Raw genomic sequence first — 57,671 nt, 5'->3', positions numbered from 1 at the left:
AAATATCGCAAGATGTAGCGATCTATAATTCCTACCCTCATAAAGCCGATTCAGCATTGGCTGTCTGACTGCTGCCGGTGCTCATTAGATAGGACTTGAGGAATTCGTCGAGATCGCCGTCGAGTACGCCTTCGGCATTCGATGTTTCGGTGCCCGTGCGCACATCTTTTACCAGCTTGTAGGGGTGTAGCACATAGTTGCGAATTTGTGAGCCCCACTCGATTTTCTTTTTGCCGGCTTCTATTTCAGCTCGCTTTTGGTTGCGGGCTTCTAACTCCATTTCATAGAGTTGCGATTTGAGCAATTGAAGGGCTTTTTCTTTGTTTTGAAGCTGGGAGCGAGTCTCTGTATTTTCGATGATGATGCCAGTAGGCTTGTGACGAAGGCGCACGCCGGTTTCGACCTTGTTTACGTTTTGTCCACCAGCACCACTTGAGCGGAAGGTATCCCATTCGATGTCGGCAGGATTGATTTCGATGTGAATAGTATCGTCCACAAGTGGATACACGTAAACAGAGGCAAAAGATGTATGTCGCTTAGCATTCGCATCGAAGGGAGAGATGCGCACAAGTCGATGTACTCCATTTTCGCCCTTCAAATAGCCAAACGCATAATCGCCTTCTATTTGGATGGTAGCTGTTTTAATACCAGCCACATCGCCATCTTGAATGTTGAGTTCAGTGACCTTATAGCCGTGCTGCTCTGCCCATCGAGTGTACATGCGCAGAAGCATAGATGCCCAATCGCAGCTCTCGGTACCACCTGCACCTGCAGTAATCTGTAGTACTGCACTCAACCGGTCTTCTTCAGCCGAAAGCATGTTTCGGAATTCGAGGTTTTCAATTGCTTTTAAAGCAGCGTCATACGCTTTGTCGAGCTCCTCTTCGCTTATGACTTCTTCTTTGTAAAAATCGTAAGCCAGCTGCGCTTCTTCTACTAGGCGGACAGCTTCTTCAAAGCCTTCGATCCAGAATTTGAGTTCTTTAATCTTTCGAAGAATTTTCTGGGCATTTTGTGGATCATCCCAAAAGCCTGGAGCGGCAGTGCGCTCTTCTTCATTTTGAAGAGTTATTCTTTTGCCTTCGGGGTCAAAGATACCCCCTTAGCGCTTCCAGGCGCCCCGCTAATGCACTTACTTCTTCAAATGTTCTCATACAATGGGCAAAGGTAATGTAACAACAGAATTTTCTTTTTTGAATGAAAATTCAAATCGTCGAGTGTACTACACTCGGCATTCAATCAGATGGATTAAAATTTACTCGTTAGGATCAGAAAAACGGGGGTCAGTAAGAAAATCGACGTCGGTGAGCGTATTTAAAAATGCAATGAGAGCACTTTTTTCGTATTGTGTCCAGTTGCGACCCACACCGGCGGCCTTCATATTTGGGTCGATAGTAGATGAGGGATGACCACCCATGTTGTAAAATTCTATTACCTCTTGCAAGGACTGAAAGCGTCCGTCGTGAAAGTAAGGAAAGGTAACTGCCACATTGCGCAGGGATGGAATTTTAAACTTACCACGATCAGCAGGATTGCCGGTTACAGCCATACGGCCCAGAGGCAAGGTAGCTTCTGGTTCCACACCATTATTCGTAAAAATCAGCTGTCCAAAGGCGCCAAACATATTGCCTGTAGTAGTACTACCGTGACAATGAAAACAATCACCTTTTTCTGTTTCAAACATGGTAAAGCCAAAGAGCTCAAGCTCCGTAAGGGTTGCCTCTCCTCTACGCCATTTGTCGAACTTAGAATTTCCTGAAAGTAAGGTGCGCTCAAATTGAGCAATGGCTTTGGTCACGCGCTCTACTGTGATTTCTTCCGTGCCAAAAGCTTTTTTGAACATGGGTGGATATTTGGGCGTTTCGCGCAGTTTTTCAAGTACAGCTTCCCAGGTGGTGTTCATTTCGAGTGGATCGACGACGGGGTGAAAGGCTTGCTCTTCGAGACTTGGGGAGCGTCCATTCCAGAAAAAATTTTCGAGCCAAGCCATGTTCACAATATGCATGGCGTTGAAATTTCCCTCTATGCCGTCGACGCCCTTGCTCAGTTTGTTGGGTGCATCAGAAAAGGAAAACTCCTGCTTGTGGCAACTGGCACAGCTCATGGTATTGTCGCGCGACAATTTCTTTTCATAGAAGAGATGGCGGCCAAGCTCTACACCTTCGACAGTAAGTGGATTTTCGGGGTTGAGAATAGGGGGAGGAAAGCCTGGTGGAACTTGAAGTTTATAAGGTGTAGGTGTAAATATGTCAGGCTGATTGTTTTCTTTTTTGCAACTTATAGCTAAAATAAAAACGAAAAGCATTAGCGCACCAAGTACATAGAGCCTGATCCTCATCTTCCAAAAATTTTAATTACAAAAATACCCTTTTTAATCCGTTTAAAATGTGAGAAACGGTACTTAAAGAGGTTAAAGATACTCTTTTTCAATCTATTGCTTGTGATGTGTTTTCAGTGTATACGATATTCTTTTACCGCCTCCACAAAGGCTCTGGCGTGATCTACGGGTACATCTGGCGTAATGCCATGGCCGAGATTGGCAATGTAGCGCTGTGGGCCGAAATCTTCGATCATCTGATGGACTTCTTCCCTTATTTGGTCTGGTGTAAGGTGTAAATGAGCAGGATCGAAGTTGCCCTGGAGGGTGATGGTGCCACCGGTAAGTTCACGGGCTGTTTTGGGGGAGATGCACCAATCGACCCCAAGGGCTGCAGCTTTAGAATTTTTTGCTAAATCTGCCAAGGCATACCATGAACCTTTAGGATAAAGGATTACAGGTACGTGTACACTCAGGGCATCAGCAATCTGAATGAGATAAGGGCGGGCAAATTTGTTAAAGTCAGTGGGGGAAAGCAAACCGCTCCATGAGTCAAATACTTGTACTACATCGGCACCTGCCTTTACCTGTCGTTTGAGATAATCAATGGTTACTTGAGTAATTTTAGTCAACAAGCTGTGGGCCTCTACTGGCTTGCTAATACAAAACTGACGGGCGCTGTCAAAGTTTTTTGAGCCTTTGCCTTCGACCATGTAGCAGAGTATGGTAAATGGAGCTCCGGCAAAACCAATTAAAGGCACTCGATTGTTTAGGGCATTTTTGATCAGTTTGATCGCATCGTACACGTAGTGTAATCTTTCAGCAGCTTCATCTACCTCAAGGGCGGCTATATCGGCTTTGGTCTGTACGGTTTTGGGCAAATAAGGTCCTTTATGCTCGACCAGCTCTACTTCGAGGCCCATGGCTTGAGGAACTACAAGTATGTCAGAGAACAAGATGGCAGCATCTACTCCGATTTGGTCCACTGGTTGAAGGGTGATTTCGCAAGCGAGCTCAGGCGTTTGAACTCGGGTGAAGAAGTCGTACTTTTTTCTAAGTTCCATGTAAGATGCCAAATAGCGGCCAGCCTGGCGCATCATCCATACGGGGGGGCGCTGTACGGGTTCGCCTCTTAGGGCTTTGAGTAGCAGATGGTCTTGCACGTTTATATCTTTTTACAAAGGTGAAACGCAGTATTGGTGTGTGATTGTTCAGAGAAAGTTAAAGCCTGTGTAGTGGATTATTAAGATAAGAGATGTAACTTGAATGAGGGTAAGACAATAGAAATGGTTGATTTTACAAGGAAAGCGAACGAAGTGAGCGTCGCGTGAGGTACCTGGAGGGTGACGGCGAAGCCGGCAGTGCGTAGCGCAGCGGAGCACCGAGCGAAGAGCGAGCCCGGAAGGGACCGACCCAGGCAAAGCGGCTTGTGCGCTTTGCCTGGGGCACGCCCAAATAAAAAAATCTTATTGCTGATCTAAAATGGCGCGAGAAATTACGATGCGCTGAATCTCAGAGGTGCCTTCATAGATCTGAGTAATCTTAGCATCGCGCATGAGGCGCTCTACGTGAAATTCCTTTACATAGCCATAACCGCCGTGTATTTGTACGGCCTCTATAGTGGTCTTCATAGCCACTTCAGAGGCAAAGAGTTTGGCCATAGCGCTCTCTTTGTCGAAGGGTAGGCCTTGGTCTTTGAGCCAGGCGGCTCTGAGGGTCATAAGGCGTGCAGCCTCGATCTCAGTGGCCATGTCAGCGAGTTTGAAGGCAACGGCCTGGTGCTTGTAGATTTCTTTTCCGAAGGCTTTTCGCTCTTTGCTGTACTTGAGGGCGAGCTCGTAAGCTCCTGAGGCAATGCCGAGCGCCTGTGCAGCAATACCTATGCGGCCACCTGAGAGGGTCTTCATGGCAAACTTGAATCCGAAGCCATCTTCACCGATTCGGTTTTGTTTGGGCACTTTAACGTCGGTAAACATCAGCGAATGGGTATCTGAACCGCGAATACCCATTTTTTCTTCCTTCTTACCAACTACGAAACCTTCCATGCCGCGCTCTACAATGAGGCAGTTGATGCCGCGGTGACCTTTCTCAGGGTGGGTCTGCGCCATGACGAGGTACACACTGGCAGAGCTGCCATTGGTAATCCAGTTTTTGGTGCCATTGAGCAAGTAGTAATCACCCATATCGATGGCGGTGGTTTTTTGTGAAGTGGCGTCAGAACCAGCCTCGGGTTCAGAGAGGCAGAAGGCGCCGATGATTTCCCCTTTAGCTAAGGGCACGAGGTACTTTTGCTTTTGCTCTTCGGTGCCAAATTTTTCGAGACCCCAGCATACGAGTGAGTTGTTTACACTCATACACACTGAGGCTGAAGCATCTACTTTTGAAATCTCCTCCATTGCGAGCACGTAGCTGATGGTGTCGAGGCCTGCACCGCCGTATTTAGGATCGACCATCATGCCCATAAAGCCGAGTTCACCCATTTTTTTGATTTGCTCGGCAGGGAATTTTTCGTGGGTATCGCGGTCAATGACTCCTGGAAGAAGCTCGTTTTGAGCAAAGTCGCGTGCAGCCTGCTGTATCATCAGGTGCTCTTCCGTCAGTTGAAAGTTCATTGTCAGTTAAGGAATTAAATGTTAAGCGTGCAAATGTAATAAGGGCTGCGGTGGTTCGAATGGTTTTACTAGGTTTTTTTAAAGAGAATCTGACCATCCGCCTGGCGGGTAATGATTTCTTTTTCAGATGCTTTGCGCAATTGGAGGCTGTGAGGAGAGGGATTTTTCTGCATTCGACGCTGGTCGCGACAAAAGTCACAGAGACCACACGGCTCTGTTTTTTTCTCTCCGAGGTAGTGGAGCAATTGAATAACGCGGCATTGATTAGTCGATTGATAAAACTTTTTGACAGATTCGAGTCGAGCTTGATGCCGGGCTTTTCGAAAAGAGTATTCTTCCGGGTCAATTTTAAAAATTTTGCGGTCGAGCCTTGGCTTTAACAGCGTAAGAAAGCCCTCGGTGTTTTTTGGATAGTAATCTGCATCGCCGGTACGCGACAAATGATAGAGGATTTTTTTCACTTGAGGTTCATCTACTTCTGCCATTTTGGCTATTCGAGCTTCGTCGATTTCCACTAAGGTGTAACGTACACCCTCGTACATGCGAAGGACGTTTTGTACAACTTGCACGACTGCACTCTCAGGTGAATGGCGTGCACTTAGGTCGTAAAAGTCGAAGTAGAAGTGTAGCCTCGAATGCCGAAGGCATTGATCGTCGAAGCTAATGTGCCCATCGCGTTCGAGCCAGCGAAGTATTTCATAGCATTTTAGCTTTGGAAGCTTTGTGTACTCGGCAAATTTTTGGATAGAGAAAGGGAACTTTTCCCACTCGCCTTGTCCCAATGGAATTCTTAGAAACTCGAAGAGTTTTTGATACACCTCCGCGATTTCATCAGGCGAGGGAAAGGGATTGTTCGACGGGTCGGTAAGGCGTGCTATGTCGGCCGGACTTATGAAACTGACGGCATAAGCCAACTTTTCGTCGCGCCCGGCACGTCCAGCTTCTTGAAAGTACTCTTCAAGCGATGGCACAGGGTCGAGGTGAACGACAAGGCGTACTTCTGGTTTGTCAATGCCCATTCCGAAGGCATTCGTTGCAGCAATAACACGCGTTTTTCCTTGCATCCAGTCATTTTGTTTTTCCATGCGTTCTTCGGCAGTGAGGCCAGCGTGATAATAATCAGCCATAATTCCATGTGCACGAAGAAACTGAGCTACTTGAGCCGTTTTAAGTCTGTGACGCATAAATACAATAGCACTGCCCGGTACCGCCCGAAGAGCTTGGATAAGTCGGTCGATTTTATTCTCTACTATACGAATGTTGTAACTGAGATTAGGGCGATGAAAACTTTTTTTAAAAACTTGATGACCGGGTCGGAAGCGCAGCGAGGTAGCAATATCGTCGATCACTTCAGGTGTAGCTGTAGCTGTAAGGGCTAAAACAGCCGTATCAGGAGGCAGCACCTCACGCAAGTTGTCTATTTGGCGATAGGCCGGCCTGAAGTCGTGCCCCCATTGAGAGATGCAATGCGCCTCATCGACGGCGATAAAAGATATCTTTAATTGACCGAGTTTTTCTTGCAAAAGAGAATTTTGTAGCTTTTCAGGACTGAGGTAGAGAAGTTTTACATCGCTCTCGCGCCAGTTGTCTAAAACTGATAGCCATTCGCGTTTTGAAAGCTGTGATGTGATGGCTGCAGCTCGTATGCCTTTCTTCTGGAGCGCAGCCACCTGGTCATTCATTAACGCTATGAGCGGTGAAATGACTAACGTTACACCTTCTGAACAAACAGCCGGTACTTGATAACACAGCGATTTGCCACCACCCGTTGGCAAGAGCGCAAGCGTATCTCGGCCACAAAGTACTGACTCTACTATCTCTCTTTGAAGTGGCCTAAAACTGCTGAATCCCCAATAGATTCTAAGCGCTTCTTCTGGCGTCAAAATAATTTTGATGTTTGATCATGTATGGACGAATGTATTTGAAAAAAACTGCATTTAAAAAACTATCTTCATATTTTCTAATTGTTATACTTTTACTTAAAATCCATTACTGTAATAGCTTTTATTTCTTTTTTTGAGGGTTAATCGTCAAGGTTAAGAGTTTAATATCTCAGCTATTATTTGATCAGCAATTTAAAGCAGCTTGGAGTACATGTATTTTAAAAAAGAGTACTTCGCATGTTCAAGCAGCAGCGTATTGAAAGTAGAAAACTGATGTGGTAAATCAAAAGTCTTCGTTAAAATTTCGCCTTGAAAGTCCCTATAAAGAGGTGTATTCAAGCGTGTTTGAAAAGAAAAAATTTATAACTGTTTCAGAACTTCCAAATCCAAGTACGATTCCGGAAAACACTTTCTTTCACTTTTTCGCATATTTACCCGAATACACTAATTATCCCCATCAACTAAAGGCAAAGTCAATACAAAAAGGACAATGTGGAGCGCGTGAATCAAAGTGTAAAATGTACACCAACGTCGCAATTTGCTAGGTGGTCGTTTGGCTAAAAAAATGAATTGGAAAGCATCAAATTAAGAATAGTATTACCAAATTTTTAAATTTCGAACAAGCTACTATCAATTTACAAATAATTGATTAATATGCTTTTATGATTTTAAATTGTACTTTTGCAACACAAAATTCTTAACACATGGCTATAAAGAAACAATACTTCAAGACGAAGGAAGTGTGCAAAGTGAGCTTTTCAATAGACGCTTCGGAGGCTAAAGGTGCTGAAACGGCTTCTTTGGTGGGAGACTTCAATGGCTGGAACCCCTCTGCACATCCCATGAAAAAGCTCAAAGCCGGCGGATTTAGCCTTCAGATAGAATTACCAAAAGATGCAACCTATCAGTTCAGATATGTGTTAAATGGCAGCGAATACATCAATGATAACGAAGCAGATGAGTATGTACCTGCCGGAATAGGAGAAGCCCAAAACTGTGTATTAAAGCTGTAATCTACCTCGAAGCAGAAAAAAGCCAATAGGCTAAAATACCGGCCGATACGGAAGCATTCAAGCTTTCGCACTTGGAATACGGCGAGGGCGGGATGCTGATCATCTGATCGGGGATTAAAGGAAAATCAGATAATCCTTGTCCTTCGTTTCCAATTACGATGCAGAACTTTTCGGGAGCATTCATTTGATCGATTGGGAACCCAGTCATATGGGCAGCCAGCAGGCTGATCCCCTCTTCCTTTATGTAGCTATTGAGTTCTTCACAATCAGCCATTACTAAGGGCACTCTGCCTATGCTGCCCATTGATGCTTGAACAACCTTTTGAGAAAAAGGATCGACTGTGCCAGATAAAATGACAGCCGGTATAGGTCCAAACCAGTCGAGCGACCTCAGTATGGTGCCAAGGTTACCAGGGTCTTGAAGTGCATAAAGCGCAAAAAACCGCTTTGGTTTAAGCGATTCAAATTTGTGAAGTTTCGGAATTTCAAAAACGGCGAAGTGTGATGAAGGTGTATCAAGATTGCTAATGGTCTTCATTGTTTTTTCGTCAATCAGCTCATACGTATGGGCTTCTGAAGGCTGTGTAGTAAGTAGTTTAAAGGGTTTTAAATTCGATTCAAGTAGGTCTTCGATCAGCTTACGACCCTCTGCGACAAAAAGGTTGTGTTGCTTTCGATATTTTTTTATTTGAAGGGATTTAATCAGCTTTATTTCCTTTTGGCTCAGTGGCATGTCAAAAAAAAATTCTATTTACAAAGTAATTAAACCATCAGAAACAAAAAAAGCCGTCGAATAAAGACGGCTTTGAATTGCATGACGTTAAGAGGTACTATTGTCCGCCACCAGTGCTTTCTGTATTGTTACGGCTACGACGTATCATTTCTTTGCGATACTCTCTTTGCTGTTCTTGAGCCTGTTTAGCAGCGTCTTCGGTGGCTTGTTGTCCGCGTTGAATCGCTTCTTGGCTTTGCTGCTGGGCTTTTTGAGCGGCTTGTTCTACCTGTGTAGGCTGTTGTTTCAGCGCATCTTTTAATGTGGTGGGCTGCTGAGCTTGAGTTTGATCGGTCGAAGCCTGTTTGCCTGAAGACGTTTTTGAAGAGGTAGATTTTTTGGTGCTTTCTGAAGCTGATGTAGACTTTGTTGAAGTATTCTCGGCAGGTTCAGAGGAATGTTCATGACCGTCGTGCATATGATGGTCGTGTTCTTCAGCTTCTTCGGTTGTATCGTCAGCTACAACTTCTTGTTGTTCTTGAGCTGGTTCTTGCTTTTCAGTTGATTCGTTGGAGTTACAAGCGTAAAAGAGCAGCAAGGAGAGCGCTACTGCAAAAAGGTTAATTTTTTTCATGATACTTTGGATTTATTACAAAATTAAAAGAAATCCAAAACTCTATTTTACGAGCGAATAATTTAACATCCCATTTTTAATGATCTGAGCAAAGCGAAGCAAATCGCTGCAAAACTTTTCGGCGTTTTTTTCAAAACGCACTGACTCAGCGCTGTGCGGGTGGTTGACTACCTCTTGAACTTGGCTTACCATCAAGCGCGTAGGGGCAAGGCACGCACCCACATAGCTGGCAAAGGCTGCCATTTGATTCATTGCATTTTGGCCACCTAAAGTTCCAGAAGTAACACTTACCAGGCCCATTGGGCGCCATTCATACTCTTTTCTAAAGTAATCCAAAGTATTTTTTAATCCGCCAGCCATTCCGCCGTTATATTCTGGCGAAACGATTATCAAAGCATCTGATGAAAAAAATGTTCCGGATATAGCATCTAAACGGTCTTTTTCTTCATTTGTAAGGTTTTCAAAATTGTCGTACACAGGAAGACGGAGTTTTCTATTGTCGATCAGTACAATGTCTAGATCTTCCTGAATCTCATAAAATTTTTTCTCTAATCTTTTTGCAATGGAGGTGGAGTGGCTGCTTTCGCGTGTGGCTCCCGAGAGTATGGTTATTTTCATTTAAAACATGATTTTTGGTACAAAATACTAAAGCAAACATACCAATTATTTGTTTGCATGCTGTTCTAAAAAAGTTTATCAGACTACCAGAGGTCTGTTACCATTCGCGATCTTTATATGGCTTCGTTGGATTATTCCATCGATGTATGGTATACACAGTAGAAATGGATAAAAATGTGACGAGGCTAATAGGGTGTTGCGTCATCACCGCATTTCCATAGTTAGCCAGAAGGATGCCGGCGTATCCCGCCATTAGGGCCATCGACACATTGTGCTCTTCGGTACCCGTAGGCATTTTCCAAATTTTCCAAATTGCTTTAAATAAAATATACAGCCACATCCACACGTAGAACTGCCGACCAATGAGACCAGTCTCAGCCCGTATACGGGTATATAATCCATCCGGTTCAAAGTCGGCCAGCCATGTGCCCGGCGAGAAGCGTTTGCCCCAGCTGCCGGTGGTACCTACGCCTCCGCCAAAAGGTTTATCTCTTAGGTATTCGGTAAGGCGTTTTCGGTTGCGCTTTCGGGTGTTGAGCGAGGGATCGTCGCTATCGAGGGCTGTTCTAAGGCGGTTGACTTCATAGTTGCTCTGTAGAATTGTTGTGTATTTGAGAAAAACAAAGCCAGCGAGCATGATGAGCGACCCTGCTACCAGGAGTCGAACATTTTTAGACATCACCAAAAACGCTATCCCTCCTAAACCAGGCACTGCCAATGCACCACGTGTGCCGCTGAGCATCATGGCGTAGAAACCAAACAATGCCATTAAAAAATAGAAGATTTTTCGTGCCTTAGAATAGGGACCTAAAAATAAAATAGCAGAAACGATACACACATGCCCCATGGCTGCCCCGAAGGTACCAGCATCGAAGTAGTAAGAGAAGATTCTCAATTTTCCGAAAAGCACATGGGTTATGTGCTCCCCATCGTCAAGCCACTTTTGTTCGGCGGGCGATACACCGATAAACTTCTGCTTAATAGCCCAAACAATTGCTAATGCCGAAAAACCGAGGAAGAGATGCAACCAGTTGTAAAAATCCTTTCGACTGTTGAACATCCAGAAACCGAGCCCAATGATGAGTAATTGATACAGCGCAATGCCGCGCATGGAATAGAACCAAGCCGCAAAACTGTAGGCCAGCGGGTTAGCTATTTGCAGTACGATGTAGGCCATCCAGATGGTAAGCAATAGCATCACATCGTTGCTAAGGGCTGAAAAATCTGTCCTCCGCCAATACTTCAATATAACAATCACATAGGTAAGAAGCAACAGAATATCGACACCTAATCCCAAAGGCGGAAGGGGAATGCCGTAGTAGTCGCCCCATCGGTTAATCATTGGAAGTACAAAGCTGATGACCAGCGAGGTATAAATACCAAGTTTTGGATAGCGAAAGAAAAGAATAACATAAGCCACCACGATAGGCAATGCCAACAGCACTGCAGCTATGGCAATCCCCTTATTTGCAATTAAAAACGCAGTGAAAACCGCAAAACTCAGAAATGCAGCCCAGCGTAGGACCTCAGCAATCGTTTCGTTTTGAAAGAATCGATTAATCTTGTCCTGTGTTTGCATCGCTTAATGGCAATTCTGGTTCTTCGTCTTTAAATTTCGGATTGATCATTTTTAGAAAATTTTCAAGCGTTTCGCCAGCTATCTGGTAATAAAAAAATTTCAATAATACTGGCTGAGCAAAGTACGATCGTCCTGATATTTTAAACTCTGGCTGCAGCACACCCTCAGTATCTTTAAAAATCTTATGCTGCGAGTAAAAGAAAAATCGAACATCTCCGTCTCCATTCGACTTGTCGATGTGAAAGATTAACTGACGGTCGAATTCAGGTTTTACGCGAATCTGCAAGAGGGCTTTCTTCTGCACGTTGGAAATTTTAACATTGCTCAGCAAGCCAGAGTCGTACAGTTTGAGTTTGAGCATTACATCTTCTTTTGGGGCATTTAAAATTGCTTGGAGGACATCATCGTCAAGTACGTAATAATAGGCTTTTAATTCCTCTTTCCAGCCCTTTTGGGTAGCTTGATACTTATAATATCCGACTTTGTAAAATTTATACAATACATAGAGTTTTTTGTCGCCGTACTTCACTTGATGCATGTAGAGTGCAACGATATTGTCGGTGCCTAATAGATTTTCTTTGAGCTTAAAACTTTGCTTATCTCTGGAATTAAGCCGGGCAGGTATTTTCATAGGGGCTGATATCCACTGACCATCGATGCTGTACATGTAGCCTGTAATGCCTTTATCGATGAGTACATGTTTTTTACCGAGAGGTTCTATCAGTGGTTCAGGTTTGCGCGGTTGGGCATTTAAAGTTGACAGAAATACAAAAACAGAAAACATCAGGACAATCCTCATCCGCTGTGTTACTAATTTGTTTACAAAAATACGCGTAGGTTTTCTTTTCAATTTAAACAAATATTGCTGAAAATCATGAATGTTTCAGGGGCAATCCTTTTACATTTACACCCATTATTTGCCCATATGAGCACACAGCCGTTGGTCAGCATCTTGTCTGTCAACTTCAATCAGACACAGATGACAATTGAGTTAATTGAATCGCTGAAAAAAGTTACTTATCCAAACATTGAAATTGTAATCGTGGACAACGGCAGTGAACGCGATAATCCAGATCCGATCGGTCAAAAATTTCCTTACATCAAATTTTTAAAAACAGGAAAAAATTTGGGATTTGCCGGGGGAAACAATTTTGGTTTAAAGCATTGCACCGGAGAATACATCTTTTTTATAAACAACGATGTATTGGTGGAACCAGGGTTTTTAGAACCGCTTGTCGATCACTTTAAAACCCATCCCAAATGCGGTATGGCCAGCCCGCGCATCGTGTACCACAAGCCGGAAGGTTTATTGCAATATGCGGGCACCACTCCAATTAATCCCTACACGGTACGCAATAAAGGAATAGGCTACAGAGAGCCAGATACCGGCCAATATCGCGATGTGCGGCCTACAGCTTACATACATGGAGCGGCTATGATGGTGCCTCGAAAAGTAATCGACGAAGTAGGCGAGATGTACGAAGACTACTTCCTCTACTACGAAGAGGTGGACTGGAACGAACGCATTCGAAAGGCGGGGTACGAAATCTGGTATGTAGGCACGTCGCAAATCATCCATCGAGAGTCGGTATCGGTGGGCGGTATGAGCCCTCTAAAAGTGTATTACTTAAACAGGAACAGATTGCTCTTCGCTCGTCGAAACTTTAACGGCACCAAACTGCTCTCGGCATGGGTATTTTACACCCTTGTATCCTTGCCAGTCAATTCGCTTCGCTTTATCGCAAAGGGCGAGTTCAAACTGCTCGAAGCTCTTTGGAAGGCTTACGTCTGGAACGTTACACATTCACCCAAAGTAAGACCCCTTGAAGTAGTAAAACTTTAGATTATGGCGCGCATCGGTTTTGAAGCACAGCGAATTTTCCGAGCAAAAAAGCACGGGATGGATTTTGTGGCACTCGAGCTGCTTAAAGCACTGAGCAAGATTGATAAACAGAACGAATATTTTGTTTACATAAACGAAGGAGAGGATCCCTGTTTTGAGTCACACCCCAACTTTAAAGTGATCGTTCACAAGGCACCTTATCCTGTTTGGGAACAACACTGGCTGCCAAAGCGCGCCAAAGCTGACAAGCTGGACTTGCTCCACTGCACCTCAAACACTGCCCCTATTTGGCTTGATGTTCCTTTAATGGTAACTCTGCACGATGTCATTTACTTAGAAAAAAATCCGCTTTTTGCTCCAGGATACACCCCTTATCAGCGCTTCGGAAATATGTACCGACGCTGGGTGGTGAAAACAGCCATCCCCCAAGCTAACAGAGTGCTTACCGTAAGCCAATACGAAGTAGGCAACGTGCTAAAGTTTTTGCCTCAGATTAAAGATCGACTGCACGTGCTTTACAACGGAGTAGGTGCACACTTTCAGAAGATAACAGACTCACTACAGCTGAACACTGTGCGCAAGAAGTACCACTTGCCAGAAAAATTCATAATGTTCTTAGGCAATACTGACCCGAAAAAAAATACCGAAAACACCTTAAAAGCCTATGCCTTAATAGCCAAAGAAACGAATTACTCCTACAAACTTCTACTTGGTGATCTCGACAAGCAGTTTGTAAAAAACATACTCGACCGAAACAATCTTTCTGAGCTTTTTAATCACATTCACTTTACCGGGTATATTAAAAATTCTGATTTACCAGCCATACTTTCACAAGCCGAGGTATTTCTCTATCCATCGCTCCGAGAGTCTTTTGGCATACCCATCATAGAGGCAATGGCTTGCGGTACACCTGTAGTAACCAGTAGTGTGACCTCCATGCCTGAGGTAGCAGGCGATGCTGCTCTGCTTGCCGATCCCACTAAGCCAGATGACATCGCATCAGCTGCACTGCGGCTGCTCTCTGATGTAGCACTCCGAAATCAATTAATCGAAAAAGGATTAGAACGGGCAAAGCTCTTTAATTGGGAAAACTCCGCTTCACAACTCATCAGCCACTATCGTGAGCTCACCTAAAAATGCCCACTTTATGCCCAGATTTATCCTTCCTGCCCATGTAAAAGAGCACCTTAAGTGGCTTAAAACTCCAATAGAGGCTATTTCAGAAGCACAATGGAGCCACTGGCGCAATAGGCTCTCTTCCTTTAATCATCCCAATCCAGAAGTCAGTATCGTGCTGATTGCCCGCAACGAAGAAGAGCGAATACTCTGCACGCTCTCGAGTGTAGCGGAATTTGATGTTTCAGTTCCAGCTGAACTTTTGGTGATCAATAACGACTCGAATGACCGCACAGCGGAAATTCTCGAAAGATTAGGTGTCAAGTACTTCACTGAGAAGAAAGTAGGAGCCGGTCCGGCACGGCAACTCGGATTAGAACAGGCGAAAGGTACTTACATCGTGACGGGCGACACAGATACAGTGTACACCAGCGACTGGCACATCAGATTGACCGAACCACTTAAAAAAGATCCTAAAATAGCCGTCACCTATTCGATGCACGTGCTTTACACCGACGAAATGCATTATCCTCTGGATCTACATGTATATCAATACTTAAAACACGCCAATAAGTATCTACACAGCTTTAAGCGCCCTCATTTGAACTGCGGTGGAGCAAGTATGGCCTATCGTCGGGCTGATGCCCTTATGGCTGGAGGGTATAATACCGATTTGGAACGTTGGGAGGATGGTACCTTGGCATATGACCTCAGTAAAATTGGAAAAGTAAAAATGATACCCCATCGTCAGGCCTACATCTACACCAGCAATCGCCGAATGCGCGCCGATGGTAGCATCGCAAAAGCTTTTCTAATCCGTGTAAAAAAACAGCTCATTAACTTGCCTGAGTATTTCACACGAATTAAAAACAAGTAAAAACTGAAAAAACATGCTGCAACTTTCCCGGTTTTATGTGCCTAAAAAAGTCAAAGAGTACCTAAAATGGCGAAAGGTGCCTTTCGAAAACGTACCGACCGAATTCTTCGATACAATAGCAGAAAAATTCAAAAAGTTTCACGCTGAAAATCCCCTCATATCCATCGTACTTATCGCGTGGAATGAAGAAGAAAACATACTGCCTACCTTGGCAAGCTTAGCTGATATAAAGAGCAACCACTCCATAGAGATCATTGTGGTAAACAACAACAGTACAGATCGCACACAAGACTTTCTTGACCGCTGTAATGTGAAATCGGTACTCGAAACCCGACCAGGCATCGCAAAAGCTCGTAATGCCGGCCTTAAGGCAGCAAAAGGCAAATACGTAATCTCAGGCGATGTAGATACGATCTATCTGCCTGAATGGCCTGATAAGATGGTGCAACCCATGCTCGACGATTCAAATGTGGTTTGTACGTACAGCCTCCATGTGTTTTACGACGACGACAATCACTACCCCCTGGCGCTCTACATTTATCAGTACATCAAGTTAATGGGCATTTATTTAAAAAACTTCAAGCGCCCACATCTCAACTGCGGTGGAGCTAGCTCAGCCTATGTGCGCGATGTGGCCTTGCGATTTGGGGGATATGACGAGAGCCTGAAGAGAGGCAGTGATGGCACTTTGGCGTTTGAATTGAGCAAATTTGGAAAGATAAAACTCGTGTCTTCGCCAAAAGCCTTTATCTACACTTCAGCCCGACGAATGAAGGCCGACGGACCTATTTCGAAGGCGCTGTGGATTAGGCTTAAAAACAACTTGAAATACTTTACCCATTATTTTACAACCCAAAAAACCCGTTAGCAGCTATGGAAGTGCTCTTTTGGATTCTGGTCTTCATCGTCTTTTACGCATACCTGGGTTATGGCATCTTACTTTACTTCTTAGTTCAACTAAAAAGACTTTTTACCCCATCTAAAAAGCTTACCGACGAAACGCCTTATGAGCCAACGGTTACACTTGTAGTGCCGGCTTACAACGAAGAAGATTTCATCTTGAAAAAGGTGGAAAACTGCCTTCAGCTAGACTATCCTAAAGACAAATTTGAAATCATCTTCATCACCGATGGCTCCACCGATCGCACAAAAGAGCTCCTGGAACAAGATGGTCGCGTGAAAGTGCTGCACGAAGATCGAAGAGCAGGCAAATCGGCCGCCGAAAACAGAGCAATGAAATTTGTGAAATCAGAAATCGTCGTCTTTTGCGATGCTAATACCCTGCTCAACAAAGAAGCCATTCGAGAGCTCGTGAAGCATTATCGCGATCCCAAGATTGGAGCCGTAAGTGGTGAAAAGCGCATCATGACCTCCGAAGCCGAAGGGGCCTCTGCTGCCGGTGAAGGCTTGTATTGGAAATACGAAAGTGCTCTGAAAAAAATGGACTCCGAAATGCTTACCATCGTGGGTGCAGCAGGCGAACTGATTTCCTTTCGCACCTCGCTGGTCCAAGACTTGGAAGAAGACACTATACTCGACGACTTTATGCAAAGCATGCGTATAGCCCTGAAGGGATACAGAGTGATCTACGAGCCCAAAGCCTATGCAATGGAAACTGCTTCGGCTGATGTAAAGGAAGAACTCAAGCGCAAGGTGCGCATATGTGCTGGTGGATGGCAAAGCATGAGCCGACTGCTCCCTGCGTTTAACTTCTTTAAACACCCCTTGCTCACCTTTTTATATACTTCACACAGAGTTTTGCGTTGGAGTATCGCTGCTTTTTCCCTTCCGTTTATTTTCATATTAAACATATTCTTGCTCAAAAGGGGATGGTTTTATCAAGTGCTTTTCGCTGGCCAAGTGCTCTTTTATCTTATGGCATTGATAGGCTGGTATCTGAAAAGCAAAAAGATAAAAGTTAAAGTACTTTTTGTGCCCTATTATTTTACAATGATGAACTATGCCGTTTTTGCTGGGTTCATTCGTTGGCTTAAAGGCAGTCAAAAAGCCACTTGGGAGAGGGCTCGAAGGGCCACTACCTGATAATCAATTTATTGGCTTTTTAAACTAAAATGACGGAAAACTCTACTCAAAAAAACAAACTCAAAAACAAGCTTTGGCTTCTTTTAGAAGACACGAAAATCGTATTGGAAATCATTTATGTTTTTGCCTTCTTGTTTTTCTTCCTCTTTATGCTGTTAGAGCTTAAAAGGTATTACGCTATCGACATCATTCCGGGATACGACAGCCCTATTGACGACCTTTATGGGGCGATGAAAGGTATAATTTCAGAATTTTTGAAAAAGCTCTTTGGCGAAGACATTAAAATTATAATCTAAGAGCGTTAAGCTTTTCGTACAATAGATTTTTCTTATCTGCAGCTAAGGCTACTTCCCTCCCATTGTCCATCAATAAGCCACCATCTTGTTTAAGAATTTTCTTAATGCGGTTCAGATTAACGATGTATGATCTGTGAGTACGCATAAAGGGGCCATAGTTTTGTAGTTTTTCAAACTCAAGCAGCTTTCTACTCAAAAATAGTTTAGACCCATCAGCCAGGTAAATTTCCGTGTAGGAGCTATCAGCTTTCAGAAACACAATATCATTGAGCTTTATTACAACTTGCCCATCGTTTGAGGGCAGAACGAGTCTTGCATCTTCTGGGTTCTGAATATTGGCAATCAATGCTTGTAATCGCTCTTTTTCTAGGCTTTTATCAGCTTGAAGCGCAGCTTTCAGTTTTGTAATTGCTCTATTTAGCGCTTCGAGCGTAATTGGTTTTAGAATGTAATCAACCGCACTTAATTCGAATGCTGTAACAGCATATTCGCTGTAAGCAGTTACAAAAATGATTTTAAAGTCAACATCTGTGCTTGGAAAGAAATCAAATATCTGAGTACCGCTGTAGCCAGGCATCTCCACATCGAGAAAAATCACCGTGGGGTGTAGTTCATTGATTAGTTTAACAGCTTCAGGCAAATCCTTAGCCTCTCCTAAGACGGTGATTTCAGGAAAATGCTCGGCAAGCAAACTCTGCAAACCTCTACGCGCATGTAATTCGTCGTCAACAATGAGTGCGGTGATTTTTTGTTCTTCCATAATCAATGTTTATGTATCCAGTTCTAATTCAACGGGTATGCTAATTATCACAGTGGTTCCTGAAGGTTCATTGTTCAAGTCCACTTTGTCAAAAATTTGTAACACAATTTTCCGTTTCAGTTGCGAATTTATCAAATTTATACGATTGATAATCGCTTCTACTGCAAAAGACGATTTTTTTACGTTGCGTCGGGCGTTAATTTCTGCAGATTTTTTCCGACCAATGCCATTGTCGTCCACTATTATGCGTATGTCATTATTAGTACCCTTTTCTATTTTTAACAGCAATCTCTTTTCTCCATTTTTGTGTAGTAGACCGTGTTTGATAGCATTTTCTACAAAAGGTTGTATGAAAAATCCAGGGATTTCAGGGTTTAAATACTTCAATTCATTATCAAAATCAATGGTGAATTTAAATTCATCTCCAAATCGCAATTTTTCCAATTCAAGATATAATTCAATGACATGCACTTCATCTACTAGTGAAATGTTTTCCTTATCCGAAAGATCTAATACCAGCCTCATCAATTCGGAAAATTTTGATAAGCTAGAGCTGGCTGTTTTCTTATCGCCTATGTAAATTAGACTTTGTATTGAATTCAATATATTATATACAAAGTGAGGATTCATTCGCGAACGAAGTGCTGTAAGTTTTGACATCCGAAGTTGATTGTTCAGAAGCTCTTTTTTCTTCGTCTTTGCATCGTTTAAATAGTATGCTATAACTAATAATCCGATTAAAACAACAATGACAATTATAAAAAACAATGGAGTTAAAAAGAAAGATTGAGGTGCAATGACAGTTACGACTTGTACATCCGATATAATTTTTCCAGTACTATTTACAGCAGCCAATTGTATGGTGTGTTTACCTGGTATTAAATAAGGAAAAAAGATTTTGTTTACATCGGCACTTATAAAGTTCCATGAAGTATCTAAATTTTTTATTCTATAAGCTATTTTTATTCCACCCTGATTGCTGTAGCATAAAAAATCGTAATTTAAGAAGATGGTTTTACTGCTTAATTTTGTTTCCCTATTATTTTCAAAGGGATAAAAGTTTGAATTTACGTCAGTTATACCATTGATAAATATTTTTGCTCGTGCATTTTTGTTATTTATCAAGGTGCAATAAATGATTTCATCTTTTGTGAAAATATAAAGTGTATCGTTTGTGTAGAGAGCATCATTCATCACTTTGCTAAACTTACCTAAAATGCTATTTACATCAATAATTTCATGCGTCTTTTCATGAATCATGACTAAACCCTCTTGATACAAGACAAGTATGTAGGGCTTGTTGTATTTTAATCTCAAGATTGAGCTCCCCTTTGTAAAGTAATTTTGCATATCGAACGTTTTCTTCAAAAACTCATATCGATACACTTCAATACCTTTATCTAAATTGGCAACCCATAAATTTTTTTCTGAATCAATCACCATATCGTAACCGATTATACTTTTACCGGTTAACAGGTCCTTCACAAATGTTATATTTCCATTGTAATATTTAATTATTCCATTAAAAAGGAGAATGTAAGCAGCTGAATCTATAAAGACAGATTTGTATGAACGGGATTCATAGATTTGTTTTAAGTACCCGCCCATATCAGGTTGATATTTGTATGTGCTATCTTTTTGTGAGGATGAAAAGACATAAATTTTATTGGAAATACAAAAAATCATATCGCCATCTGGTCCTTTGGCGATGTAATTTCCTGAATAAAAATTGTCATATTTTCCAGTGGCTAAATCAATACTACCAAACTGAAAATAAAGCTTATTTAATGCTTTATCGTAATACAAAAATTTTACACCATCTTTGCCAAACTGTCCGATGTGTTTTAGGGATTTCGTTTTAAGATCAAACAAATAAAAATTATTTAAACTTGTAGCTATCACAATTCTGGTGGAATCTATTTTTATTGAATTAGTTATGTTTTCCTCGAGTTTTGTTTGTATTTTTCGAATGTTGAAATCATTCCAATTCAAAAGTTCCCCATCAAGTGTAATTGCCCAGTAATTTCCTTCGTAATCTATGGTTAAGTCATTAGTGCGTTTGTTTCTAATAATCCATTCTAATTTGTTTGTTTTTTTATTTATTTTTGCTAATCCCTTTGATGTACAGAAATAAAATTCATCGTTGATGTTTTTAATTTTATATGTTGTTATTTCCTCTTTAAATATAACGTCATAAATTTTTTGATTTACTCCATTTTTTCTTTTATAAATAGCAGAGGGGAAATCTCTGCATGTGAAGAACAATTGATCGCGCATTACATTGGCAGTCCACCGACAATCAAAAGGTAAAGAATCTTTGTAAAAATTTCCAAATTTATCGATTTTTAATAAGTTTTTTCCTTTTGGAAACACATAAATAGTGTCCCCAAATTTTTCCATATGTGAGAAGTACTTTATGTTGAATTCTTTGTTTTCATTGTCTAATATTTTAATTATTTGAAATTCTTTATCAAGCACAAAAAGAGCAATATCAGTAAGCAAATAGATTTTTTTATTTAGCTCAGTTACAGAGAAAAAAGTGTATTTGTAGTCTTTAATTCCGAAAATGTTTTTCTTTTCAAATTTGTCGTTTTTAAGTTCAAAGATGCCTTCGTAAAAGTTGATAGCTAAAATCCTTCCATCGCTGAGCTTATAAACGTAATTAAAAGATTCATTATTAGCCCCTTCAAGATCGAATTTTGTAAATGTAATTCCATTATACCGAATTATGCCTTTTTCGGTAGAGAGATAAATAAATCCTTTTTCATCGGTTTGTATGGTATAAATGGGTACATTAGAGATCCCTTCAAAAACATTGATTTCATTCACCAAAAGGTCTTGGCCAATAAGCTCATTTGCTGAGAATACGGCGAGAAGACTTAATATGAGTGCAACCAGGTATGGAAATTTACTTCTCATCTGTTAGCTGATTTCTCTACTTTTGCCCCATCATGGCAAAGAAAATCATTTTGTATCTATTTGGTGTGGTACTCGGAATTTTTCTAGTCAGATTTTTATTTGGAGGCCGAAATATTGCTTGTAACTACTTTCCTGAAGGCAGAGTCATCGACAATCTAAAGAAGAAAGAAGTATCTTTTACAGAATTTTCCGAATGCCAGCTCTCACAGATTGGAATTAAAAAGGAATCCATTGACAGTTTACTGTCGGTATCTAAAGTTTACTTTTCAGAGAGTAAAATACGCGGAATGGAATGCCCTGAATACGTACTGAGCACGAGAAGCACTTCGGCTACTGTGCATATGGTAATCCGAAATTGTGAAAATGAAGCCACGGTACTTTATATAGATACTGCTAAAACTGCTTCGGTCAGATGCCCATAAAGATTTTACTGCTGAGCCTCTGCACAGCATTTAGTGCTATTTTCCACGAGTACTATTTGAGCGTTTCAACGATTAGATTTACAGAAAGTGGCCTTCAAATTGAAATTCGAGTCTTTAAAGACGATCTTGAAAAAGTTCTGAACGATGATTTTGAAAATTTAGAAAAAAATCCACAAAAAGTATATGTTTATTTTGAAAAACATTTTCAGCTATACGATGACCAAAAGACCCTTAAAATACTTTTTAAGGATATAATAGACAAAGGAGACGCAGTACTGATCGTTGGCACAACATCAAGCAGTTCGGTAAACCATTTAAAAGTAAAAAACATTATTTTCATAGATGAATTTTCGGCACAAAAAAATATAGTGCACATATATCGAAACGATAAGATAAAAACTACTGTTTTAGACGCAAGAACTACTGAATATACGTTGCCCTGATGGAAGCGTTTTCTACATATTTCTGGCTTGGATATGCGCATATAACAGATCTGGCAGCCATTGATCACATCTTGTTTTTGTTGGTGCTCATTGTGCGCTTTCAACCCAAAGAATGGCTCGACATTTTGATAACGATTACGCTTTTTACTATCGGCCACTCCATCACTTTAATTGTTTCGGCTTTAAATCTTTTTGTGCCTTCAAAAAATTGGATAGAATTTTTAATTCCTATTACAATTTTACTCTCGTCAATTAATAATCTTATCTCGCTCGACAAAAAGGGGGGAAAATTCACCAAGTGGATTGCCTTGATTTTTGGATTAATTCATGGATTTGGTTTTTCAAATTACTACTCAATGCTTACAAATTCTGCAGGCAATTTTTGGTCGGCGCTTTTGCCTTTTAACTTGGGAATAGAGTGGGGACAACTGGTGGTGGTTTTTATTATTTTAGGTGTATCGCTTTTGATACAAAATTTGCTCAACTACAAGCACAGAGATTGGCTCATCTTTGTGTCCGGGGGCGGATTTACCCTTTCGCTGTGGATGGCCATACAGAACAGTCCGTTGTGATGGATTTTATCCTTGCCAGTGAAAATCAAACAGCTCTTGAAAGTGGCGTAATAGTTTTTCTTCGACTTCGTTCAAGGAAATTTCTCGATTGAGTTCTTCTTTGATCGATGTTACTGCTTTATTGCGAATGCCACAAGGAATGATGTAATCAAACCACCTCAAGTCAGTATTTACATTGAGGGCGAGGCCGTGCATGGTAATCCATCGGGCTGCTCGTACTCCCATTGCGCAAATCTTTCGAGGTTGTAGCCCTTTGGGATCGATCCAAACACCGGTTTCGCCGGGTGAGCGATCAGCCATGATACCATACTCTGCCAAAGTGCGAATAACGGCTTCCTCTAAAAACCTCAAATATTTGTGTATATCTGTAAAAAACTGGTCGAGATCGAAAATGGGATAAACCACCAGTTGGCCAGGGCCATGAAAGGTAACGTCTCCACCTCGATTGATTTTAAAAAGCTGAGCTCCTCTTTCGAGGTAAAACTGATCTGGGTAAATGAGATTGGCTGCATTAGCGCTCTTGCCCAAGGTATAAACAGGCGGATGCTCTACGGTAATGAGATAATTGAGAGGATACTGATCAGTTTGGCCATTTCTTCTAAGCAATTTGCCCTCTTCTACGCGCTTAAAGAGCATCTCTTGCTCATCCCAGGAGGGAGCGTAGTCGCGATAGCCCCATCGGAGCAGTTTTACAGTACGAGGATGGTTTGAAAGCTCATTCAACGGTAGTTGGCTAATTCTTTTTTAAGATGATTAATCACTTCAATATCCAAGATGTCCACGCCATTTAATTCGCTGAGGTAGAAGGAAATCCAGTCTGTTAGATGGATTAGGTACAGCATGGCGCGCAAGGGTGTTTCACCAACGGCTTGAATGTGTAGTACGGTTGGCGTGCTGTCGGAGATGATTTGCGCGCTGATTTCGGCCCGGCGTTGATTTCTCTTGTCGTCAAATGGAGTATGGATAAATACAGCTGCGAGATTGGCATCACCGCCTTGCCAGCCGACTAGTTCGTTGTGGTTCATTTCGGGGATGGTTCCATTCCAGCCGGGCATTTTGGCATTTTCATTCAATTGCTGACGGAAACGCTCAGCCAGACTACCAAAGCCGCTACATGCGTAGATGGCAAAGACTTTTCTGTGCAAGCGCACGGCTACATATCGAGCGTCGGTTTGAATTTTTTCACGATTCTCACGCAAGTAATCAGAGGTGAGCAAAATATCGTTGCCAAGTGCAAGGCGCGAAATGCCATAATTGGCCAGCATGTAGAGCTGAAAGACTAAGCTGTAGCCCAACATAGAGCGCGGTGGGTTGCCGGCAGGCATCACTAAGTGGTTGTAGCCCTTTTTTTGAGCTCTTTCGAGCAGCTGTCCACCTGAGGTAATAATGGCTATTTCGCAACTGCAATCTTCTGCCTGCTGTAAGGCACTGATGGTTTCTTCGGTATCGCCACTGTAGCTGCAGGCAATTACAAGAGTATTTTCACCGGCAAAGGCCGGCAGGTGGTAGTCTTTGTTTACTACGATAGGCACTTCGGTATGTGCTGCTAAGAGGTCTTGCACCATAGATGCGCCTATGCCACTACCTCCCAATCCTGTTATGATTACGTTTCGGATTTCGTTTTGAGGTTTTTTAAATGAGCTGTTTTTTGCTGTAGTAAGTGCATCGACAATGTGCCCTGGAAAATTTTCGATAAGAGAGAGCATCATGGGTAAAAGAATTGTTTTCGTTGGCGGCTAAATTAGATTACGTCGATATATCCAACGTTTTGATGCAAAAAATTCTAGAATAAATCAACTTATTTTAAGGTTCTTCCTTTACCCATTTATGGCCTCAACGTCTTTGACCAGAGTGGGCAGCATGCGCTGGAGCAAGGTAAGTATTCCGTTCTTAAGTGTGAGGGTAGAGGATGGGCAACCCGAGCAGGCACCGCGCAAAAGCACTTTTACAACGCCTTCATCGTAACCTACGAAGGCGATGTTGCCTCCGTCTTGTTCGACGGCAGGTTTTACGTATTCATCGAGTATTTCTACGATTCTTCGCTCTATCTCTCCTAATTTATCAGGATTAGGAAGCTGAATGTCAAAAGTGGTTTCGGGTTGTGTACTGCAAGTTTCGTCTTCGACAGCAGCAGCTGGTGCCGGCGCTGTTACTATGGGATTGCCTTCTTGCAGATATGATGAAATGAACTCGCGCACTTCTAATGCCACATCGTTCCACTCGGTGATGTTGTATTTGGCTATAGCTATAAAATTAGCCGTAATAAACACTTCTTTTACAAAAGGAAAGTGAAACAACTTAGTAGCCAAGGGTGATATGCGCGCTTCTTCGATGTTTTTAAATTCATATGCGCCTTCTTCTACCAACATTCTATTGGCCACAAACTTCATGACAGAAGGGTTGGGAGTGGATTCGGCATATATGCTAATGGGTATTTTTTTTGTTTCCATAAGTGCAGTATTCAATCACAAAAGTACTTTTACCTCTCTCTCAACAAACCATCCTGTTACCTTTGTGTTCAGATTTTTGTAAATCGTTATGGCTATAATAAAAGTAATACGTGGAAAAGCTCCGGTTTTTGGGCAAAATTGCTTTTTGGCCGATACGGCAGTGGTGGTAGGCGATGTGGTGATGGGCGATGATTGCAGTATATGGTTTAATGCTGTGGTGCGGGGCGATGTGCACTACATACGAATGGGCAACAAGGTGAATGTACAAGATAACGCTACTATACACTGTACATATCAAAGAGCTCCAACCAACATAGGCAACAACGTTTCTATAGGTCACAATGCCATTGTACACGGATGTACAATACACGACAATGTGCTCATAGGCATGGGCGCTATAGTAATGGATGGATGTGTGATTGAAAGCAATTGCATAATAGCCGCAGGGGCTGTAGTACTCGAAGGCACACGCGTGCCTTCCGGAAGTATATTTGCCGGTGTACCTGCACGAAAAGTCAAAGAGCTGGATCAGGATCTTTTCGAAGGCGAGGTAATGCGAATAGCAAACAATTACGTTATGTACAGTTCATGGTTTAAAAATGAAAAATAAAGTTTTTAGTTTTATTGCATTTGTAGTCTTTTTGATTGCTGGACATAAAACTCATGCTCAGCACAAGTCGCTTAAGCTCGAATATCTTATCGTTTCGGTTTATGAACCGGCGCAGTCGGATGTACTTCAGTCAGCCGGACAACTCCGTCCGATGACGACCGAGGTAGATCGCAAATTGCAAGACATGCGCAACATGGGGTTAATCGTGGAAGTGTATGCCACTCCTGAAAATCTGAGAGAAGCCGCCATTTTGCGATCCCCGGTAATTCCCTCATCAGCTGAAGTGCTTGAAAAAGCATCGGATTTAGGCTGGAAGCTACAAACGGCATTTTCGCAGGATGTAAATGGATTTCCGATGAAGGTGTTTGTATTTCATCGAAAAAAGAAAAAGAACTAATTGAAAATCAAAAATTTTGTTGCTTTTCCAACAGTTCACTGGAGCCACAATTGGGAGCGACAGCACGAGTTAATCTTTCGAACTTCAGAGTGGTTTGAAAAAACTTACGTGCATCAGCCCTATGGTTTAATCAACTATGGCATTAAAGAATTGTTGGAAAAAATTCAAGAATACTCGTCGAATAAAAGAAAATCAGCTCCTTCAATTTTAACAAATCCCGTTGGAAAGAATTTTGAATTCGTAAATCACATATTCGTTCCTTTTCATTATATACAGGCGATAGACAGGCTGAATTACAAAATTCTGTCAAAAAAAGCTGCCCCAGCCGAAGGATCGGTAGTGTATGCAGGATATTGCAATGCGTTTATGTTGCACTATTTTCGAAAAGGAGGTTTTCGATGGTTGGACTTGTTTGCACGTCGTCAGGTATCTGAACAGTTGTCGAGCAAAGCTAAAGCAATTGAATGCAAAGCAGTAGAAACTGCGGATTTAATAACTGCTGACAGCCGAACTACGATAGAAGACTATGCCGATATAAGGCCAGATATTGTGTACTTGCCTCAAGGGGTAGATGTCGGAAGATTTTATCCGGCGGATGGACTTGAGTATATTGCCCTGCAGGCTGCCAGATACAGAGGGGTAGTGGGTTACATGGGTACCGACCTTGTAGTTGATGTAGCCCTGATGGAAGGTGTAATAAAGAAATGCTCTGATGTGCTGTTTGTTTTGATCGGCGATTTTAGCCGAGGAGGACTAAGTGGTCTTAAGAAATATCCAAATGTGTATTTCACAGGCCGTTTGGGCTATTTTGAGCTGAATAAAGCATTGAACAGCATTGATGTAGGATTAATTCCCTATTTGATCAACCAGCGCACATCCGGCGTATTTCCCACGAAATACTATGAATATCTGGCTTGTAATAAGCCGGTAGTGACGACCCCTTTAACAGATCTGGTGGATAAGGTTTCGGGACATGTGTTGGTAGCTGAGGGAGTTAAAGGTTTTGTGGAGGCTATTTATGAGTTGTTAGAAAAAAATTATGAGCAAAAAGCTCCTCTTTTAGAAGCCATGGAAAATACATGGACGATGCGATTGGAGGTAATTAAGAGGGAATTATTAAAAAAAATATAATTTACTAAATCGCTGTTTATTGTTTTTATTTCCATTCTTTGAATAATTACAGACAAGTGCATTCGAATTTTTTACTCACCCTCCTTCCCCCTCTCTAAATCCATTGGAATTAAAGAGGGGAGTTGTTTTCCCGCAGAACGCTCAAAAGAACGCAAAAAAAGTTTTGATTTTAGTTGAAGTTGGTGTTCAAATCCCTTTTGCCTTAACCCTTTCCTTTTAACCCAAAAGAGTTACCACCCCTCTGCTTATTTGTTCTATTCATCCCTAGCCCCGCCCTGTTGCCTTCGGCAACAAAGAGGGGGGATAGTGTCTCCAGTAGAACTCGTAGGTGGGTGTGGAAAAAGGATTTTTTAGTTGAAATATTAAAAAGCGGCTGAAGGCCGCTTCCGCGTGAGGGATAGAAGCAGATAGTCACAGACGCCATCAGCAAAAGCTGATTTGTCTGGATAATCCCGCCCCCGGCGAAAGCGCTAAGAGTGCTTTCGCCGGGGGCACGCCCAAAACAAAAAATAGAAAAAGAAGGCATCAAAAATCAAAGCCGAGCGAGAAGTGGAAATGGCGGGGGAGAATGCGATAATCTTCGATGCCGCGTGCCCAGTCGATGCGCACCATGTGGCCAAAGAGCAGCATGCGAAGGCCCGCGCCAAAACTACCGATGAGGGGATCCTTGCGACTATCGATGATGATGCGGAGGTTGCCCTTGTCGATGATTTTTTGGTTGATGGCGTTTTCGGGGCTGAGGGGTGAGAGGCCATTCCAGGCGGTGCCTACATCGCTGAAGAGAACGATCTGCATGCTGCTGACGAAGGAGTTTCGTATGGGGCGGTTGAGGAGCATGCGGAAGATGGGCAGGCGCAACTCGGAGTTGAGGAGAGCGAAGCTGTTGCCATTGCGGGCGTTTTGGAAGAAACCGCGCATGTTGGTGACGAGGGTTTGGAAGATGTAGTTCTGCGACTGGGCGATGGGTGTGCCTTCGTCGAAGCGGGGTACGAAGGTATTGTCAACCCCGCCAAGGAAATGAATCAGTCGCTCTGGGCCGAAGGATGTGCCGACGGCAAACCTGTTGGCCCAAATAGACGAACGCCAAACCGGCAGGTAGTGGCGGGCATCGATGCCGGCAGTGTGCATGCCTGAGCGGGGATGGAAGAGGTCGCGGTAGTACTCGGTAAAGACCTTCCAGCGGAAACCACGCCAAAGGTTAACACCTGTTGATAGAGCCTCGTCGTGCACGTAGCTGGCGCGCAGTATGCCGAAGTGCTGATAGAGTGTGGGCTGCTGGAGCGACACGGCATCGCGTGCAAGGGTGATGCGGGAATCTAGCCGGTAGGAGGGATGAAGATGCAGTGAGCGAACCTCGTCGAGTGGAAAAATGGCTTTATACTGGGCTTCGTGGGTGAGAAAGCGCACCCACAAGGGTTGACCGCCAGTCTGTATAGCACTGCGTCGGTAGAAGGTGTATTCGTGCTTCCAGCGCTTCTTGTGATTGGCCAGCCAGAGGACGATTTCGTGATTGGGGGCCAGAGAGCGGCCTGCCAAGGGATTGAGCTCGGTGCGGATGCCGGCAAGCAATCGGTAATCGCGAAGTACATCAGCCATTCCGACCTTAAACATGCCGTTGAATTGCGGATTGAGCAGGAAAGGCTGCGGCCTTCCGGTGAAGGGCTGATACTGGGGCACGAGAAAGGCATTGTCGAGGCTGAAGGTGACATTTTCGCGGTAGAAGCTGACCAAGTATGGGCGTCGGGGTGGGAGTTTAACTTCTTCTAGCTCAGGGATGGAGCGAGTAGCATGCATTCGGCCGAGGATAGAGGGCACATTAGGAAGTGCCTGAGCGGGCGGCTGTTGCGCCGAAGGGCGTGGGGCATATCGGTAACGCTCGAGCAAACGGGAGTCAAATTGGTAATCGTTGATGTTGATTTCGTTGTCGGGATGCCGGCCTTGAGGTGCGTCAATGAATTGATAGGTGCGTTCTGGTTCTTTGTTTTCTGGACTGGTAGATGGTTTTTTGGGCAGAGGAGTGGGTGGGTGTTCAGCTAGTGAACGTCGAAGGATGTAGGCCCTGTTTTTTCGCCGGAGTATGTAATAAAAGTCTCCTGTATCGGCACCAAGGGTGTAGGTTTGAACAATTCCGGCGAGGGTAGCGATGCGCTGATTGCGAAAGAAGTAGCGGTAGTGTATAGCGGTGTCCACATGGCTGATGGTGCTGTCGAGTACTGCGCGATAGAGGTGGGTGTAAAGGTCGGAAGTGTGCTCGGCAAAGAGCATGCGGCCATCTCCGGCTTTCAGAGGCCGAATGTGTTGGCCTGTTGACTGAAGGATTAGTTCAGGTCGGTCTTTTTGCTGAAGGTCGATGTATTGGATGTTCAAGGGGTTACGGGTGGGAGTCCATTTGAGTTTGTTGTCCAGGTCGTTGGTTCGGCGGGTGGTGGCTACGGCAATCCATCGGCTATCGGAAATGTACGCTGGCCAGAGGTCGGCATGAATGTCGGAGGTTATTTTTTTCAAATTCGTATTGCGAATGGTGTATTCGATTACGTCGCTTTTACCCTCTTTCATGGCGCTGAGGAGCAGCTTCTCTCCATCGGGACTGTAAGTGGCAGAATAGACCTTATTGACTCCATAGAGGGGTTTTACGGTCCATTTTTTTTCGTCGAAATCGTAAAAGTGCAGTTGGATAAAACCGGCTTTTTCGTCGATGAGCAACAGGATAGGAAGGACGGGATTCCAGGCAATGAGGGGCACCTGGAGATCCTGTGCTTTGTAAGAGAGAGAGCCGGAGCGGAAGATACGCTTTTTCTTTCCACGTTCAATGTCAACAAGATAAACGCGCTTTTTTCCGTTTCGGCTGGTGGCTATGGCCAACTTTTGCTGCTGATGGCCAAAAGAGATGCCTGTGATGACTTCACCTTTTCGAAATCTGATCAAAGGCATATCGGAGCTCGAACGCTGGAGTTCCCCAAGCTCTTTGTAGAGTTGGGAGCTGTATTCGTTCCAGCGACGAATGAGTTCTTTGGTTGAGATGCCGAGGACATATTCGATGCCGAAGTCTAGGTTTTTGTGTACAATGCTGGTGAATAGTATGTTTTTAATCACATTCTTTCCATATGTGAGTACGATATACGACCAAATGCCATGACCTGCAAGCCTCGCCATTTCAGGTTCGAGCGAATTGATACGCCGGAAAGCTCGTTCTGAGTGGAGCTGTAGAATCTCCCAAGTGTACTGTGGGTCGTCGCCATAGGCAAACCAGGACACTAAACCTTGCAGGAACCAATCGGGAAACTGCGCACGGTAAAGGTCGAGTCCACCCGCCGAAAGGTCTCCGTAGATTTGATATCGGATGAGCACATCGGCAATGCCGGCTCTCAGGTCGCGTTCGAGGTTTTGCAGATTGCCGTCGAAGTAGAGCAGGATGGAAGTGCGATCATTATAGCGGGTAAGGCGGGTGTCGTTGTCGGGCTGGTTGATATCGAGGTTGTTGTTAGATTGCTTTTTATCGCCTAAGGTATTGAAGAGTAGGATCTGAAAGCGGTCGTCAAAGGCTACGTCGAGTGCGGCTTCGAGCTCGCGCAGGTGCATATGTGCCATCGTAGCTACAGCGTGGGGCAGATTATCATTATCAGCATAGGTATAAATGTCCACTCGGTCGAAGCGGTAAAAGCCCCAATCAAACTGATTGTACTGCACGCGGTTGCGCCCGTACTGCTGCAGCAGCCCGTAGTAAAACTGTGCATCTGAACACATGGGATGCATCAGCAGGCTGACAATCAACACACGTATAACGCTCTTCATACTAACAAATATATCTGAAAACAGGCGATTGCGGGAGTTATGTTTTCTTGAAGATGAAAATCAAAAAATGGTTTTTACTTTTTTATCAAACTCTCTGAGTTTAAAGATTATCTACATTTTCGCTGGATGAAAAAGTGATTTTTGGTTAAAATAAACTATTTCAAGTACAAGAAACATTTAAACTTCCAATAACAACAGGCAGACAGGACCGACTGAAGGTCGGTATACATTAGAAACATTATTTAGATGCTCCATCGAGGAGATTAAACCTTAAATATAGCACACAGGTATCCAAGTGATTGTTTTATTAAGATGTTTAACCGTCGTAATTCTGTTAATTGATGTACATAGCTGTGGTACTTCATAATCGCATTCACCAGCATACCTCTATATTTGCCGCAGTTTGGTCTATTTAAATCGTTTACATGAGTTTATTAGTAGTGGGTACGGTAGCCTTTGATGCTCTGGAGACCCCGTTTGGCAAGACAGATAAAATCATCGGTGGCGCTGCCACCTACATAAGTCTGGCAGCTTCGTATCTGTTGCCGGAGATTCGCTTGGTTTCGGTGGTGGGAGATGATTTTCCCGATGAAACCATTCAGATGCTGCGCGAGCGGGGAGTAGATACTAGTGGCCTTCAGGTGAAGTCAGGTCAGAAGACCTTTTTCTGGAGCGGGCGGTACCACCTCGATATGAATACCAGAGATACGGTTGAAACCCAGCTCAATGTGCTGGCCGATTTCGACCCTGTACTTCCCGACCATTTCAAAGACAGCAAATACCTGATGCTCGGCAACCTGATGCCCAGCGTGCAACAGCGTGTGCTGGAACAGATGAACGAGCGTCCGCGCTTAATCGTGCTCGACACCATGAACTACTGGATGGAGCACCATTGGGACGACCTGATGGAAAACTTGAAAAACGTGGATGTACTCACCATTAACGATTCAGAAGCCCGACAGCTCTCCGGCGAATACTCACTGGTAAAAGCAGCTTCTAAAATCCTGCAAATGGGGCCAAAATACTTGATCATAAAAAAAGGAGAGCACGGTGCTTTGCTCTTCGGCGAAGGGCACATTTTCATAGCGCCGGCACTGCCCCTGGAAGAAGTCTTCGATCCCACCGGAGCCGGAGATACATTTGCTGGCGGATTTATCTCTTACCTTGCCCGCACCGACGATGTGAGCTTCGAAAACATGAAGCGCGCCATCATTCACGCTTCGGCAATGGCTTCCTTTTGTGTGGAAAAATTCGGAACACAGCGCCTTGAAGAACTCACACTCGACGAACTGGCACACCGCCACCGCCTCTTCCGGGCATTGACTCACTATGAGATGGATTTTTCGACTCTGAAACAACTCATTTAAATGCAATCCTATGTACGGTACTCTCAAACAGCGACTTGCCGACGAGCTGAAAAGCATTGAAGAAGCCGGCCTTTACAAACGCGAGCGCATCATTACCTCACCTCAAGGACCAGAAATCACTCTCAATACAGGCCAAAAAGTACTCAACTTCTGCGCAAACAACTATCTGGGGCTGTCATCGCATCCCAGAGTGCTCGAAGCTGCTCATCGCGCTCTAGAAACGCACGGCTTTGGTATGTCCAGTGTGCGCTTCATCTGCGGAACTCAGGATATTCACAAGGAGCTGGAGGAAAAGATTTCGGCCTTTCTCGGCACTGAAGACACTATCCTCTACGCTGCCGCCTTCGATGCCAACGGGGGAGTCTTTGAGCCGCTGTTTAACGAAATGGACGCTATCATCTCCGACGAGCTGAACCACGCCTCCATCATCGACGGGGTGCGCCTGTGTAAGGCAAAGCGCTATCGATACAAAAACAATGACATGAACGACCTGGAGGCCAAGCTCAAGGAAGCCAATGAAGCTGGAGCACGGAATAAAATCATCGTGACAGACGGCGTATTCAGCATGGATGGCTACATCGCCCAGATGAATCACATCGTAGAGCTGGCCGAGAAGTACGATGCGCTGGTAATGACTGATGAGTGTCATGCTACCGGATTTATTGGCAACACTGGCCGAGGTACCCACGAATTTCACAACGTCATGGGCCGCGTGGACATCATCACCGGTACACTTGGCAAAGCCCTTGGTGGGGCAATGGGCGGCTTCACCTCAGGTCGCAAGGAAATCATCGACATGTTGCGCCAGCGATCGCGACCCTATCTCTTTAGCAACTCGCTTATGCCGGCCATCGTAGGGGCTTCAATTGCCGTAATAGATATGCTCAGCGAAACCACTGCCCTTCGCGACAAGGTGATGCACAATGCGGCCTACTTTCGCAACCGTATGATGGAGGCTGGTTTTGATATTAAGCCTGGCATTCATCCTATCACTCCAGTAATGCTTTACGATGCCCGCCTCTCACAAGTAATGGCCGACGAACTGCTAAAAGAAGGCATTTACGTCATCGGCTTCTTCTATCCGGTAGTGCCCCGTGACCAAGCGCGCATTCGCGTGCAACTATCAGCCGCTCACGAAATTGAACACATCGATCGCGCCGTAGAAGCTTTTATCAAAGTCGGAAAAAAACTCAACGTCATTTAAATCCTCAAATGAACAATTCACCCTACAAGGGTTTTGGTACCCGTGCCATTCACGCCGGGCTGGAACCGGATCCCGGCACAGGAGCTGTGATGACTCCCATTTACCAAACCTCGACCTACGCACAAGAAGCCCCCGGCAAACACAAGGGCTATGAATATTCGCGCACTCACAATCCCACGCGCAAAGCTTTGGAGGCTAATCTAGCAGCCATCGAAGGCGGCAAATACGGTCTTGCTTTTGCCAGTGGACTGGCGGCCATTGACACTCTTTTGAAAACACTAAATCCGGGCGACGAAGTCATCTCTACCAACGACCTTTATGGTGGAACGTACAGGCTTTTTGTGCGGGTATATGAAAAATTCGGCCTTCGCTTTCACTTCGTGCCCATGCAGCAGTTGGCCACCATCGAAGAAAAAATCACCGAAAAAACGCGCTTAATCTGGGTAGAAACTCCTACTAATCCGATGCTCAATGTGATTGACATCGAAGCGGTAGCACAGTTAGCCAAGTCCAAAGGCATACTGCTGGCGGTGGACAACACCTTTGCCTCACCCTACCTGCAGCAGCCACTCAAGCTCGGTGCCGACATTGTAATGCATTCTGCCACCAAATACATTGGCGGCCATAGCGACTTAGTGATGGGTGCATTGGTGGTTAACGACGACGCCTTGGCTGAGCAATTGTACTTCTTACAAAATGCTGCTGGAGCCGTACCCGGACCAATGGATTGTTTCCTAGCTCTGCGCGGCATTAAAACGCTCCACGTGCGCATGCAGCGCCATTGCGAAAACGCCGAGAAGGTTGCCCGTTTTCTGCGCTCACATCCCAAAGTGGAAAAGGTTTATTGGCCAGGCTTTCCCGACCATCCGGGCCACGAAATCGCCAAAAAGCAAATGCGAGCTTTTGGTGGCATGATCTCATTTACCATAAAAGGTGATAACATCGAAGAGGCCTTTCGCGCCGTATCCTCGTTTAAAGTGTTTACCTTGGCCGAATCATTGGGTGGAGTAGAATCCTTAGCTGGACACCCGGCCACTATGACACACGCCAGCATACCTCGCGAAGAGCGACTAAAGGCAGGCCTCTCTGATTCTCTGATTCGCTTAAGTGTTGGCCTTGAAGATGCCGATGACCTTATCAACGACCTGAAACAGGTACTTCAATGAAAGGTAGAAAGTTTGCCGTAATAGGCCTTGGACGCTTTGGCAGCGCCATTGCTCGCAAGCTTTCAGAGCGTGGAGCCGAAGTGATGGCCATTGACATTAACGAAGAAAAGGTCGAAGATATTAAAGAAGATGTGGCCTACGCCATTACCCTCGACTCCACCGACCCCAAAAATCTCGAATCGCAAAACATCCAGGAAATGGATGCCGTGGTGGTAGCCATAGGCACCAATTTCCAGGATCTGATACTCACCACCTTCGCCCTTATGGAGCTCGACGTGGAGCGCATCATCGTACGGGCTCAAGACCCCATTCAGAAGCGCATTCTTGAAAAAATCGGCGTGCGTGAAATCTTATCGCTCGAAGATGAGGTATCAAACAACGTGGCCGAGCAGCTGCTCAATCCCTCCGTGCTGATGAGCATTCGCCTGCCTGACGACTATGAAATCATAGAAGTCAAAGCTCCCCGCATCATTTGCAACCGCACTTTGGCAGATATTGGCCTGCGCGAGAAATATAACATCAACTTAATAACCCTTATGCGCCGGGGAGCTATTGACGACAAAATGCACATTATTGGCGTACCAGAACCTTCTACCAAAATACTCGAAAACGACATTATCGTCATTTTTGGAAAATCGAAGGATATCGATCGGTTTTTAGAGATTAATGAATAATATCAAAGCTCCTGAGTCTTTTCGTTGATGCGGTGGATGACCTCGTCAATTTTTTTTATTTCTTTAAACAAAAGTTCTAACAATTTTTCGTTGCTAAATTCTACTGATCCGTTATTTAACAAATCCTTGTTCATAAGCACTTCGCATATACCAAGTGCATTAGCTACAGGTCTGCGGATTACATGGGATTGTAACCATGCTATTTCCCGTAATTTTTCATTCTGAATCTGAAGTTTTTCTTCATTTTTTACTTGAGTTGTAATGTCAATACAGAGCAATATAATCTCTTTTGAGTTCTCCTGTTCGATTATTCCGCATTTTCCCATTAAAATAGTCTCATGCGTTTCAGAGTTAAGATAAAATTGAATTTGATCCTCTACTACAAGATTATTTGAAACTTTTTTTAAGAAAAACTCTACTCTCTGTCGGTCATTTTCATGAACTAATTCCAGAAAGTTAGTGCCCTCCAGATTTTGGGGTCTTGTGTTAAAATACTTTTCTGCTAAATGTGAAGCAAATTTGATATAGAAATCTTCTGATAGGGTGAAAATTATACCATGACTGTTGTCTATAATCGTTCTATAGTATTGCTCCGATTTTTTAATTTGTTGTTGAGCAAGTATTTCTTTGGTTATATTACTAAAAATAATACTTGTACCATATGATTTTGTCCGTATATCAAAAACGGGATAGAAAAGAACTTTGTAGTAAAAAATATTTCCGTCTGGATTTTTGTGAGAAAAATATCCATGGAAAATATTTCCGCTCACAGTCTCTTTGATGCCCTTTAAAAATTCGTCTTTAACCAATTCATCAATCAGAAGATTTTCTAGTTTATCTCCGGTTTTTATGTCTTTACCTGAGAGATTTTTAATTACATCTTTTGCTGTATTGTTATATAGATAAATTTGATCTTTAATGACAAATAAGATTCCATTCGGAGAGCTGTTTTGGATGGACTCTCGCAATGTATTGGATGCGGTAAGTTCGATGTTTAGATTTTCTAATTCTATAATTTGTGGCACAATAATTACGGCGAGAATTATAATGACAATGAAGACCGAAGAGAGGGAAAAGGCTATGTTGATTTTTTTGTTAATATTTTCCTCATGATCGGTGTAAGCTACCATTTCGATGATCATATCACTGATCACTTTGAGTGCTGAATCTACTTGTTCAATGACTCCCTTCAGGCGATCGACTTCATCTTTTGGTGTAATTAAATAATCCTCATAGGAACTTTGTATGATTTTCTCTAATTTATCGAATTCTTGAAGTACATAATCTTTCTTTTTAAAATCGATGTCTGTATTTCCGTAAAACTGTGTGGAAAAATCAATGGTTTTCAGCAGTTCTTTATAGGTTTTCAACACTCTTTCCGTTATACCATCATGTGCTGAAAGCAGGATGTGGTATTTTAGTTCAGCTGTTTCGTTTTTAAAGCGCGAAGTGATTACGAAAAATGTTTGAAGTAAGTTTTGTTTTTCCTGGCCTTGATTATAAAAATAGTATTGTGCTAACGAAATGCAAATCGCAAGGGCAATTAGAAAATAGACTTTAGCAGAGAGTTTAAGGGTTTTGCTCACTTCAGTTTAATGTTGTGACTTTTTGACCATCAAAAGTAAGGATTCTAGTGTATCCGCTTCTTGTGCCTTTTTATCCAAGCGCCATCTTTGGATTCTGGGGAATCTCAAGGCCACTCCGGCTTTATGTCGATTGCTTGGTTGTATGCCTTCAAACGCAATTTCAAAGACCAGTTCAGGTTTTACACTTCGTACAGGGCCAAATTTTTCCAAAGTATTTTGTCGGATGAATTTATCCACTTCTTTAATTTCATCGTCGGTTAGGCCGCTGTATGCTTTGGTAAAAGGCACAAGAGTATCTCCGTCCCACACGGCAAAGGTGTAGTCTGTGTAAAGATTTGCCCTGCGGCCGTGACCGCGCTGGGCATAGATGAGTACTGCATCTACTGTGCGGGCATCCACTTTCCACTTCCACCAGTCACCCCTCTTGCGGCCGGTGTGATAGGGCGACTGTTTGTGCTTGAGCATAAGCCCCTCACTGCCCTCTTTTGGTGCTTCTGAGCGAATGAGGGCTACTTGATCCCAACTCTTGGCATCAATCAAAGGTGATAAGTCAAAGAGTGAGCTGGTGCAGGTTGATATGATTTGCTCTAATGCTGCCCTGCGCTCAGCAGCTGGCGATGTGCGCATATCTGTTCCATCTGCCTCCAGCAGATCATACACCCTAAAGAGTACCGGATATTTTTCGATAAGAGATTTGGTTACCTTTTTTCGGCCCAGGCGGGGCTGCAGGGCATGGAAGGGCGCCACACGGCCATCTTTCATCACGGGAAGAATCTCACCGTCGAGCACAACTGCGTGCTTCAAACACGTAGCTGCCTCTACCAGCTCCGGAAAGCTTTCCGAAATAAGTTCTTCGCCCCTTGACCAAAGGGCAATGGCATCTCCCCGAATAATGAGCTGTCCTCTGATGCCATCCCATTTGTACTCAATCAGCCAATCGCCAACTGGACCGAGTGATTCCGGTACATCTTCAAGGGGATACGCCAGGCAAAACGGATAGGGCTTTAATTCGTTTTTCGCGTCAGCAGGTCGATCAAAAAGGGCCTGCCAGGTGGTTTCAGCGGGGTTCCAATTCCCGGTAAGGGCAAGCGCAACGGCATCTTGCTCAAGGCCAATGGCTGTGGAAATAGCTCTGTGTAGAAGTCCACCAGAAACACCGATTCGAAAGCCCCCCATCATCAGCTTATTAAAGACAAAGCGCTCATCTACCGTCATTTGCAGCCATTTTTCACTGATAGCTGTTTTCTTCTCTTCAGGGGTGAGTGTACCGGCACTTTTTAAAAATTCCATGCTTTCGGCCAGGCCTTGAAAGGCATCTCCCGGACCTTCCGGCAGAATTTTGGCAATGGTTTCGGCTAAATCGCCTACGATATGCCAGGTTTCATGCACCAGCCAATCGGGTAACCCTGCCAATTGGCCAGCCCATATACGCAACTCCGTACTACTGGCTGCCTTGCGTGGACGTTTTCCGCTGAAAAGAGCCGCTGCCCATAGCTTGTCGGGGTCATCAGCCTCGCGGAAATACCTGACGAGAGCTGCCGTTTTGTCATTTGTCTTGTTGCTTTGGTCGAGCTCACGGATGAGGTCAGAGAAGCGTTTCATATCCTAAATAACAGAAAATCACAGCAATAGGTTTTTTTACCCTTGCCCTAACACTACATCAGAGCTGTATTGTTCATACAGAAATCGTATTGTTTCCTTACAAAGCGCTTTTAAAACTTCCAGATCAATATCACTGAGCTTTTTTACGTAAATGCACGCTTTGCCCATTTCAAACTTCCCTAAGCTTTGCAAGAGTTCTCTGCTCTTGTCCGTATCCGAATAGATGTAAAGTGAAATGGCTGATGCTCGTGGTGAAAATCCCAGCACAGGCGCTTCACCAGAATGGCCGCTGGCATAGCGGTAGTGATACGTACCAAATCCGATGATCGAAGGTCCGTACATTTTGGGATCTTTTCCTGTCAAATCTTTGAATAAGCGAATTAGGGTATACGAATCTGCTTTTTTTTGCGGATTTTTAACAGCAGATTCGATAAAATCATCAACGGATAGGCCGGTAAAGGTTGTTTTATTTTGCATTAATATACTGATAATTATCCCGGTAAAATTTTTTCTAAAGGTTTGCCTTTAGCAAGGTCGTCAACAAGCTTGTCAAGTATTCGCACCAATCGTGCTACAGGATTCTGAATCATTTCTATGTGAACTCCGCACACAGCGCCTCTTATTTCTGAGGCTAGGGGATGTATTTGAGCTTTATCGAAAAACTGACTGAAGGTGACAGAGCTTTCTGCCAGGTATTTTATTTCGCCAGCATTGTACCCGGTCAACCATTGTATGACCGAGAGCAGCTCCTCTTCTGTGCGGCCTTTTCTCACTACTTTTTGCACATATAGGGGATAAACCTTTGAAAAGGACATTCGAATGAGTTTTTCTTCCTGAGATGCTGCTTTGGAGTGTAGTGACATAAGATATTGCGGAATTTAATGAGTGTAGAGTCCGGTAGCATCGATGTAATTCCACACTTTGTGATGAAGCAGGAAACGGACGTCTTTTCCAGCCTTAAGACTATCACGTATGTAGGTAGAGGAAATGTCCATGGAAGGCGCTTTTTCGAAGTACATTCCGAACTCACCTTCATCGACATCGAGCCTGACAAATGGTCGCGGATAAATGTAAATTGTATGATGTGCTAAGATCTGCTCGTATTCATACCATTTACGAAAGTTCTTAATGTTGTCAGCTCCCATTAGCAACACAAAAGTTTTATCGGGATGCAACCCACGAAGTTTTTCGAGTGTATGAACCGTGTAGTTTGGCTTAGGCATTCCAAACTCCACATCAGATGCCCGAAGACCCTGAACGCCCTCGATGGCAAGTTGTACCATGTACAGACGCTGTCGATCGTCGGTGATTTTTTCTTTTTGCTTAAATGGACTTTTGGGACTAATGACAAACCAGACCTCTTCGAGATCCGTTTCGTTTAAAAAGAATTGAGCTATGATCAGGTGGCCAATATGAATCGGATTAAATGTACCGAAAAAGAGACCCGTTTTCTTCATTCAGGTAAATTTAGAAAGGATTTTACAAGTTGTTCAGCTTTCTTAAGGGCTACTTGTAAATCAGAATTCTCGAGACAAACGTCGAAAAGATTGGCATATTGCATTTCTTTTTCAGCTTTAGAAAGTCGCTGGCGAAGTTTTTCGGGTGTTTCGGTGTTGCGCTGCTGAAGGCGTTCTTTAAGAACTTCAAGACTAGGTGGCTTTACAAATACAGCCAAAGCATTCGAACCAAACTGATTTTTAAGATTTAAGCCACCTACAACATCGATATCAAAGATAACAGCTTTGTCTTTTTGAAAGATGCGGTCGATTTCACTGCGCAATGTACCATAATAAGTGTCTTTGTATACTTCTTCCCATTCCACGAATTCGCCTCTGTGTATTTTTTGGAGAAATTCGTCTCTAGATAGGAAATAATAGTCTTGCCCGTTTACCTCTGTAGGCCTGGGGGAACGACTGGTGGCTGAAACAGAAAATTCGATGAAATCGGGAAAAGTTTTTAACAAATGCCGTACAATGGTCGTCTTGCCTGACCCAGAGGGCGCAGAAAAAATGAGTAATTTTCTGAAGTCTTTGGTGGTGGTCTGCATGAATAATCTTCTGGCTTACAAGATGTTCAAAATCTGTTCCTTGATTTTTTCGAGCTCGTCTTTCATCTGAACGACGATTTTTTGAATACCGGCGTGGTTGGCTTTTGAGCCAAGGGTATTGATTTCGCGGCCTATTTCTTGAGCAATGAAATTGAGTTTACGACCAGCATATTCTTCGTTGCTCATGGTCTCGATGAAGTAGTCCAGATGGTTGGTTAGACGTACTTTTTCTTCGGTGATATCGAGCTTTTCGAGGTAATAAATGAGCTCTTGTTCAAAGCGGTTTTGGTCCACCAGGGTTTCCTCACCTAAGGCTATGAGACTATTTTTCAGTCGTTCACGTATGCGATCGATGCGTTCCTTTTCGAAGGGCTCGATCTGCGCAAGCAAAAAGCGAATAGCAGAGATTTCTTTTTCAAACTCTTTCGTATGTGCCGAGCCTTCAGCCTGTCTGTGCTTTATCACATATTCGAGAGCGATAGTAAAGTCTTTTTCAAAGGAAAAAATATCCTCCTCTGAATGCTCTACGGGTGTCTGTGCAAATACATCAGGCATTCGAATGGCGGCTTGTAGCAAATCGGTTTGAAAGCCGAACTGATGAGATAGTTTTTTAAAATACTCTAGGTATAACATCAGTACCTCTTCGTTAATGGGCAATTGCGCTTCCTGAGAATCAGAGTGAATGGTAATATCTACTTTGCCTCTAAGTAAGTAGTCGGCAGTCAGTTTTCGAATGTTGGGTTCTAGCGGTCGAAATTCAGCGGGAATACGGAGGGTGAGGTCGAGCTGACGGCTGTTCAACGTTTTGATTTCAGCCACATAACGCTTCCCCCTCCATTGAAAGGTGTGCTTGCCGAAGCCGGTCATCGATTGCAAAGGCATATACGAGCTTTTAGCCGGCAAATGTAAGGGGATGGCTTTGGAATGGATTTTAAAATATCATGTTGCTTTTTTTGAAATTTAAAAATCCCTCACCTTTATACGAATGCGCTCCGGATACTCGCGTATGCGGAGTATGACTAGACTATCGGAAAAATGTCGAAGCTCACTTAGGTCAAATTCTCCAAAGCCATCGATCAATCTGTCGCAAGGTCCGGTATCGTCAGCATATAAAACCAAATGGGCCTGTGGTGGATACGATTTGAGTACAACCCCATTCCAGACCAAAAACGCATTACCTTCGCTGCAACCACTGTATTGAAAGCGAATTCGCACGCATAAGCCGTCCTGTATTACTTCAAGTGGTGTGGCAACTTGTACCTTAAGGGAATCTTCCACCGCCTGAAAGGGTTTAATGACCATGGGAGTGCAGGCGGGTTTTTCTATAGATTCAGGAGCTGATTCCGACAAAGTTTCTGTGGGATTGAGTTTTTTCACTTTACAACTCATCGCCAAAACAATCAACACACTACTTAGCCACCACCACCTTTTCATGCCAGGTTTTGTTTTGCGATTCGATTTGTAAGATGTACACCCCGGCACGTGAGAGTTCAAAGTGTTGGGACATACCTTCGGTTATGTCTGTCAACGTTACGCGGTGCAGCACTCTGCCAGTCATGTCGCTTAGAGTGAGCTCAGCTTCTCGTACGGGCCGTGTGTCTATAAATGAGAGGGTAAAGCGCCCATCCGTCGAAGGATTTGGAAACAACCGCCAGGAGGAAGAGCTTTGTTCAAATTCTTCTTGATTTACATAAAGTCCACCTAAACTCGTTTGGCCGGTATTGAGCGGGTCAAGCCAGGGGCGAAGTTGACGGTTGTTTGCTGTGCCGTTCTTATCCCAATGGTACCAAAACTTACCATAATAATCCGTACCTGTACGGAAAGTGCAGGAAGCCGAACCGCCGGTGAGTGTGCCAACGATTTCGCCGGCTGCATTAAAAAGTGGTGAGCCACTGCTGCCGCCCTCAGTCACGCCATGACCGCTCTGTGTAGCTACCCAATTGACCATCCAAAAAGCGTTTTGAGCCTGCTGAAAAGTGCCACTCTGCAGAGTGGCCGAGTAGGTACTGATCTTTTTTATGTCGCCATTTGGGTGGTGAATGCCTGCTCCGCCGATAGAAGGAATGTTGGAGCGGTTCCAGCCGGCGTAGAAAACGTTGTAAGTGGCCGGCGGCTGAATGGCAAGCTCCAATAGCAGCATATCAGAGCCGGTAGCGCCCCCGTTATCGTTAGAGCGGGCGCGTAGGCGGCCACCTGTTACGATTTGATTGGGCAAACCTGAGGCACTGGGCGGATTTACGCACGTAGGAGATTCCCAATTGAACCGAAATACGATAGACGCCAGGCCTACAGAATCAATGATCACATCGTTGTCATCCAGCACGCAATGCTCTGCCGAGAGCAGATAGGGTTTGCGGTCCTGAGCTGTATTATTCACCAATGTGCCTGTACAATAGTAGATAAATCCACCGATGGGCACATTCATGCGCGCTACACTGCGTCGCTGCAGCTGGTAGTTGTTGCCTTCGGGGCAGCGCACATTTACATTGCAGCTGCCCGATGTGCCAAAGTCCGTGGTGCGCTTTTCGGTATGCCAAACAGATGTGATCCTCACTCCCGGCAGCGAAGGTATTTCCACCGTGCCTTTTTCAAAGGGACCGATGCTTTCGATCTTATTGGCAAATATTTCCTCTCTGCGTTCGGAACCATTGTAGAAAAATGTAATCACAACCTTTTCATCAGTTGAGGGCACATGAAGCTGCACCCACACCTCATCGTCCGTACGATTTTCAAGAATCAAAGGCTCTGAGAGGTCGATATTTTTTGAAATTATTACACCTGCCGGAGTGAGGCGCGGGTGGGGATTTTTGCGAAGGGCTTCGAATACAGGATTTTCAATTCTAATTATTGTTTGTGAAAAAACAAATTGAGAAAAGAGGAGAAAAACAATAAGTAAGGATCGAGAAAAGTGCATGGAAAGAGAGAATTAAAATTATTTCAAAGCTATAATGAATTTAACAAAAATCGAATAGCCTCCGGAAATCGCTTGGTCCAATACAGCTCATTGTGGTCATGACCGGGAAAGAACAGGCTTTTGTACGAGCCGCTGACGCCCTGTCGTTCAAATAGTCGATCTACCGTCTGCTGGTAAGGTGCATACAAGGTATCAATACCCCGATCACCATAATCGAAGTACCAGGGCTTGTCTTTCACGGTATGAAAGCGCTGATGAAAATAGCTCATGAAGCTTTCGCCTGCGGCCGAAGGTATTTCCTGTATTAGCGGCCAATGAGTAGCAAGGCAGGCAGCGCCGTCGAAAATATCGGGATAGCGCAAAACGGCATACCAGGCGTTCAGGCCGCCCATCGATGCTCCGGCTATATAAGATTTGACTGAAGACTTGTTTTTCAAATATCGCCTTTCTATTTCGGGCTTTATGCGTTGAGTGACATACTGAAGATAGGCATCACCCACTACATCAGCCCGGAAATACGATGTTCCATTGGGACGCACAGCTGTGCGATAGTATTGCTGTACTTCAGCCGGTAAGGAGCGGAATGGCTTCTCAGGCGTGTATTCTGAGTGTCGGATGTCGCTGTTGGGTATCGCAACTAAAAGGACTGGTGGAATGTAACCGTTTGAAATCAGGCTGTCGAGCGATTCGCGCACCATCCAGGCGCGGCCATTCCAAGTGGTAGAGGGGTCAAATAGGTTTTGACCATCGTTCATGTAGAGCACATGTTGCACGTTTTCAACTCCTTGAGCGGGTATCCATACAAATACGCGGTCTTCGTTCGCTGGTCTGCCCGGTATTCGAAGAGTGTCAATTCTGCCGGGTTGGGCGATGAGTGTGCATACCGGTAAAAAAAGGGCTATCAAGAATTTTTTCAACATTCCAAATAATTTTATTGAATCACAACCAAATTTACCCTTGAATTTTCTTTTGTGAGAAGTACTACTCGGGTTTGGTTTTTCGAAAAATGATAATCAACCTGTAACCACTTGCTTTCGACGTCGTAGCCAGGCTTCAATAAACACTACCGAAAGAATAATGATTGTGCCGAGATAAAATTGTGGACTCATCTTTTCCCGTTCGCCGAGAAAGAGTGCAGCCATCAGAATGCCGTACACCGGCTCCAAATTGATGGTGAGCATCACGCTGTAGGGACTCAGCACTTTCATCACACGCACGCTTTCAATGAAAGCATAGGCGGTGCACACACTGGCCAGTATGAAAATCAGAAACCAATCGCCATTGAGCCATCCCAGCGAACCGGTAGTCGTAAGCGATGTAAAAAGCCCTTGGTCTAACCGATCTGAAATCCACAAATAGACCGTAAGTGCAATCCACCCGCCCGTAAGCTCGTATGTGGTAATCACATTCGGCTTCAGGCGCTTGACCATCAAACCGTTAATGACCGAAAAAAGAGCTGAAAGAAAAGCGCTACTCAGCGCCACGATGATGCCCAAGGTGTACTGCGTCTCAAAGTTGAAAATGATGTACAGTCCGACCACCACGGCCATTCCAAGCAAGATTTCACGCACATCGAGCTTCCGGCGAAAGAAAATCGGCTCCAGCAGTGCCGTAAAGAGTGCCCCTGTACTCAAACACGCCAGGGTGACGGATACAGTGGAGATCTTAATGGCGTGAAAGAAGGTAATCCAATGCGCGGCAATTACGCTACCTGCCAGTAGTAAGGTGATAATTTCGCGCGCCGATGCCCTGAAACTTCTTCCGATTATCAACAGATAGGTGACCAGCACTACTGTAGCCATCCACATGCGATGCCACACAAGCGTGTAAGCATCTACTGTAATCAAATGGCCTAGAATGCCGGTAAATCCCCAAATAAACACAATGAAATGCATGCGCAAGCGCGCGCTCAGCTGGCTATCGACAGACAAGGTAAACTGTGTAAAAATGAACTTTTAAAATTTGTGGGCAAAAATAGATTAGGATGGTTCCATCAAGTGTATCAACATCTAATCCGTTTTAATCCACTTTTGATGATGAAGCTCATCGCCAAGTTCTACAGTTACGATGTACATACCTCTGGTTATAGTTCCGGTCGGAATAATAACCTTGCTGTCTTTTATTTCCAGCTCATTAGCAGAAATTTTCTGAACAATTCGTCCATCGGGAAAGACTAACACAATTGAGCGTACATCCTGCACTCTGCTTCCCAACTCTAGGGTCAGTTGATCGCGGCCGGGATTGGGATACAGGCTAAATTGCGGGGTAAGCTCCCTAAGCTGACTGATGTGCAGGCTGACGCTGTTTTTTGATATCAACCAACGCTCAGGATCGAAAACCACAGCTGCTGCACCTTGAGGCAAGTAGTGCGCATAGGAAAAGGACGCTCCCGGCACAACTACACGCAATTGATGTACCTGCTGATTACTGTCGGTCACGCGTATTGGCAAAGGAATGTTAAACCAGGGCACAGAAGGATGGCTGGTAGTCTGAGAGATATTCATGCGCAAGCTGTCGCCATCCTGCCACCAGATGATTTGATAGGTCGGATAGCCCTGTCCGTAAATCCATTGATCGAAAAACTCTGTGAGCGAACACAGACAGGCGGATTCCATGTGAGCTTTAAACTGCGGTGTGAGTGCAAAGGCATAAGCTAACGAAGTGTCATTTAGGTAGTTTCGCGTTCCGGCGAAGAAAGCCGAATCACCCACAAGCCATCGCAGCGAATGCAGCACATATCCGGCCTTGGAGTAAGTGAGCCGACCGCTGAAAAGTCGGCTGAGATTAAGTGTGTCGAGAGTATAGACGGAGCCATCGGGCTGAGCAGTGATTTTGTTGATTTCGTTGATTTTGTAGGCCTGATATTGCTGGGGTTTGAGGTGTTCGTAGGTAAGTTGCGTCAGATACACGGCCCAGCCTTCGTTGAGCCAGAGGTCAGCCCATGAGCCACAGGTTACAAGGTCGCCAAACCACATATGGGCCAGCTCATGGGTAATCAGGTCTTGTTGCCATCCGCCCATAAAGCTCATTGTCTGATGCTCCATACCCCCGCTCCACCCAAATCGGGCATGTCCGTATTTTTCCGATGAAAAGGGATAGGGCGCAATCAATGTATCAAACAACTTCATCACCTGATGGGTGAATTGCACACTTTGATACACAATAGGGGTATCGGTAGGATACACGTAGTTAATGAAAGGGAGCGACTGTCCGTTGGATGGTAGTGTGATCGGCTGATCGAAAACCACATATGGCGCAACGGCAATGGCCACCAAATAGGGCGCCACCGGATATCGATGCTTCCAATAGCTGGTGTGCTGATTGCCCTCAACAGACTCAGCTACCAATAGGCCCAGCGAAGCTCCACGATTGGGCAGTGGGGTTGTAATGAGGATGTCTATAGAATCGATTTTGTCGGTCAAGCCGTCTTTACACGGCCACCAGTCGGGTGATCCATAGGGCTGAGAGAGCGTCCAAAAAGCACTGCCAAAGCTGTACGACTGCCGGCCAACGCTGCCCAGTCCGGTGCTTACCGGTGTACCGCGGTAGTAGATCACCACGCTGTCGAGCGCACCTTTGGCAAGTACATTTCCAAGCTGAATAGTAACCTGATGAAACTGATGCTGATAGCTGAGCGATTGCCCCGTGCGAAGGCTTTTGACCGAATCAACCGTCATCGTATTGCGCAAGTCGAAGACAAGGGTTCCAACGCTGTCTTGTAGAGCACGTACGTAGGTAGTTGCAGCCCCTTGAATGAACAGTATAGACGGATTTACCCAAAAGTGCAATCGATGATACACCACATCGTACCGGGCCATTAAGGGCGATGAGAGTTGGCCACTTTTCCATGGGCTGCTTTTCAACACTAACGGCCGCTTGCACACCATATCGCTATCCTGAGCTGCCCAATCAACCCGTTGACCCCATACCTTCGTTGTAAGCAGCACAGCCCCTACAACAAACCAACTGCGACCGATCATATCATTTGCACATTATACCCTTTTTGCTCTAACAAAGATAACACACCCCCTTCACCGAGCAGATGCCCGGCTCCTACGGCAAAGAGCATCGACCCGGTGCGCATAGCATCCTCCATCACCGGTATCCAGTGCGCATTCCTATCGGTGATAAAAGCCCTTTCTGCAGCTGATGGAAGTAATATCCAGGCCCATTCATCAAAGAGCTGCTTAATGCCTTCTGCATCTCCGGAGTGATAGGCGTCAATCAATGCATTCATGCCATTTTTGACCTCTTTGTAATGCGTGATGCAATACAAAAGCTGACGCCAGTATTCGTTAGTGGGAACTTTGCCGATGGTGCCGATGTGTTCTTCAAAACTTTCCAGCCCTTTTACGCGAATACCGGCGCTCACTGCCTGATACATGAGTTGCTGATCAAGCGCCATCGTTGGGCAATCAAATACATTTATCTGCAGCTGTGCAAGCAACACAAAGGGATGTATGCTCAGGAGCTCATCGTCTCCGTATCCCCAGTGGTACCGATTGAAGGTGCGCAGTTTTTCCAGCTCATTTTCGTCCATTATGACTGTTTCATCCGATCGCATGTCGAACAAATTAAAATGTGATTGGTACAGCGCATCAGGTGAAATATCCGTTTCCAGGTAAAGAGTTTCGATGGACGGTAGCAGGTCGGGCATGCTGGCCGGCCATTGGTATCGATCTGCACACACAATGTGCATGGTACCGAAGAGGTACGAAGGTTTTTCAATAGCAGCGTGTGAAATGCGATACAGCCAGGTGGTTACCGATCGGTTCATTTTATAAAGATGTGATCTTGCTTGCTCTGGATTTTTTAATTAAGACAATCATATGTACAGATAGAAGGACTAATAATTGTCAAAATTGAAGTGGGCGATTTAAACAGATCGACTAACTACGATTACCAGTTCTCCTTTAAACGGTCTTTCGCGTTGCATGCTCAAAAGTTGGCTGAGGGTGCCGCGAACGGTTTGGTGAAACATTTTGCTTATTTCACGGCTGAGCGACACCTCTCGGTCAGGCCCGAGCGCATCAGCCAGGTCGCTTAGCGTCCTTTCAATCTTGTGGGGCGACTCATATAGAACAATGGTTTCCTGACGTGCAGCCAGCGAGCGAAAGAAGGATTGCCTGCCTTTTTTGACCGGCGGAAAACCCAGAAACGCAAACTCTTCACACGGAAAACCGCTCTCTACCAAAGCCGGCACGAATGCCGTAGCACCGGGCAGACACTCCACTTCTACCCCATTGCGTATGCAGGCGCGCACAAGCAAGTAGCCCGGATCACTTATACCTGGAGTACCCGCATCGGATACCAACGCTGCAGTGACCTCACCAGCCAATGACGACACGATATGAGCAGTCACCTGGTGTTCGTTGTGCATGTGATAGCTGCGCAAGGGGGTCTTTATGTCGTAGTGCCTGAGCAGCACGGCTGTGGTGCGTGTATCTTCGGCGTAGATCACATCTACCGTTTTAAGCACGTTGAGTGCACGCAGGGTGATGTCTTCCAGATTGCCGATGGGAGTGGGCACCACGTAGAGTTTGCCCATCAGTCTTCGAGTATTTCGGGTTTGCCAAACTTCCGGCGCACCAGATTTTCAAGCCGGGTTACAAACTCTTTCTTTTCATCCCAATGGCCAAACTGAGCCCTTGCCTGATGGAGATAATTCATGGCTTGCTCGAAGGTTTGGGCTCCATTCATGACATCAATGAGTGCCGAGAGGGCAGCGTCATTGCCGTTGAAAAGGTGGCGCGAAAAGGCGATTTTGTCGTTCAGCCCAAGGGCAATTTTACTGGTTGCTGCCAGGCGCTCGTTCAGCGCCATTCCACTATCAGAAAGAGAAACTTCAATTTTTTCTTGTTTTATTTCTGCGTAAACTACCTTTCCAACATTATCTGTACCTACATACAAATTCTTTTCGGCTGTTGATTTCTCTATTTTTTCTTTTACAATTTTATTTTCAATATGTTCATCTTCAAATTTTAAAGTAAAATCTTTGTCGGATTGTATTACAGATTCAACTTCTTGTTTTTTGTTTGACTTTTCATTTTTCAAAACAATTTCATTTGTTACATCGGTAGATACATATACATTTTCCTCTGTGGAAGTTTCCTGTTTTTCATTGTATTCGACTGGATGCGTGTACAAATAGTGCATGACCACGAGCTGCTCGTAGAGCTCTCTGCTCCACTCCAGTAGCTGAGGTAAGTCGTCGCGTGAACTTTTGAGTATGGCTGTACAGAGTTCGTCGAGTACCTGTTTAGCTTCTTTAGCCATAAGATGAATTTTGGTTACTACTTTTGGTTGTTGATTTGTGGAATGTTTTTAGAACAATACAGAGGCGAAAGTACAAAAGCCGGGTGGATAGAGGTGATTTGTGGCCCAATGTTTAGCGGTAAAACGGAAGAGTTGATGCGCAGATTGCGCCGAGCGCAAATTGCCAGACAGAAAATCGAAATTTTTAAACCTGCCATTGACACCAGATACGACGATACCGATGTAGTGTCGCATGACCAGAATCGGATACCATCCACACCCGTAGAGCACAGTTCATCCATTCTTCTCTTGAGCGAAGGGATCGATGTAGTGGGCATTGACGAAGCCCAATTTTTCGACATGGGCATTGTGGATGTGTGCAATCAATTAGCCAATCAGGGTGTGCGCGTCATAGTAGCCGGGCTGGATATGGACAGCGAAGGCCGACCCTTTGGTCCAATGCCTTTCCTAATGGCTACGGCGGAATTTGTGACCAAGGTACACGCCATATGTACCCGCACCGGCGATCTGGCACATTACAGCTTTCGCAAGGTCGCTTCTGACCAGCAAATTTTTCTCGGTGAAAAGGACGAATACGAGCCCTTAAGCCGCAGAGCTTTTGTAGAAGCCATGAAATCGCGAACAAAGTGAGTTCGAGCATTCATCATCCTAAGCCATATTCACCGGCAGAAGTAGCTGAAATTCTACAAGCTGAGGTTATTGGTCCGGTGCATGATAGGCGCTGTTTGTATCACTTGTGGACTGATACCCGACAGGCTATGCCGGCGTCAGAAAGCCTTTTTTTCTGCCTGCGTGGCCCTCATTTCGACGCGCACGATTTCTTACCACAAGCTATTCAAAACGGCTTAAAATACGCTGTGGTCGAACGATTGCCATCAGAAATACCGCCGGAGGTCACTTTTTTCAAAGTATCAGACAACCTTGCAGCTTTACAAATTTTGGCAGCTCATCACCGAAGCCGGTTGAAATCGACCACTGTAATCGGCATCACCGGCTCCAATGGCAAGACTATGGTAAAAGAATGGCTCTATGACCTCCTGTGGCCGGATTACGATGTCGCAAAAAGCCCTCTGAGTTATAATTCGCAGGTAGGTGTGCCGCTCTCGGTCTGGAAGATTGAACCCCACCATAGCTTCGCCATTATCGAAGCCGGCATTTCTCAGCCTGGCGAAATGGAAAAGCTGGAACGCATCATTCGCCCTGATGTTGGTATTTTTACGTATCTGGGCAGTGCTCACGACGCCGGGTTTACCAACCGAAGGCAGAAATTGACTGAAAAGAGTAAACTCTTTCAGCAAGTAAAGAACATCATTTTGGGCACAGATCAACCTGAGGTTTTGGAATTTTTTTCAAATAATTTTTCTGATAGACATCTTTACAGATGGTCATTCGAATCAAAAGACAGCGACTTTGCATTTCAACATGTAAAAAATGACATTTACACTCTAAAGAAAAGCCCGTTTAAGCCTTTAAGTCAGAAAGAATGTGAATTTGCTGTTCCCTTCACAGATGAACTTTCTGTCAAAAACAGCTTTACTGCCCTTTCAGCAGCTCTTTTACTCACCAATGGAGACAGACAAATCCTGCGGAAAATGGCTGCTCTCACACCGGTACGCATGCGCATGGAATGGACACACGGCATCAACGACTGCATGATTTTGAACGACTCGTACACAGCAGACCCTGAGGCACTCGTGTATGCCCTGCGCACCCTTTTTTCATTGGATACAAGCCGAAAAAAAATCCTGGTGCTCTCGGAGCTTGACCAGCTCAAAAGCGAACAGCAACTGGAGTATTTTGATATTTTGCAGCGCGAACTGAGTGTGCAACCTTCTGATAGATACACAGTCTATTATGTTGGCAAAAGGCCTATTCTGCCCATTCCCTTTTCATCAAATGCTATTAAGATATTTACTACAACTGAAGAGCTTCTTCAGGACTTTAAACATCATCCGCCCACGCATACAGATATCTTGCTGAAGGGTGCCCGGCGATTTGGTTTTGAAAAAATCGCCCAAAGTCTGTCTGCACATGTGCACGAAACCCGTTTGGAAATTAACCTCAGTGCCATTGGACGAAATCTCTCTTACTTCCGTTCGCGATTGCCCAATAGCACCAAAGTAATGGCTATGGTAAAAGCTGCTTCCTACGGCTCGGGATCAGTGGAATTGGCGAGATTCCTTACTTCAGTGGGGGTCGATTACTTAGCTGTAGCCTATGCCGACGAGGGCATTGAATTGCGCAATGCACACATTCCGCTTCCCATTATGGTGATGAACGCACACCCACATGTGCTGCCGCTGGTGATAGAGCACGATCTGCAACCAGAGATCTACAGCTTCGAACAGCTTGAGCAATTGAAAAATCTTTCTACCACAAGTCTGATTAAAATCCACCTGAAAATCGATACAGGCATGAAAAGGCTAGGCTTTGAACCTGATCATGCTGATATATTGATTTCAAAACTTCAAAAGCTGCCAAATCACATTGTAGTAGAAAGTGTGCTCTCACACCTGGCAGCTGCCGATGAGCCCTTACATAAAGACTTTACAATTAAACAAATAGAGCAATTTCACACCATTGCAGAGAAAATAGAAAAAGCCATTGGATACAAGGTGATCAGACATATCCACAATACAGCTGGTTCATTGGACTATTTTGATGATCGATGTCAAATGGTGCGTTTAGGAATAGGTTTATATGGTATAGCTCATTCGCCGGAGATAGAACGCAATCTGCAACCGGCGGTAGAATGGTATTCGTTTGTAAGCCAAGTAAAGGAATTAAAATCTGGTGATTCGGTGGGGTATGGTAGGTCGTTTGTGGCTGATAAGCCGATGAAATCAGCGACTGTAGCGGTTGGATATGCCGATGGCATTCGACGCTCGCTTAGCAACGGAAAAGGCGGATTTTATATACACGGTGTGTATTGTCCAATCATCGGTCGTGTATGTATGGATATGACAATGGTAGATGTTTCGGGACTTGATAATATAAAGGCTGATGATCCGGTGGAAATCATTGGTCCACACCAGAGCATACAAGATCTCGCGCGTCAAATGGGAACCATACCATATGAAGTACTTACGTCAGTAGGTCATCGGGTTAGGAGGATTTATTACAAGGAGTAGGTTTTATTTACTCACCCCCCTCATCCCCCTACCGACGAAAGTTCAGGGGGAAATTTGTCGTGATCAGTGGCTCTCTGTTGCCTTTGGCATCAAAAAGGTAGGAGTTGTTTGTTTCTGAACACACAAAGGCGCAGATAGGGCCTTGAATTGGATTTTAGTTCAAGTAAAAGTTCAAATAATCACCGATACAGCCGTATCTCTCCCCGGCGAACAGGCATAACTGCGCCGTGGCGGTCAGTGTGGCGGATTACATACAAGTAAACCCCGTCGGGCACCGGACGACCCCGGTGGGTGCCATCCCAGCACTGGCTTACATCATCGCTCTCGTACACCAATTCTCCCCACCGGCTAAAGACCTGTATCTGATAGCTGCTCAGATTGTCGCCTACCACCTGAAAGCAGTCATTCCGCCCATCGCCGTTGGGCGTGAAGGCATTGGGGATGTACAGGGTGGTTTCACAGTTTTGAAGTTCTACCCTGAAGTCCTGCCGATAGCCCCCGCATGGGTTGGTCACTTCTACCCAATAGTTGCCCATCTGTCGGGGGGCAAAGGTGGGCGATGTGCTCCCGTCGCTCCACAGATAGGTGGCGCTGTCAGCCAATACATCGTAAAGCACCGGCCCGAAAAAGCACACGGCTGTGTCGTGTACCTTCATTTCCGGCGGGTCAATCACCGATACGATGACCGTATCGCTCACCGTACCGCAGGGAGTGGACACTTGCACCCAATAGCGACCCGATTGATTGACCGATAGCGTGCTGTCGCTACTGCCTGTGCTCCAGAGGTAGCTGGCCGGGAAGCCCTGTGATGCGTCCAACAACACACTCTCGCCCCGGCAAAGCAAAGTATCGGTAAAGCCAAGGTCCACCTGGGGTACGGGCAGCACCTTCACCGAATCGCCCATCGTCGTAATGCTGTCGCCATCGTACCAGAGCTGTACCTGCACGTAGTATGTACCATGCTGTGGATACTTCACCACGGGGTGAAACTGCGTGCTGTGGTTCAACGGCCCAAGACCGGCAGGGTCGCCAAAATCCCACCACACCGAATCGGCTATGGCCGTATAATTGAGGTGAAAATGGGTAGAGTCGATGCAAGAATTTTTAACAGAAAAAACAGGAGGTAATGAATTAAAAGGTAATGGTGAGGGAAATGTGCCAAAGGTACTATGCGGTAGCCCCTGATACATATCTAAATCAAATATGACCTGATTGATATCATCCGCATCAGAATTTAAAATGCGATGAACTTTATTGTTTGAAAGAGAAGAATTAATGTAGTTAGGAAAAAAAGAAGACTCATATGTGTTTTTTATAAAGTAGATTTCATTTAAACCATTGTAGAAAAATGAATAATTACTCGATATATTTGACAGAAGTAATAATAATTTGTTATTAATATTTTGATTAAGAACTAACTCTTCAGCTGTATTTGAAAACACAAGTGAATTATCTAAGTTGTACAAATTATATCTAAAAATCCTCAGATTTTGATTATTAAAAATAAATAAATACAAATATTTTCCTAAGTTTGAAAAAATACCAAAGTATCTAACTGGATTTGTAAGAGAAATAAGTTGATTTATTTTTGTGTCAAGAATCTTTATACTATTATCATTCAAATTTTTGATTATAATACAATAACATTGATTTAGTATAGAACTCCAATTTCCGTGAAATGATATTAATAAATTTCTTATTTTATCATAATAAATATAAATTCTCGAATTAAATAGACTATCATTTTGTAAATCTATTTGAAATTTATTTATTGAAATTTTGTTGTAAAGGTACAAAGAATTAATTGATTGAAGGTTTGGATGAAAAAAATAAAAAGTTTTATTTATTGAATCAAATAATAATACATTAAAATTTCCAAGTCGTGATGTAAACGATACAATATGTGAAAAAATATGACCATAAAAGCTTGTTGAATTAGAAAGTGTAACAGTTAACTCATTTATAGAATCGATTATAAAAGATGATGATAAAATAATTTTATTCAATCTTAACTTAATAGAGCTGAAATTAAGATGAAAAGCAGGAAGAAAAACATTATAATTATTAGCTGTATCTACATAACAAAAAAAATGATATATCACCGAATCCGGATCGTCGGGAAATTTGAGAAAATTAGATGGTAAAAACGTATACATTGGATCTATGTATTTACTACAGGCATCACCTAAAAATTGGTGATTTGCATCGAAGTATTTGCCATTGAGAAAATAAAATTTTATCTTTCCATCTTCATCAGGCCACACCGATACCTGATTGCTCCACTGCCTGAAAGGAGGAAAGGTGCGCTGCTGCCATGACGGCACCTGTGAAAACACCGGAGTGCCCGTTGTCAGGTCCATCATAATGCCTTCTCCAAAAATGACCTGCTTCATTTGCTGACCATAGCTGACCAGCAAATGGGCAGTTGTTAAAAGCATTATTTTTAAAACCTTATTCATTGTATCAGCAATTTCTTATTAATACCATTTTTTGCGGTAATTAAGTATATACCTTTTGAAAATTGATTTAATATATTTTGAACTTCACTTACGTTACCTCTAAAAAGAATTTTACCAGAAATATCATTAACTGTAATGTGTTGATCAACATCAAATATTTCGACTAACTTTATTCCTTGTTCAAATTTATCTTTATACAGAACAAGTGTATTCTCTGGATTTTGATATCTATATGCTGGTGATGGTGGAGTTCTCGCTGCTTTGAAATAAATATTTTCATCAGTACTCCACCAGCACATGGCATATAAATCTGTCAGTTTATTACATGTATTAGATGCTATGGATGGATACAAAAAAATTGTAACCCGAAGTAATGTTTACATTTCCATCTTTATAGATAGATGAATGAATCGTACCATGAATTTCTGTGCCGAGTATGTTAATTTTGCCATGAAAATTATTTGACCAAATTATATCTGCAAAATCACCGTGTACAGCTATGGCAGGTTTTTGAGCAAATGTGCCAGATATGTTTATATCTGTCCAAGAGGGTGAAAGAGCATTTGCGTGAGAATAAAATATTTGATTATTTGATTCAACAGTAATTATGTATGATTGATCTGTATATACATATTGTGGAGGGTCAAAAATTATTAAATTTCCATCAATTCTAGGTTTTACATCATATAAATTATTAATACTTAGGGGAATTTCTGGAGCAAAAATATTAGTTCCTATAATTGAAGAGGTTTCATGAACATAATCAACCATATTATCATAATATATGTTATTTTCATATCCACAGAAAGTAAATTGATAAATAAAATCATTATTAAACTTAATTAAATTAATATCTGGATTTGTTCTGTTTACATAACTTCTAATTGGGCTATTAATTGGAGTTGATAAATTTGTAATCGTAAGTGGTCCATTAAAAGAAGAATTAAATGTGCCCTCATAATACTCCAAATCGGGTATTCCTGTCAAATTTTGATAAACAACAGCAACTTTTGAACCCGAAAACTCGCAATCTATTTCTCTATCTATATTCGGATGTCGTCCATTTGTTGACAAAATAGTCGCTGACCCAAGTGATAAGGTGGCCGCAACCGGCGGACTGCAGGTGAACTCGTGCAAAACGATATCTGTACCAAGTTCGTATACCACATAGCCCCATACTCCCTCTCTGCCCACAATAATGTCCGGGTCATGTGCGCCGATGGGCAGCGAAAGCACCTGTGGCGGATTGCCGGAGCCGGGCACATAGTAGGCTATGCCGGGGTTGTCGCCGTCCCAACAATAGACCTGTGCCACGTTTTGCGGGCAAGTGGGACACCAACATTGGTCGGCGCCGGTGTATTGTACGTTGGGATAGGGACCTCCGGGCATCATCTGGTCAGGTGTGTTGGCGGGATTAACGGGCTGTGCAGTAAGTGCAATGGTGCTGAGCCATGTATGTATGGCTATATATGCAGCTGATATACAGCGCTTTACACCCCCCCAATGGGGATACGAGGTGCGTGCGAGGTGTGTAGTAAGTGTTTCATGACGAGTGGGTTGTTTGGTTGGTTGTTCAAAGATAAAAAACAGGGTTGATTTTGGGGGAATTTTAACATTTTGTGGTCAGTTTCATGGTTTTAGTGACGGGCTCTATTTTGTTCTACTCACCCCCGGCCCCTCTCTATTGCCTACGGCAACAAAGAGGGGGGAAAGAAGTCCTTCTTTAAATCCACTCGTCGGATTTAGAGAGGGATTTAGGGTGAGTAAAAAAAACGGATAAATGATTTGCCGATAAAAGGCTATTGACAGTTCGCTCGGATGAGATTTTTCTGTTCACTACCCCCCCTGCCCCTACCGACGAAAGCTCAGAGGAGATTTGTCGGGATCTGTGGATCTATTTCCATTGGATTTATTGGGGGGGGGAGTTATTGCCTGCAGGACTCGCTAATGGGTGTTGAAGGGGTGTGGGTTTTGGGTAGGTTTATGGTTTTGGACTATGTGAATGCGCTGCCGCGCGGGCGTTCCTTTTTGTCTTGACACAAAAAGGAACCAAAAAGGTCAAGCCTGAAAACCTTTTCTCCACGACAGCTACGGCCGGCATTCTTCTCAGCGAAGCCGGAATGTCGGCCGGCTGACGTGTGTACTTAGTAGCTGGTGTTTCTGGCGGCCTCGCCAGCTTCTTTCTTTGCCCCACAGCGGGGAATGC

General features: G+C 44.0%; 55 protein-coding genes (1 of these 55 running past the window's edge). 19 read left to right on the top strand and 36 right to left on the bottom strand.

Annotated features, from left to right (window positions below; translation table 11 throughout):
- From EIP89_RS00270 to EIP89_RS00245, 6 genes are all read right to left on the bottom strand, one after another.
- On the bottom strand, positions 1-41 hold the 5' end (the start) of the coding sequence (locus EIP89_RS00270) for an LptF/LptG family permease (protein WP_124396652.1). 1,042 nt of this gene lie to the left of the window's left edge; the window shows 41 of its 1,083 coding nt (coding positions 1-41); its start codon is at positions 39-41; the stop codon falls past the left edge of the window.
- A protein-coding gene (gene prfB, locus EIP89_RS00265; RefSeq protein ID WP_218019300.1) for a peptide chain release factor 2 occupies positions 38-1,154 on the bottom strand; the annotation gives its coding sequence in 2 pieces (ribosomal slippage) (positions 38-1,090 and positions 1,092-1,154; 1,116 coding nt in all). The genes EIP89_RS00270 and prfB overlap by 4 nt, the downstream gene beginning before the upstream one ends.
- 101 nt (positions 1,155-1,255) lie before the next feature.
- A complete protein-coding gene (locus tag EIP89_RS00260) occupies positions 1,256-2,338 on the bottom strand; it encodes a cytochrome-c peroxidase (protein WP_124396650.1) in 1,083 nt (360 codons plus the stop codon).
- Between the two features lie 113 nt (positions 2,339-2,451).
- Positions 2,452-3,480 (bottom strand): uroporphyrinogen decarboxylase, encoded by a 1,029-nt coding sequence (gene hemE, locus EIP89_RS00255; RefSeq protein ID WP_124396649.1) that lies wholly within the window; start codon positions 3,478-3,480, stop codon positions 2,452-2,454.
- 303 nt (positions 3,481-3,783) lie between these two features.
- Entirely contained in the window at positions 3,784-4,929 is a 1,146-nt protein-coding gene (locus EIP89_RS00250) for an acyl-CoA dehydrogenase (protein ID WP_124396648.1), read from the bottom strand.
- A 68-nt stretch (positions 4,930-4,997) separates the two neighbouring features.
- Positions 4,998-6,812, bottom strand: a complete 1,815-nt coding sequence (locus EIP89_RS00245) for a RecQ family ATP-dependent DNA helicase (RefSeq protein WP_124396647.1) — start codon at positions 6,810-6,812, stop codon at positions 4,998-5,000.
- A gap of 704 nt (positions 6,813-7,516) precedes the next feature.
- Between EIP89_RS00245 and EIP89_RS00240 the strand changes: the two genes are divergently transcribed.
- Positions 7,517-7,825 carry an isoamylase early set domain-containing protein gene (locus tag EIP89_RS00240; protein WP_124396646.1) on the top strand — a complete coding sequence of 103 codons (309 nt, stop codon included), beginning with the start codon at positions 7,517-7,519 and terminating at the stop codon, positions 7,823-7,825.
- A 1-nt stretch (position 7,826) separates the two neighbouring features.
- Here the strand turns inward: EIP89_RS00240 and EIP89_RS00235 are convergent, their stop codons facing one another.
- The 5 genes from EIP89_RS00235 to EIP89_RS00215 all read right to left on the bottom strand — a co-directional run bounded on the left by EIP89_RS00235 (position 7,827) and on the right by EIP89_RS00215 (position 12,167).
- Complete coding sequence (locus EIP89_RS00235) at positions 7,827-8,558, bottom strand: TrmH family RNA methyltransferase (RefSeq protein WP_124396645.1); 732 nt, start codon at positions 8,556-8,558, stop codon at positions 7,827-7,829.
- A gap of 97 nt (positions 8,559-8,655) precedes the next feature.
- Positions 8,656-9,171 carry a hypothetical protein gene (locus EIP89_RS00230; protein WP_124396644.1) on the bottom strand — a complete coding sequence of 172 codons (516 nt, stop codon included), beginning with the start codon at positions 9,169-9,171 and terminating at the stop codon, positions 8,656-8,658.
- Positions 9,172-9,213: 42 nt separating this feature from the next.
- A complete protein-coding gene (locus EIP89_RS00225; RefSeq protein ID WP_124396643.1) occupies positions 9,214-9,789 on the bottom strand; it encodes an NADPH-dependent FMN reductase in 576 nt (191 codons plus the stop codon).
- Between the two features lie 97 nt (positions 9,790-9,886).
- Positions 9,887-11,368, bottom strand: a complete 1,482-nt coding sequence (locus EIP89_RS00220; protein WP_124396642.1) for an O-antigen ligase family protein — start codon at positions 11,366-11,368, stop codon at positions 9,887-9,889.
- Positions 11,346-12,167 carry a hypothetical protein gene (locus EIP89_RS00215; RefSeq protein ID WP_124396641.1) on the bottom strand — a complete coding sequence of 274 codons (822 nt, stop codon included), beginning with the start codon at positions 12,165-12,167 and terminating at the stop codon, positions 11,346-11,348. The genes EIP89_RS00220 and EIP89_RS00215 overlap by 23 nt, the downstream gene beginning before the upstream one ends.
- 75 nt (positions 12,168-12,242) lie before the next feature.
- Between EIP89_RS00215 and EIP89_RS00210 the strand changes: the two genes are divergently transcribed.
- Genes EIP89_RS00210 through EIP89_RS00185 form a run of 6 tightly spaced genes read left to right on the top strand, consistent with a single transcriptional unit; the run spans position 12,243 to position 17,543 of the window.
- A complete protein-coding gene (locus tag EIP89_RS00210) occupies positions 12,243-13,211 on the top strand; it encodes a glycosyltransferase family 2 protein (protein WP_124396640.1) in 969 nt (322 codons plus the stop codon).
- Positions 13,212-13,214: 3 nt separating this feature from the next.
- Positions 13,215-14,345: a glycosyltransferase family 4 protein gene (locus EIP89_RS00205; RefSeq protein WP_124396639.1), complete on the top strand. Its 1,131-nt coding sequence runs from the start codon at positions 13,215-13,217 to the stop codon at positions 14,343-14,345.
- Positions 14,346-14,358: 13 nt separating this feature from the next.
- Positions 14,359-15,204: a glycosyltransferase family 2 protein gene (locus EIP89_RS00200; protein WP_124396638.1), complete on the top strand. Its 846-nt coding sequence runs from the start codon at positions 14,359-14,361 to the stop codon at positions 15,202-15,204.
- A 13-nt stretch (positions 15,205-15,217) separates the two neighbouring features.
- Complete coding sequence (locus EIP89_RS00195) at positions 15,218-16,072, top strand: glycosyltransferase family 2 protein (protein WP_124396637.1); 855 nt, start codon at positions 15,218-15,220, stop codon at positions 16,070-16,072.
- 5 nt (positions 16,073-16,077) lie between these two features.
- Positions 16,078-17,247 carry a glycosyltransferase family 2 protein gene (locus EIP89_RS00190; RefSeq protein WP_124396636.1) on the top strand — a complete coding sequence of 390 codons (1,170 nt, stop codon included), beginning with the start codon at positions 16,078-16,080 and terminating at the stop codon, positions 17,245-17,247.
- 29 nt (positions 17,248-17,276) lie between these two features.
- Entirely contained in the window at positions 17,277-17,543 is a 267-nt protein-coding gene (locus tag EIP89_RS00185; RefSeq protein ID WP_124396635.1) for a hypothetical protein, read from the top strand.
- Here the strand turns inward: EIP89_RS00185 and EIP89_RS00180 are convergent.
- Together EIP89_RS00180 and EIP89_RS00175 are read right to left on the bottom strand one after the other, a co-directional pair.
- Positions 17,533-18,303: a LytR/AlgR family response regulator transcription factor gene (locus tag EIP89_RS00180; protein ID WP_124396634.1), complete on the bottom strand. Its 771-nt coding sequence runs from the start codon at positions 18,301-18,303 to the stop codon at positions 17,533-17,535. The two genes, EIP89_RS00185 and EIP89_RS00180, sit on opposite strands and share 11 nt — an antisense overlap.
- A 9-nt stretch (positions 18,304-18,312) precedes the next feature.
- Positions 18,313-21,222 (bottom strand): sensor histidine kinase, encoded by a 2,910-nt coding sequence (locus tag EIP89_RS00175; protein ID WP_124396633.1) that lies wholly within the window; start codon positions 21,220-21,222, stop codon positions 18,313-18,315.
- 32 nt (positions 21,223-21,254) lie between these two features.
- Here EIP89_RS00175 and EIP89_RS00170 point away from each other — a divergent pair, with 32 nt between their 5' ends.
- Genes EIP89_RS00170 through EIP89_RS00160 form a run of 3 tightly spaced genes read left to right on the top strand, consistent with a single transcriptional unit; the run spans position 21,255 to position 22,659 of the window.
- On the top strand, positions 21,255-21,644 hold the full coding sequence (locus EIP89_RS00170; protein ID WP_124396632.1) for a hypothetical protein: 390 nt from the start codon (positions 21,255-21,257) through the stop codon (positions 21,642-21,644).
- On the top strand, positions 21,635-22,087 hold the full coding sequence (locus EIP89_RS00165; protein WP_124396631.1) for a DUF6702 family protein: 453 nt from the start codon (positions 21,635-21,637) through the stop codon (positions 22,085-22,087). The genes EIP89_RS00170 and EIP89_RS00165 overlap by 10 nt, the downstream gene beginning before the upstream one ends.
- Positions 22,087-22,659 (top strand): HupE/UreJ family protein, encoded by a 573-nt coding sequence (locus EIP89_RS00160; RefSeq protein WP_124396630.1) that lies wholly within the window; start codon positions 22,087-22,089, stop codon positions 22,657-22,659. The genes EIP89_RS00165 and EIP89_RS00160 overlap by 1 nt, the downstream gene beginning before the upstream one ends.
- Positions 22,660-22,665: 6 nt before the next feature.
- Here EIP89_RS00160 and lipB read toward each other — a convergent pair whose 3' ends face one another.
- The 3 genes from lipB to EIP89_RS00145 all read right to left on the bottom strand — a co-directional run bounded on the left by lipB (position 22,666) and on the right by EIP89_RS00145 (position 25,109).
- Positions 22,666-23,382, bottom strand: a complete 717-nt coding sequence (gene lipB / locus EIP89_RS00155) for a lipoyl(octanoyl) transferase LipB (protein ID WP_124396629.1) — start codon at positions 23,380-23,382, stop codon at positions 22,666-22,668.
- Positions 23,379-24,368: a bifunctional phosphoglucose/phosphomannose isomerase gene (locus EIP89_RS00150; protein ID WP_124396628.1), complete on the bottom strand. Its 990-nt coding sequence runs from the start codon at positions 24,366-24,368 to the stop codon at positions 23,379-23,381. The genes lipB and EIP89_RS00150 overlap by 4 nt, the downstream gene beginning before the upstream one ends.
- A gap of 108 nt (positions 24,369-24,476) precedes the next feature.
- Positions 24,477-25,109, bottom strand: a complete 633-nt coding sequence (locus EIP89_RS00145; protein ID WP_124396627.1) for a NifU family protein — start codon at positions 25,107-25,109, stop codon at positions 24,477-24,479.
- An 88-nt stretch (positions 25,110-25,197) separates the two neighbouring features.
- Between EIP89_RS00145 and EIP89_RS00140 the strand changes: the two genes are divergently transcribed.
- From EIP89_RS00140 to EIP89_RS00130, 3 genes are read left to right on the top strand one after another with little or no spacing between them, the layout of a single operon-like run.
- Entirely contained in the window at positions 25,198-25,719 is a 522-nt protein-coding gene (locus tag EIP89_RS00140; RefSeq protein WP_124396626.1) for a gamma carbonic anhydrase family protein, read from the top strand.
- Positions 25,709-26,116 carry a hypothetical protein gene (locus tag EIP89_RS00135; RefSeq protein WP_124396625.1) on the top strand — a complete coding sequence of 136 codons (408 nt, stop codon included), beginning with the start codon at positions 25,709-25,711 and terminating at the stop codon, positions 26,114-26,116. The genes EIP89_RS00140 and EIP89_RS00135 overlap by 11 nt, the downstream gene beginning before the upstream one ends.
- Positions 26,117-27,247, top strand: a complete 1,131-nt coding sequence (locus tag EIP89_RS00130; protein ID WP_124396624.1) for a glycosyltransferase — start codon at positions 26,117-26,119, stop codon at positions 27,245-27,247. It begins immediately after the preceding gene.
- 525 nt (positions 27,248-27,772) lie between these two features.
- Here the strand turns inward: EIP89_RS00130 and EIP89_RS00125 are convergent.
- Positions 27,773-31,039 (bottom strand): hypothetical protein, encoded by a 3,267-nt coding sequence (locus tag EIP89_RS00125; RefSeq protein WP_124396623.1) that lies wholly within the window; start codon positions 31,037-31,039, stop codon positions 27,773-27,775.
- A 425-nt stretch (positions 31,040-31,464) separates the two neighbouring features.
- Between EIP89_RS00125 and EIP89_RS00120 the strand changes: the two genes are divergently transcribed.
- From EIP89_RS00120 to EIP89_RS00105, 4 genes are read left to right on the top strand one after another with little or no spacing between them, the layout of a single operon-like run.
- The gene (locus EIP89_RS00120) at positions 31,465-32,406 is read left to right on the top strand and encodes a PfkB family carbohydrate kinase (protein WP_124396622.1); all 942 of its coding nucleotides are present in this window, start codon (positions 31,465-31,467) and stop codon (positions 32,404-32,406) included.
- Positions 32,407-32,416: 10 nt separating this feature from the next.
- Positions 32,417-33,610: a glycine C-acetyltransferase gene (gene kbl / locus EIP89_RS00115; RefSeq protein WP_124396621.1), complete on the top strand. Its 1,194-nt coding sequence runs from the start codon at positions 32,417-32,419 to the stop codon at positions 33,608-33,610.
- 8 nt (positions 33,611-33,618) lie between these two features.
- Complete coding sequence (locus EIP89_RS00110) at positions 33,619-34,776, top strand: cystathionine gamma-synthase (protein ID WP_124396620.1); 1,158 nt, start codon at positions 33,619-33,621, stop codon at positions 34,774-34,776.
- On the top strand, positions 34,773-35,450 hold the full coding sequence (locus tag EIP89_RS00105; protein ID WP_124396619.1) for a potassium channel family protein: 678 nt from the start codon (positions 34,773-34,775) through the stop codon (positions 35,448-35,450). The genes EIP89_RS00110 and EIP89_RS00105 overlap by 4 nt, the downstream gene beginning before the upstream one ends.
- Before the next feature lie 2 nt (positions 35,451-35,452).
- Here EIP89_RS00105 and EIP89_RS00100 read toward each other — a convergent pair whose 3' ends face one another.
- The 15 genes from EIP89_RS00100 to EIP89_RS00030 all read right to left on the bottom strand — a co-directional run bounded on the left by EIP89_RS00100 (position 35,453) and on the right by EIP89_RS00030 (position 49,875).
- Complete coding sequence (locus tag EIP89_RS00100) at positions 35,453-37,036, bottom strand: PAS domain-containing protein (RefSeq protein ID WP_148086773.1); 1,584 nt, start codon at positions 37,034-37,036, stop codon at positions 35,453-35,455.
- 6 nt (positions 37,037-37,042) lie between these two features.
- Positions 37,043-38,638: an ATP-dependent DNA ligase gene (locus tag EIP89_RS00095; RefSeq protein ID WP_124396617.1), complete on the bottom strand. Its 1,596-nt coding sequence runs from the start codon at positions 38,636-38,638 to the stop codon at positions 37,043-37,045.
- Between the two features lie 36 nt (positions 38,639-38,674).
- Positions 38,675-39,115, bottom strand: coding sequence for a DUF1801 domain-containing protein (locus EIP89_RS00090; RefSeq protein ID WP_124396616.1), 441 nt, complete (start codon positions 39,113-39,115; stop codon positions 38,675-38,677).
- A gap of 14 nt (positions 39,116-39,129) precedes the next feature.
- Positions 39,130-39,501, bottom strand: coding sequence for a DUF2200 family protein (locus EIP89_RS00085; protein ID WP_124396615.1), 372 nt, complete (start codon positions 39,499-39,501; stop codon positions 39,130-39,132).
- A gap of 15 nt (positions 39,502-39,516) precedes the next feature.
- On the bottom strand, positions 39,517-40,095 hold the full coding sequence (nadD, locus tag EIP89_RS00080) for a nicotinate (nicotinamide) nucleotide adenylyltransferase (RefSeq protein ID WP_124396614.1): 579 nt from the start codon (positions 40,093-40,095) through the stop codon (positions 39,517-39,519).
- Positions 40,092-40,685 (bottom strand): guanylate kinase, encoded by a 594-nt coding sequence (gmk, locus tag EIP89_RS00075; RefSeq protein ID WP_124396613.1) that lies wholly within the window; start codon positions 40,683-40,685, stop codon positions 40,092-40,094. Before gmk ends, nadD begins: the two co-directional genes overlap by 4 nt.
- Before the next feature lie 15 nt (positions 40,686-40,700).
- Complete coding sequence (locus tag EIP89_RS00070) at positions 40,701-41,567, bottom strand: YicC family protein (protein ID WP_245966071.1); 867 nt, start codon at positions 41,565-41,567, stop codon at positions 40,701-40,703.
- 78 nt (positions 41,568-41,645) lie between these two features.
- Complete coding sequence (locus tag EIP89_RS00065; protein WP_124396612.1) at positions 41,646-42,119, bottom strand: hypothetical protein; 474 nt, start codon at positions 42,117-42,119, stop codon at positions 41,646-41,648.
- Positions 42,094-43,599 (bottom strand): T9SS type A sorting domain-containing protein, encoded by a 1,506-nt coding sequence (locus EIP89_RS00060; protein WP_124396611.1) that lies wholly within the window; start codon positions 43,597-43,599, stop codon positions 42,094-42,096. Before EIP89_RS00060 ends, EIP89_RS00065 begins: the two co-directional genes overlap by 26 nt.
- Positions 43,600-43,628: 29 nt before the next feature.
- Positions 43,629-44,519 carry an alpha/beta hydrolase gene (locus EIP89_RS00055; RefSeq protein ID WP_124396610.1) on the bottom strand — a complete coding sequence of 297 codons (891 nt, stop codon included), beginning with the start codon at positions 44,517-44,519 and terminating at the stop codon, positions 43,629-43,631.
- A gap of 93 nt (positions 44,520-44,612) precedes the next feature.
- Positions 44,613-45,530, bottom strand: coding sequence for a DMT family transporter (locus EIP89_RS00050; protein WP_245966070.1), 918 nt, complete (start codon positions 45,528-45,530; stop codon positions 44,613-44,615).
- Positions 45,531-45,608: 78 nt separating this feature from the next.
- Positions 45,609-47,579 (bottom strand): M1 family metallopeptidase, encoded by a 1,971-nt coding sequence (locus EIP89_RS00045; RefSeq protein WP_124396609.1) that lies wholly within the window; start codon positions 47,577-47,579, stop codon positions 45,609-45,611.
- Positions 47,576-48,376, bottom strand: a complete 801-nt coding sequence (locus EIP89_RS00040) for a TraB/GumN family protein (protein ID WP_124396608.1) — start codon at positions 48,374-48,376, stop codon at positions 47,576-47,578. Before EIP89_RS00040 ends, EIP89_RS00045 begins: the two co-directional genes overlap by 4 nt.
- Before the next feature lie 99 nt (positions 48,377-48,475).
- The gene (rsmI, locus tag EIP89_RS00035; RefSeq protein ID WP_124396607.1) at positions 48,476-49,147 is read right to left on the bottom strand and encodes a 16S rRNA (cytidine(1402)-2'-O)-methyltransferase; all 672 of its coding nucleotides are present in this window, start codon (positions 49,145-49,147) and stop codon (positions 48,476-48,478) included.
- Positions 49,147-49,875, bottom strand: a complete 729-nt coding sequence (locus EIP89_RS00030) for a DUF8457 domain-containing protein (RefSeq protein ID WP_124396606.1) — start codon at positions 49,873-49,875, stop codon at positions 49,147-49,149. Before EIP89_RS00030 ends, rsmI begins: the two co-directional genes overlap by 1 nt.
- Positions 49,876-49,917: 42 nt before the next feature.
- Here EIP89_RS00030 and EIP89_RS00025 point away from each other — a divergent pair, with 42 nt between their 5' ends.
- Both EIP89_RS00025 and EIP89_RS00020 read left to right on the top strand, forming a co-directional pair.
- A complete protein-coding gene (locus tag EIP89_RS00025) occupies positions 49,918-50,505 on the top strand; it encodes a thymidine kinase (protein WP_124396792.1) in 588 nt (195 codons plus the stop codon).
- Entirely contained in the window at positions 50,502-53,006 is a 2,505-nt protein-coding gene (locus EIP89_RS00020) for a bifunctional UDP-N-acetylmuramoyl-tripeptide:D-alanyl-D-alanine ligase/alanine racemase (RefSeq protein WP_160160464.1), read from the top strand. Before EIP89_RS00025 ends, EIP89_RS00020 begins: the two co-directional genes overlap by 4 nt.
- A 179-nt stretch (positions 53,007-53,185) precedes the next feature.
- Here the strand turns inward: EIP89_RS00020 and EIP89_RS11425 are convergent, their stop codons facing one another.
- The 4 genes from EIP89_RS11425 to EIP89_RS11560 form a co-directional block, all read right to left on the bottom strand.
- A complete protein-coding gene (locus EIP89_RS11425; protein WP_160160463.1) occupies positions 53,186-54,472 on the bottom strand; it encodes a T9SS type B sorting domain-containing protein in 1,287 nt (428 codons plus the stop codon).
- A 989-nt stretch (positions 54,473-55,461) separates the two neighbouring features.
- Positions 55,462-55,818: a T9SS type A sorting domain-containing protein gene (locus tag EIP89_RS00010; protein ID WP_124396603.1), complete on the bottom strand. Its 357-nt coding sequence runs from the start codon at positions 55,816-55,818 to the stop codon at positions 55,462-55,464.
- Positions 55,796-56,857, bottom strand: a complete 1,062-nt coding sequence (locus EIP89_RS00005) for a hypothetical protein (RefSeq protein WP_124396602.1) — start codon at positions 56,855-56,857, stop codon at positions 55,796-55,798. The genes EIP89_RS00010 and EIP89_RS00005 overlap by 23 nt, the downstream gene beginning before the upstream one ends.
- 589 nt (positions 56,858-57,446) lie before the next feature.
- Positions 57,447-57,671, bottom strand: a 225-nt coding sequence (locus EIP89_RS11560; protein ID WP_218019299.1) for a hypothetical protein, incomplete at its 5' end; no start/stop codon positions are given.

Source organism: Thermaurantimonas aggregans (genome assembly GCF_003851885.1).
GTDB classification, from domain to species: Bacteria; Bacteroidota; Bacteroidia; order Flavobacteriales; family Schleiferiaceae; genus Thermaurantimonas; species Thermaurantimonas aggregans.
Note: the sequence above shows the minus strand (reverse complement) of the source record. Positions and strands in the feature narration are given on the sequence as shown.

Coding starts and splice junctions, on each gene's coding strand:
- EIP89_RS00260 (WP_124396650.1), bottom strand. CDS start 2,338: ATGAGGATCAGGCTCTATGTACTTGGTGCGCTAATGCTTTTCGTTTTT.
- EIP89_RS00250 (WP_124396648.1), bottom strand. CDS start 4,929: ATGAACTTTCAACTGACGGAAGAGCACCTGATGATACAGCAGGCTGCA.
- EIP89_RS00240 (WP_124396646.1), top strand. CDS start 7,517: ATGGCTATAAAGAAACAATACTTCAAGACGAAGGAAGTGTGCAAAGTG.
- EIP89_RS00235 (WP_124396645.1), bottom strand. CDS start 8,558: ATGCCACTGAGCCAAAAGGAAATAAAGCTGATTAAATCCCTTCAAATA.
- EIP89_RS00230 (WP_124396644.1), bottom strand. CDS start 9,171: ATGAAAAAAATTAACCTTTTTGCAGTAGCGCTCTCCTTGCTGCTCTTT.
- EIP89_RS00225 (WP_124396643.1), bottom strand. CDS start 9,789: ATGAAAATAACCATACTCTCGGGAGCCACACGCGAAAGCAGCCACTCC.
- EIP89_RS00220 (WP_124396642.1), bottom strand. CDS start 11,368: ATGCAAACACAGGACAAGATTAATCGATTCTTTCAAAACGAAACGATT.
- EIP89_RS00215 (WP_124396641.1), bottom strand. CDS start 12,167: ATGAGGATTGTCCTGATGTTTTCTGTTTTTGTATTTCTGTCAACTTTA.
- EIP89_RS00210 (WP_124396640.1), top strand. CDS start 12,243: ATGAATGTTTCAGGGGCAATCCTTTTACATTTACACCCATTATTTGCC.
- EIP89_RS00205 (WP_124396639.1), top strand. CDS start 13,215: ATGGCGCGCATCGGTTTTGAAGCACAGCGAATTTTCCGAGCAAAAAAG.
- EIP89_RS00200 (WP_124396638.1), top strand. CDS start 14,359: ATGCCCAGATTTATCCTTCCTGCCCATGTAAAAGAGCACCTTAAGTGG.
- EIP89_RS00195 (WP_124396637.1), top strand. CDS start 15,218: ATGCTGCAACTTTCCCGGTTTTATGTGCCTAAAAAAGTCAAAGAGTAC.
- EIP89_RS00190 (WP_124396636.1), top strand. CDS start 16,078: ATGGAAGTGCTCTTTTGGATTCTGGTCTTCATCGTCTTTTACGCATAC.
- EIP89_RS00185 (WP_124396635.1), top strand. CDS start 17,277: ATGACGGAAAACTCTACTCAAAAAAACAAACTCAAAAACAAGCTTTGG.
- EIP89_RS00180 (WP_124396634.1), bottom strand. CDS start 18,303: ATGGAAGAACAAAAAATCACCGCACTCATTGTTGACGACGAATTACAT.
- EIP89_RS00175 (WP_124396633.1), bottom strand. CDS start 21,222: ATGAGAAGTAAATTTCCATACCTGGTTGCACTCATATTAAGTCTTCTC.
- EIP89_RS00170 (WP_124396632.1), top strand. CDS start 21,255: ATGGCAAAGAAAATCATTTTGTATCTATTTGGTGTGGTACTCGGAATT.
- EIP89_RS00165 (WP_124396631.1), top strand. CDS start 21,635: ATGCCCATAAAGATTTTACTGCTGAGCCTCTGCACAGCATTTAGTGCT.
- EIP89_RS00160 (WP_124396630.1), top strand. CDS start 22,087: ATGGAAGCGTTTTCTACATATTTCTGGCTTGGATATGCGCATATAACA.
- EIP89_RS00150 (WP_124396628.1), bottom strand. CDS start 24,368: ATGATGCTCTCTCTTATCGAAAATTTTCCAGGGCACATTGTCGATGCA.
- EIP89_RS00145 (WP_124396627.1), bottom strand. CDS start 25,109: ATGGAAACAAAAAAAATACCCATTAGCATATATGCCGAATCCACTCCC.
- EIP89_RS00140 (WP_124396626.1), top strand. CDS start 25,198: ATGGCTATAATAAAAGTAATACGTGGAAAAGCTCCGGTTTTTGGGCAA.
- EIP89_RS00135 (WP_124396625.1), top strand. CDS start 25,709: ATGAAAAATAAAGTTTTTAGTTTTATTGCATTTGTAGTCTTTTTGATT.
- EIP89_RS00125 (WP_124396623.1), bottom strand. CDS start 31,039: ATGAAGAGCGTTATACGTGTGTTGATTGTCAGCCTGCTGATGCATCCC.
- EIP89_RS00120 (WP_124396622.1), top strand. CDS start 31,465: ATGAGTTTATTAGTAGTGGGTACGGTAGCCTTTGATGCTCTGGAGACC.
- kbl (WP_124396621.1), top strand. CDS start 32,417: ATGTACGGTACTCTCAAACAGCGACTTGCCGACGAGCTGAAAAGCATT.
- EIP89_RS00110 (WP_124396620.1), top strand. CDS start 33,619: ATGAACAATTCACCCTACAAGGGTTTTGGTACCCGTGCCATTCACGCC.
- EIP89_RS00105 (WP_124396619.1), top strand. CDS start 34,773: ATGAAAGGTAGAAAGTTTGCCGTAATAGGCCTTGGACGCTTTGGCAGC.
- EIP89_RS00095 (WP_124396617.1), bottom strand. CDS start 38,638: ATGAAACGCTTCTCTGACCTCATCCGTGAGCTCGACCAAAGCAACAAG.
- EIP89_RS00090 (WP_124396616.1), bottom strand. CDS start 39,115: ATGCAAAATAAAACAACCTTTACCGGCCTATCCGTTGATGATTTTATC.
- EIP89_RS00085 (WP_124396615.1), bottom strand. CDS start 39,501: ATGTCACTACACTCCAAAGCAGCATCTCAGGAAGAAAAACTCATTCGA.
- nadD (WP_124396614.1), bottom strand. CDS start 40,095: ATGAAGAAAACGGGTCTCTTTTTCGGTACATTTAATCCGATTCATATT.
- gmk (WP_124396613.1), bottom strand. CDS start 40,685: ATGCAGACCACCACCAAAGACTTCAGAAAATTACTCATTTTTTCTGCG.
- EIP89_RS00070 (WP_245966071.1), bottom strand. CDS start 41,567: ATGCCTTTGCAATCGATGACCGGCTTCGGCAAGCACACCTTTCAATGG.
- EIP89_RS00065 (WP_124396612.1), bottom strand. CDS start 42,119: ATGAAAAGGTGGTGGTGGCTAAGTAGTGTGTTGATTGTTTTGGCGATG.
- EIP89_RS00060 (WP_124396611.1), bottom strand. CDS start 43,599: ATGCACTTTTCTCGATCCTTACTTATTGTTTTTCTCCTCTTTTCTCAA.
- EIP89_RS00055 (WP_124396610.1), bottom strand. CDS start 44,519: ATGTTGAAAAAATTCTTGATAGCCCTTTTTTTACCGGTATGCACACTC.
- EIP89_RS00045 (WP_124396609.1), bottom strand. CDS start 47,579: ATGATCGGTCGCAGTTGGTTTGTTGTAGGGGCTGTGCTGCTTACAACG.
- EIP89_RS00040 (WP_124396608.1), bottom strand. CDS start 48,376: ATGAACCGATCGGTAACCACCTGGCTGTATCGCATTTCACACGCTGCT.
- rsmI (WP_124396607.1), bottom strand. CDS start 49,147: ATGGGCAAACTCTACGTGGTGCCCACTCCCATCGGCAATCTGGAAGAC.
- EIP89_RS00030 (WP_124396606.1), bottom strand. CDS start 49,875: ATGGCTAAAGAAGCTAAACAGGTACTCGACGAACTCTGTACAGCCATA.
- EIP89_RS00025 (WP_124396792.1), top strand. CDS start 49,918: ATGTTTTTAGAACAATACAGAGGCGAAAGTACAAAAGCCGGGTGGATA.
- EIP89_RS00005 (WP_124396602.1), bottom strand. CDS start 56,857: ATGATGCCCGGAGGTCCCTATCCCAACGTACAATACACCGGCGCCGAC.